Here is a 55,862-nt window from a genome sequence, read left to right as displayed (position 1 = left end):
CGGCCCGCCGGCTCCGCCCGCGTTCCCGCAGGAGACGGGCCGGCCGCAGCACGGCGGTGACGACGACTGGGTGATCTCCCCGCCGTCGTCCGCCGGTCCGTCCGGTCCGGGCGCCCCGGGCCACCCCGGTCCCGGTCAGGCACCCGGCTACGGCTACCCGCAGCCGGGTGCCACCCAGGCTCCGCCGGGACCGGCCTTCCCGCAGCAGCCGCAGCAGCCCGCGACCTGGACGGCGACGATCGGTCCGGACCGCGACTACTTCCTGGCGATGATGCAGCGCTCCGGCCCCGAGGCCACGGGCCTGAACCTGCCCGCGTACTCGCCCGAGCAGCAGCGCACGCTCAGCGGCAACCAGGTCACCATCGGCCGCCGCCGGCACTCCACCGGCGACACCCCCGACATCGACCTGGCGGTCCCGCCGGAGGACCCGGGCGTCTCCCACCAGCACGCGGTGCTGGTCCAGCAGCCCGACGGCAGCTGGGCGGTGGTCGACCAGAACTCGACCAACGGCACCACGGTCAACGGCTCGGAGGACCCCATCCAGCCCTTCGTGCCGATCCCCCTCCAGGACGGCGACCGCGTGCACGTGGGCGCGTGGACGACGATCACGGTCAGGCGCGGCTAGTGCTGTGACCGGAAAGGTGAGCCGGTGAACCTTTCCGGTCCCAGCACTAGGGTCCGCTCGGGCGGCAGGACCTAGGCCTCCGGTCCTCGTCCTGCCGTCTGAGAGCATGGACGGGTGAATGAGATTCGGCGCGGCACGCTTCAGGAGCAGACCTTCTACGAGCAGGTCGGCGGGGAGGAGACCTTCCGCCGGCTGGTCCACCGTTTCTACGAGGGGGTGGCCGGGGACCCCGAGTTGCGGGAGATGTATCCCGAGGAGGATCTGGGACCGGCCGAGGAGCGGCTGAGGCTGTTCCTGATCCAGTACTGGGGCGGTCCGACGACGTACGGCGAGCGGCGCGGCCACCCGCGGCTGCGGATGCGGCACGCGCCCTTCCGGGTCGACCGGGCGGCGCACGACGCCTGGCTCCGGCACATGCGGGTGGCCGTCGACGAGCTCGGTCTGTCCCAGGAGCACGAGCAGACGCTGTGGAACTACCTGACGTACGCGGCGGCGTCGATGGTGAACACGCCCGACTGAGCCGCCGCTGAGCACCTGAGTACCGGATTCCGGTCGTTCGGCGCCGGATTACGATCACGATCCGGTCAAAGTCGACCCACCAACGCTTACCCGGGCCGTGTCCCCTCTGACAACATCACCGAAAAGGTCTGGACAACGGCAGGGGGAGCCGGGTGGCGGGGTTCATGGGATTCGTCCTGCTGCGGGCACGGGCGCACCGGCTGCTGCTGGCCGCGGCGTTGCTCACGGTCCTGCTGACCACGGCGGTACTGGCGACGCTCACCGCCTACTCCGGCGCGATCGGCGACGCGGCACTGCGCCACTCCCTGCGGGACCCGCGCAACACCGCCGACGCCACCCTGGTGGTCCGCGCCTACACACCGTCCGAGGCGCGCGCGTCGGCCGACGCCGCCGTACGCGAGCAGACCCGCGCGTCCTTCGACGGGCTGCCGGTCACCGTGCGCACCCTGGTGCGCTCCGGCCCCTACGGTCTGCCCCTGTCCCTGCGGCCCCCGGCGGAACGCTCCGGCGACCCGGACCTGACCTACTTCGCGGCGATGGACCCCACGCAGGTGCGGCTCGTCTCCGGACGCCTGCCCCGCGAGACGGCGACGGGTGACCTCGAGGTCGCGCTGCCGCAGACCGCCGCGCAGCGCCTCGGGCTGAAGCCCGGCGCCCGGCTCACCCTCACCGACCGCCTCGACGGCAAAAAGGCCCAGGTGCGGATCACCGGGCTCTACCGCCCCGCCCACGCCGACGCGCCGTACTGGCAGTTGGACGAGCTGGGCGGCCGCGGCGTCCGCAAGGTCGGCTTCACGATGTACGGGCCGCTGCTGACCGACCCCGCCGTCGTCTCCGGCGGCCGGGTGAGCGCGGGACAGACCGCGTGGCAGGCGTCGGCGGACTTCTCCACGCTGACGACCGGGCGGATCGGGGCGCTGCGGGACGCGGTGCGCGAGAGTGCCGCGTCCCTGCGGAAGTCCAAGGCGGTGAGCGACTCACCGGAGGTGACGTCCTCGCTGCCCGAGGTCCTCGACCGGATCGACCGCTCCCTGCTCGTGGCCCGCTCCACCCTGCTGATCGCCGTGCTCCAGCTGGCGTTGCTCGCCGGGTACGCGCTGCTGCTGGTGGCCCGGCTGCTGAGCACCGAGCGCGCCGGGGAGACCCGCCTGCTGCGGGCCCGCGGCGGCTCCCGTGCCCGGATCGCGCGCCTCGCTGCCACGGAGGCGCTGCTGCTCGCTGTGCCCGCCGTGGCCTGCGCACCCCTGCTGGCGGGGCCCCTGACCGGGCTGCTGGCCGGGCAGGGCGCCCTGGCCCGGATCGGACTGCACCCGGACGTGTCCGCGATCGGGCGGCCCGGGGTCTGGCTGGTGGCGGCGGCCGTGGCGCTGGGCTGCGCGATGGCGGTGACGCTGCCCGCGCTGACCTCGTCGTTCACGACCGGCTCGCGGGCCCGTACGCTGCCCGCGCCGCTGCGCGCCGGCGCGGACCTGGGGCTGCTGGCGGTGGCAGGTGTGGCGTACTGGCAGCTGAACCGGCAGCCCTCCGGCGCGGTCGGCGGCAACCTCACCGGCGCGCTCGGCATCGACCCGCTGCTGGTCACCGCGCCCGCGCTGGCCCTGCTGGCCGGAACGGTGCTCACTCTGCGGCTGCTGCCGCCGGTGGCCCGGCTGGCCGAGCGCCGCGCGACCGGAGGCCGCGGACTGGTGGCCGCGCTGGCGGGCTGGCAGTTCAGCCGCCGCCCGATGCGCGGGGCCGGGCCGGTGCTGCTGCTCGTCCTCGCCATCGCGCTGGGCATGCTGGCGATCGGTCAGGGCGCTTCCTGGGACCGTTCGCAGGACGACCAGGCCGACTTCGAGGCGGGTGCGCCGGTGCGCGTGCTGGCCGCCGGGGAAGGCGAGCTCGGTCGCACCGACCAGTACGCGGCCCTCCCGCACGTGCGCTCCGCCACCTCCGCCGTCCGCACCACGCTGCCGTTGTCCGGCGACCGCACCGCGACCGTGCTCGCGCTGGACACCGCGAGCGCGGCGGACACGATGCTGATGCGCCCCGACCTGGCGTCCGAGCCCGTACGGCCGTTGCTGGCGGAGCTGGCGCCCAAGAGCCCGACGGCGGGTATGAAAATGCCCGCCGGGACGGCCCGGCTGCGACTGACGGCCGGCATTCGCGGCGCCGGTGCCGGGACTTCGACGGACGTGCGCGCCACCGTCGAGGACCGCTACGGGGTCCCGTACCGGCTGCCGCTCGGCGCGCTGCCCGCCGACGGCCGCCCCCACCCGCTGGACCTGGACCTCCCCGCCACCGCGGGCCCACTGGTCCTCACCGGCCTGGACGTGATCCTGTCCCAGCCCGTCGAACACGCCGAGCAGCACCGCCTCAGCGTCTCCGAGGCGACCGCGACCGGTGCCGACGGGACGGAACGGCGCCTGAGCCTGCCGACGGCCTGGAAGGCGACCTCGGCCACCACCGGCTCCGACCCCACCCTCACCGGGGACAACACGCCGACCGCACCCGCCGTGACGTCCTCCCGCCCGCTGACCGTCGCCTACGGCACCGGCTACGTGTCGCGCGACGACCGCTGGACGACGGCCACGCTGACCCTGCGGCTCCAGGTCGCGCAGCCCGCGCAACCGGAGATCGCCGCCCTGGCGACCGACCGCTTCCTGGCCTCCACGGGCGCACACGAGGGGCAGCGGGTGGACGTGATGTTCGGCGGCCGGAACGTTCCGGTCCGGATCGTCCACGCGGTACGGGAACTGCCGACCACGGCCGGTGCCGACCAGAGCGGTGCCACCGCGCACGACGGCGGAGGCGTGCTGATGGACCTGCGGTCGGTGAACCGGCTGCTCCAGGCGCGTTACGGCGACAGCGCGGCGCCCACCGAGTGGTGGCTGCGCGCCGACGCCGACGAAACGGCGAGTGTGGCCGCGGCCCTGCGGGCGCAGCCCGACATCGCCGCGACGCAGGTGATCGTGCGGGAGGAGATCGCCGCCCAGCTGCGTGACGACCCGTTCGGCGCCGGACCCGCGGCCGCGTTCACCGCGGCGGCCGTGGTCGCCGCGGCGCTGGCGGCGGTCGGTTTCGCGGTGAGCGCGGCCGGAGCGCTCAGGGAACGGGACGCCGAGTTCGCCGTGCTGCGCGCCCTGGGCGCCCCGCGCCGCCGGCTGGCCCGGACGCTGGCCGCCGAGCAGGGCGTACTGCTGGCCCTGGCGCTGGCGGTCGGTGTCGCCCTGGGCACCGTGCTGACCCGGGCCGTGATCCCGCTGATCGTCCTGACCGGGCAGGCCACGAAACCGATGCCGACCGTCCTGGTCGAACTGCCGGTCGCCCGGGTGGCCCTGCTGCTTGCGGCCGTCGCCGCCGCGCCGCTCGTCGTCACGGCGGTGCTGACCCTGCGCCGGCCCGACCCGGCGCTGTCCCTTCGAGACCGCGGAGGTGAGTGAGCTGAACGCTGTCACTCCCGCCTGGGTCCGGGTACGCCTGCGCACCGCGCCGGGTGCCGCGGCCGCCCTCGCCCTGCTGGTCGCGCTGACCGCGTGCCTGGCGGCCGCGTTCCCGCGCGCGCTCAACCGGTACGAGGACGCCGGCCTGGTCCGGGCCCTCGACCGGGCGACCATGAATCGCACCACCCTGTTGATGTACGCCCCGCAGCTCGGCTTCCAGTTCACACAGCGGGAACGCGAACAGGCGCTGCGCCCACCGGTCATGGGCCGTCAGCACGCCGCCGTCCTCGGCTCGGTCCGGCGGCCGCTCGTCGCCGACCGCGGCCAGTCGGCGTACGGGGTGGTGACCAGCGTCGACCTCAGCGTCCCCGACGCCTGGCTCGCGCGGCCCAGCGGGATCTCCCCGAAGGTACGCATGGTCGCGCAGAGCGGACTGGGCGCGCACTCCTCGGTGCGCGCGGGCCGGCTGCCGCGGGCGAAGGACGAGGTGACGGCGGCGACCGAGGAGGTGGAGGCGGCCGTGACCACCGAGACGGCCAGGAGCCTGCACATCGAGGTCGGCTCGGTCATCCACGTACCCGCCGTGTCCCGCCCCCCGCTGGCGGTGCGGATCACCGGCATCCTGACGCCGCGCGAGCCCGACGGCGCGTACTGGGCGACGGAGCCCCTGATGCGCACCCCGGATCTGGTCCCCGTGCACCCGGCCGACCCCCTCTCGCCGAAGTTCTGGCTCGGCGCCCTGCTGTTCCCGCCGGAGGCGGCGCCCGCCATGCTGGGCACCGAGGGGCAGCCGGTCCGCTACTGGCAGGTGGCCCCCGACACCCGTGCCCTGCACGCCCGCGACCTCGACGGCCTGAACTCCGCCGTCGCCGCCCTGAAGTCCGGGCCGGGCCTGAGCCGGGTACGCTCGGTCACCGACCCGACCACGGAGATGAGTACCGACCTCGACGACGTGCTCGTCTCCTACGGCCACCTCAGGTCCGGCATCGGCTCGCTGGTCGCGGTCGCCGCCTTCGGCAGCGCGGCGGTCGCCGCAGTCGTCCTGCTGATGGCCGGCGGCCTGGCCGCCGACCGCCGCCGCTCCGAACTGACCCTGCTGCGCGCCCGCGGCGCCTCCCTGACCGGCCTGACCCTCCGGCTGCTCGCCGAGACGGCGGTGGTCGCCGTGCCCGCCGGGGCGGTCGGTCTCGGTGCGGCCCTGCTCGCCGTCCCCGAGGGCCGCCTGGGCCACGCGGTCCTCGCGGCCGCGGCGGTCACCGCCGTCGCCTGCGCCGCGCTGCCCGTACGCGCGCTGGTCGCGCACCGCGCGGTCCGCGTCCACGGACCGCGAGAGGACACGGTGTCCGTACGTCCCTCGCGGCGCCGTACGGTCGCCGAGCTGACGCTGCTGCTGATCGCGGCGGGAGCGGTGGAGGCGCTGCGCAGGCGCGGGGTCTCGGGGCCGTCGGACGGTGCCGGCGGGGCAGGGGACCAACTGGTGTCCCTGGCTCCGGTGCTGGTGGGTGTGATCGCGGCCCTGGTGCTGGTCCGTCTGTACCCGTTGCCGCTGCGCTGGCTGATGCGTCCGGCCGGCCGGCTGCGCGGGGCGGTGGGCCATCTGTCCCTGACGCGCGCGGGTCGTTCCTCCGTCCCGGCGGTGCTGCCCCTGCTGGCGCTGCTGACCGCGCTCACCACCGCCGCCTTCGGCGGTTCGGTGCTGGCGGGCGTGGCCGAGGCCCGCGACCAGGCGGCCCTCCTCGCGGTCGGCGCCGACGCCCGCGTCGAGGACATCGACGCCCTGCCGGCCGACCTGGCCGACCGGGTCCGCCGGACACCGGGCGTACAGGGGGTCACCGAAGCGAGCGTCGATTCCCTGGCCAAGGCGGGAACGGGCCTGACCCCGGTCTCCCTGGCGGGCGTCGACCCGGCGTCCTACGCCTCCCTGGCCGGGAGCACCGGCCTCGGCGTCTTCCCCGAGCAGCAACTACTGCGGCGACCGGCCGACGGCGCCCGGGCCCCGCTGCCGGCGCTGGCCTCCCCCTCGATCGCCGAGCTGTACGGCACCCAGCCCTTCACCGTGATACTGGGCGACGTGACCGAGGTCACCGTCCGGATCGTCGCCGTACGGGACCGGACCCCGGCCGTGGTCGGCACCGGCTTCCTGGTCGTGGACCGGGCCGGGCTGCACCGCGAGGCGGCCCGTACGAACGTGCTGCTCCTGACCGGCGGCCACCTGGACGGCGGCACCCTGCGCCGGACGGTGGGCAAGTCGGTGTCCACGCACCTGCGTTCCGAGGAGCGGGCGCAGTACGTCGACTCGCCCCTCCAGTCCGGTGCCGAGCGCGTCTACGCCGTGGCGGTGGCCGCCGGGGCCGGCTACGCCGTCCTGGCCCTGCTGCTCGCCCTGCTGCGCGCCGCGCCGGAGCGTGCCGCACTGCTCGCCCGCCTGCGCACGATGGGCCTCACCCGCGCGCAGGGCCGCCGCCTGCTCGTCCTGGAGTCCCTGCCCCAGGCGCTGCTCGCCGCGGCGGGCGGAGCCCTGACGGGCTGGGCGACCGTGCTGCTCCTCTCCCCCGGTGTCGACCTGACGACCATCGCACTGCCGTCGACGGGGGCGTCCGTCGGCGAGAACGCGCTGCGGACGGACCCGCTCTCGCTGGCCCTGCCGGCGGCGGCGGTGCTGCTGCTGACCGTCGGGATCGCCATGGGCCAGGCGTGGTGGACGGGACGCAGGGGATCCGTACGGGAGTTGAGGGTGGGGGACGCGAGATGAACCGACCGGACCGCCACAACCGCCACAGCTGCCGTAGCCACCGTAGCCGCCGTAGCCGCCGCGCAGGAGAGCCCCGATGACGACGAACCCCACCCTGGCCGACCTGGCCGAGCGCGCCACCGCGAACCGCACCCGCCCGGCCTACGGCCACGACGCGTTGATCAGCTGCGACCGCCTGGTCCGCATCTTCACCGCCGACGGCGTGGAGGTCCAGGCCCTCCAGGGCCTGGACCTGCTGGTCCGCGAGGGCGAACTGATGGCCCTGGTCGGCGCTTCCGGCAGCGGCAAGTCCACCCTGATGAACATCCTCGCCGGCCTGGACACCCCCACGGCGGGCGCGGCCCGGGTCGCGGGACGCGACCTGCTCGCCATGACGGCGAAGGACCGCCTCCAGTACCGCCGCGAGGTCGTCGGCTTCGTCTGGCAGCAGACCTCCCGCAACCTGCTGCCGTACCTGACGGCGGCGCAGAACGTCGCCCTGCCCATGCAGTTGTCCGGATCCCGTGAGCGAAGCCGCCGCGCCAGGGCCGAACGAGCCGTGGAGCTCCTTCAGCTGCTGGAGGTGGGCGAGTGCCGGGACCGCCGCCCGCACCAGATGTCGGGCGGCCAGCAGCAGCGCGTGGCGATCGCGGTGGCCCTCGCCAACAACCCCGCGGTGCTGCTCGCCGACGAGCCCACCGGCGAACTGGACTCCCACACCGGCGAGCAGATCTTCACCGCCTTCCGCACCGCCAACGAGCGTCTGGGCACGACCATCGTCATCGTCACCCACGACCAGGCGGTCGCCGGCGAGGTGCGCCGCACGGTCGCCATCCGCGACGGCCGCACCTCCACCGAGGTGCTGCGCCGCAGCGAGGTGGACGCGGCGACCGGTGACGAGATGCTGGTGAGCCGCGAGTACGCCATGCTCGACCGGGCCGGCCGTCTGCAACTGCCCGCGGAGTACACCCGGGCGCTGGGCATGCGCGACCGCGTGGCGCTGGAGCTGGAGCCCGACCACATCGCGGTGCGGCCGGACGAGAGCGAGGGGCAGGGGAGCTGAGCCGCCGCGTTCAGCGGACGCTGACGCCCAGAGCGCCGAGCCCGGCGTCCACCCGCCGTACCGCGATCGACCCGTAGGGCGTCCGCAGCCTCAGCCACGTACCCGACGACAGCAGCGCGAGGTCTTCCCCGCCAGAGTCCGCGGAGGGCTTCGCGGGACCCTCCCCGCCAACGACTGCCGGGGGCCTCACGGAGTCCTCCCCACCAACGACCGCCGAGGGCCTCGCGGGGTTCTTCCCACCGACGGCCGCGGGGGGCCTGAGGAACCGCAGCGACTGCGCCGCGTGTAGGGCGCGCACGGGCAGTTGGGTCTCGCCGACCAGCCGGGACCAGATCTCCCGCCCGATCCGGTCGAGTTCGGCGCGCGTGCGATGCTCCTGCGCCAACTCCCGTGTACGGGAGCGGAACTCGGCGACGGCGGCGGCCACCGTAGCGCCCAGCGCCCCGGCCGGGGGCAGCCCCGGCTCCGTCCGCCAGCCGCCGCGCGGCGGCAGCACGCCCGCCCACGGCGGACCGGTCACCGGCGCGGGAACGGCGGCCGTGGCCGCCGACTCGTCGACGGACTCCAGCAGTTCACCGGCGGAGACGGTCACGTCGAGGACGGCGTCAGGCTCGTTCCGGTACGGCTCGGCGAGCCGCACCGCGCGCACCGCCAGCACCTCGAAGGACGCCGGCCGTCCGAAGACGGCGAGCGCCGTGCCTGCCGCCTGGAGGCGCACCGCGGCGGAACGGTCGTAGTGCAGGAGCCGGGAGAGGAAGGCGGCGAGGTCGGCCGCCTCCGTCGCGTCGGCGAGGCGGAGGTCCGTCATACGGCGACGGCCTCCTCCTTGTCGCCCTTGTCCGCGGCGTCGTCACCGGCGCCGGCGCCGTCGGTGTACTCCTCGAGGAACTCGCGCTCCTCCGCGGTGATCCGCCGCGGACGCTGCGCCTCGAAGTCGAACGGCACGATCACCGTCGAGGCGCGGACGTAGACCTGGTCGCCGTCCTTGACCTCGTAGGTGAGGGTGAAGGACGCCGCCCTGATCTCGGTGACCCACAGCTCGATGTCCACCGGCGCGTGCCGGTGGACGAGCTGGCGCTTGTAGTCGATCTCGTGACGCGCCACCACTGACCCCTGCTGGAAATCCTTGTCCGGACGGAACAGGAAGTCGATGCGTGCCTCCTCCAGATAGCGGAGGAACACCACGTTGTTGACGTGGCCGTACGCGTCCATGTCCGCCCAGCGCAACGGGCAGCGGTAGATGTGGCGCATCTGCTTCGATCAGCCCCGGGTCAGCTTCTTGTAGGTGGCACGGTGCGGCCGGGCGGCGTCCGGGCCGAGCCGCTCGATCTTGTTCTTCTCGTACGACTCGAAGTTGCCCTCGAACCAGAACCACTTGGAGTCGCCCTCGTAGGCGAGGATGTGCGTCGCCACGCGGTCCAGGAACCACCGGTCGTGGGAGACCACGACGGCGCAGCCGGGGAACTCGAGGAGCGCGTTCTCCAGGCTGGACAGGGTCTCGACGTCGAGGTCGTTGGTCGGCTCGTCGAGGAGCAGCAGGTTGCCGCCCTGCTTCAGGGTGAGCGCCAGGTTGAGGCGGTTGCGCTCACCGCCGGAGAGCACGCCGGCGGGCTTCTGCTGGTCCGGGCCCTTGAAGCCGAACGCGGACACGTACGCCCGGGACGGCATCTCGACCTGGCCGACGTTGATGTAGTCCAGCTCGTCGGAGACGACGGCCCACAGCGTCCTCTTCGGGTCGATGTTCTCGCGGCTCTGGTCGACGTAGGAGATCTTGACGGTGTCGCCGACCTTGATGCTGCCGGAGTCCGGCTCCTCCAGGCCCTGGATCATCTTGAACAGCGTGGTCTTGCCCGCGCCGTTCGGGCCGATGACGCCGACGATGCCGTTGCGCGGCAGCGTGAACGAGAGGTCGTCGATGAGGACCTTCTCGCCGAAGGCCTTGTTGAGGTTGTTGACCTCGACGACGATGCTGCCCAGGCGGGGGCCCGGCGGGATCTGGATCTCCTCGAAGTCCAGCTTCCGCATCTTGTCGGCCTCGGCGGCCATCTCCTCGTAGCGGGCCAGACGCGCCTTGGACTTGGCCTGCCGCCCCTTGGCGTTCGACCGCACCCACTCAAGCTCTTCCTTGAGCCGCTTCTGCCGCTTGGCGTCCTTCTGGCCCTCGACCTTGAGGCGGGTGGCCTTGGTCTCCAGGTACTTGGAGTAGTTGCCCTCGTAGCCGTGGAGGCGGCCGCGGTCCACCTCGCAGATCCAGCCGGCGACGTTGTCCAGGAAGTACCGGTCGTGGGTGACCGCCACGACGGTGCCCTCGTACTTGGCCAGGTGCTGCTCCAGCCAGTTCACCGACTCGGCGTCGAGGTGGTTGGTGGGCTCGTCGAGGAGCAGCAGGTCGGGCTGTTCGAGCAGCAGCTTGCACAGCGCGACGCGGCGGCGCTCACCACCGGAGAGCTTGGTGACGGCCCAGTCGCCGGGCGGGCAGCCCAGGGCGTCCATGGCCTGCTCGAGCTGGGCGTCGAGGTCCCAGGCGTTGGCGTGGTCGAGCTCCTCCTGGAGCTTGCCCATCTCCTCCAGCAGCGCGTCCGAGTAGTCGGTGGCCATCTGCTCGGCGATCTCGTTGAACCGGTCGAGCTTGCCCTTGATCTCGGCGACGCCCTCCTGGACGTTCTCCAGGACCGTCTTGTCCTCGGTCAGCGGAGGCTCCTGCAGCAGGATGCCGACGGTGTAGCCGGGTGACAGGAACGCGTCACCGTTGGACGGCTGCTCCAGCCCCGCCATGATCTTCAGCACGGTCGACTTGCCGGCGCCGTTCGGACCGACGACACCGATCTTCGCCCCTGGGTAGAAGCTCAGGGTGACGTCATCGAGAATCACCTTGTCGCCGTGCGCCTTGCGCGCCTTGCGCATGGTGTAAATGAACTCAGCCAAGAGAAACCGTCCGGCAGCTTGAAATCAGGCAAGGGCAGATACACCCCATCTTGCCGTACCGCCACCCCTACGCGGAAACCCGTTAGCCCTGAGGGCGCTGACCTGGGCTTTCGCTGGTGACGGCGGTGGCTCGTCTGTCACGGTCGGTCGCTGCCGAGTGCCCTGGGCGCTGTCGCGGCGGCACCACTGCTACGACTCGCACTGTCCGGCGCGCGGAGCCCGAGGGGCGGCGGGGTGGTTTCGGGTGGGTGCTACTCCGGTGTGCGGGCCGCGGTCTCGTAACGTGCGACGTTCTCGGAGACCTTGTGGCTATCCGGAAACGCCTCGGCCGGCGGGATCATCGGCCGTGCCACGGCAGGAGAGCCGCAGCGGCCGCCGACGGCGCGTGGGCGGAGGCGGTCGACTCGGGCGCCGCGGCTTCGTCGGCCGACGAGCCCGTGTACCTCAGGACGAGGAAGGTCGCCACGGCCGCCGCCACGGCCAGCGCGGTGTTCCGGGGCCACACCCGCTTCGGGGCGGGCGCGGAGCCCTCTTCCGCGGAGCCCTCATTCGCCGTGGCGCTGGTGACGAAGTCGTCGTCGAGCGTCACGTTGCGCTTGTCGTCGTCCCGACGGTCGTGATCCGTGGGCACATCGTCGTTCACTGGCACGGTCGAACCGTAGTGATCACGGCTTCCATGCAGAGTACGCACAGGTCACAGCGTGATCACTATCCGGCCGTCCCCCGAACGTCGAGCGTGCGCTCAGGCCTGTTCCAGGGCGTCGCCGAACTCGCGCAGGGTTTTGCCGCGGCTGCTGCGGGCCAGTTCGTGCCCGACGGCGATGGCGAGCGCGACCGGCCATTCGATGACGTCGAACGCCGTGAGCAGGCCGAGGCCCACGAGGTAGGCGAGCTGGTCCCGCGGCGGCAGTTCGATGCGGAGACCGCCCAGGGAGACGGTCACCGCATCACCGGAAAGGACCCGTTCGGCCGCGGCGCGGGCGCCGTGGGGCTTCGTGATCGGACCCGGTGCGCCGGCAGGCGCTGTGTCGGAGTCTGTCCTGCTCGCGCGCACGGTCATGTCACATCCCGTTCAACGGCCGGTGCCGGGCATCCGCTCGGTGTCCTCCACGCTAGGTCAGTTCCCGGCGCTCTTCCTCTTGTGGACGATGCTCAGGGCCGTGGCGCCCAGAACCAGCAGGCTGAGGCCGGTGGCGGCGATCAGCGGGGTGGTGCTGGTGCCGCCGGTCTCGGCGAGGTTGGGGTCGGGCGAGGTGCCGCCACCCGCCGTGACGGGGCTGGGCTCGCCGACGGTCTGGGTCACAGCGCCGCTCGGGCCGCCCTGGATCCGGCAGTCCAGGACGCCGGTGAAGCGCTGCGCGTGGCCGCCGGGATCCGTGATCGTGAAGTCGTAGGCCTGGTCCTCCTGGAGCGGGACGGTGATCGTCTCGGACGCGCCCGCGGCGATGGTGTAGCGGGTGTCCATCAGCTCGAAGGTGAACGGCTCGTCGCCCTTGTTGGCCACGGTGATGTCCAGGCCGCCCTTGGCGCAGTTCTTCACCGCGGACAGGGCGGGTATCGCACCCCCGACGGCCCAGGTCGCGCCGCTGGTGGCGGCGACCGTGGACTCGCTGGAGCCGGCCAGGATCTGGGTCTGGCTGCGGCTGTCGGAGGTGAAGGCGCGGCCGACCGGCACCGTGGTGGAGGCCTGTGCGGTCAGCGTCGCCGAGCCGTCCCCGGCGTCCTCCGGCACGTCGAAGAAAACCTGGCTGCCGTCCCTGGCGGACGTGATCTCCTTGCCGTCCTTGCCGACGATCCGCACGCCGCTGGTGGCGGCGCCCGCGGGAGGGGTCAGGGTCACGCTGCTCGCGTTGGTGTGCACCGTCACCGGGCCGAGCCGCTCGCCCGGGTGACCGGAGACGGCGGGCGGGTCGAGGGTGAGCGAGGCCCGCGGTTCGGGCAGGGCGCGTGCGCTCTTCTCCAGGTAGTCGGCGAGCTTCTCGGCCCGCGGCTCGACCGCGTCGACGTCCGCTCCGTCGGAGTAGCGCCAGATGGCCACCTGGGTGCCGGTCGCCGCGTCCTGCTCGGTGAGGCTTCCGACGCCGGCCTTGGCGGCGAGCGCCGCGAGATCGTTGACCTGCGGGTAGGAGTTCTGCAGGATCCAGCGGATCTTCCCGGCGTTCTTGTTGGTGACCAGCGAGGTGCCGCTCCAGGACGTCTCGCGGTACTTGGCGTCCCGCTGCGTGGGGTTGTGCACGTCGACGCAGTACGTCTGCAGGGTCCCGCCGCCGTCGACGGACATCTCGAACAGGCCCGCGGAGACCTGGTGGTCACCGCCGTCGTCATGGATGACGGCGGTGCCGTAGGTCTTCAGGCCGCCGATGGTGGCGGTCGCGCCACCCGGACTCTGCGGCAGACCGTCGGCGGCGGCCGGTCCGGCGGCGGCCAGCACACCCGCCGCGACGAATCCGGAGACCAGGGTGGCGGCGGCGAGCCGGGCCGCCCCCCGCCTGCGCGCGGACGGCGCAGAGTACCAAGCACACACAGAATTCCCCTTCGAGCAGGACCCGTTGACGTGGGGGTGTGGTCCCACCAGCAGAATCTTCAAGCCCAGAGACAAGCCCAGAGAGCTGTGTCCGGCATCCTATGGAGCCCTCGGACCGGGACTTCGCTGTCATATCGTCAGATCGCAGATCCGAATCGCAATCGTTATCGCCAAGATCACCTCAGCACACCGCCGCGGCCGGCTCCGGCGGCCGCGGGGACTCCGTGTCCGCCGGGGCCGTCTCCCACGTGGGCTCCGGCTGTGGCGGCGGACTCGCGGGCCGGTGGTCCGTCCTGACGGTGCGTCGGAAGGCCGACGTGCCCCGCGCCAGGTCGTGACCGATCGCCAGGGCGTCGATGTCCGCCGAGGTCCGGCTGGTGCCTTCGCGGGTCTCGGTGCGCACCTTCAGCCGGCCCTGCACGATGACGGGGTCGCCCACGGTCAGCGACGCCACCGCGTTGGCGGCGAGCTGGCGGTTGGCCCACACCGTGAAGAAGTTGGTGTGGCCGTCCGTCCAGGCGCTCTTCTCCCGGTCCCAGTAGCGCGAGGTCACCGCCAGCCGGAACCGCGCCGAGGCGCCCGAGGGCAGCTCCCGGTGCACCGGCTGCGTCGCCACGTTGCCCACGGTGCAGACGATCGTCTCGTTCATCGTCGAAACCCCTCCCTCGCCCGGCCGCTCGGTCCGGGCGGACACGCGTACGGGCCCGTCCCGTACGGCTGCGTCTGCCGCGGCGACCGCCTACGTCGCGATCGCCGCGGAACCAGACTGCCTCCGTCCGGGCCGAGCCCGCCGAGCCCTGTGGACCACCGCCTGCCGGTGGAAAACTCCCTCACCCTTGCGGGCGAAGCCCCCCAACTGTCCGACCTTTGCCTGCCCGGCCTCTATCCGACGCCCGCTCCCCTCACCAGCGCGTACTGCTCCCGCACCTCCCGGTACCGCAGGAGCTCCGCGGCCACCGGATCGAGCACCCGAGCCCGGCCGCACCCCGAGGCCGCCTCCCGCAGGCGGCGCTCGGCCTCCTGGCCGTACCGCCGTGCGGGCCCGCGCGCCGCGATCCGGCAGCTCCACTCCACGAGCGGTCCGCCCACGATGCCGGCGAGCATGATCAGCACGGGCAAACCCAGGTTCGGCGCCGTCACCCCGGCGATCTGGCCGACCAGCCACAGGCCGCCGGCCACCTGAAGGATCGTCATCGCCGCCTGGACGAGGACCGCGAGCGGCCACCAGCCGGGGCGCGGGGGCCGCCCCGGGGGCAGTCCGGCCCGCGCCGCCAGCTGGTCCAGCGCCTCGGGCAGCCCCTGCGCACCGCGTACGGCGGCCTCGCGCACGGCCTGCGCCCAGGGCGCCGGCATGCCGGCGGAGGCCTGGTCGGCCACCGTGCGCACCGCGTGTTCGACACGCTGCCGCGCGGTGGCCTCCTCGTCCTGCTGGTTGCGCAGCACGAGGCGTCCGGTGGGTGCCAGGCGCCGGCTCCCGCACCACCGCCACAGCCGCAGCCAGGGCGTGCCGCAGGCCCTGTTGGCGTTGCGCAGCCAGGCCCGCTCGGCCGCCTCACCGGCGGCGGTGGCGCCCACCGCGTCCGCCAGTCGGGCGGCGAACTCCTCGCGCGCCTCCTCGCTGAGCCCGGCGCTCGACCGGGTGGCGTAGACGGGCCGCAGGCGCTGGGCGGCGGCGTCCACGTCGGCCGAGATCCGCCGCACCGCGGCTCCGCGCTCGGCCACGAACTGGCCGAGTGCCTCGCGCAGTTCGCCGACGCCGTGCCCGGTGAGCGCGGACAGCGACAGCACGGTCGTGCCCGGCTCGCCGTACTCGCCGAGGGCGATCCCGTCCTCGTCGAGCAGCCTTCGCAGGTCGTCGAGGACCTGGTCGGCGGCCTCGCCGGGCAGCCGGTCGACCTGGTTGAGGACGACGAACATGACCTCCGCGTGGCCGGACATGGGCCGCAGGTAGCGCTCGTGGAGGACGGCGTCGGCGTACTTCTCCGGGTCGACGACCCAGATGACGGCGTCGACCAGCCGCAGGATGCGATCCACGTGCTCGCGGTGCTGCACGGCCGCCGAGTCGTGGTCGGGCAGGTCGACCAGGACCAGGCCGCGCAGCTGCGGGTCGGCGTCCTGGGCCTGCACCGGACGCCTGCGCAGCCGCCCCGGGATGCCGAGCCGGTCGATGAGGCTGGCCGCGCCGTCGCTCCAGCTGCACGCGATGGGCGCCGCGGTGGTCGGCCGCCGTACGCCGGTCTCCGAGATGGCGACGCCGGCGAGGGCGTTGAACAGCTGGGACTTGCCGCTGCCGGTGGCGCCCGCGATGGCGACGACCGTGTGCTGCCCGGAGAGCCGGCGTCGCGCCGCGGCCTCGTCGAGGACACGGCCCGCCTCCGCGAGGGTGCCGCTGTCGAGCCGGGTGCGGGACAGGCCCACCAGTTCGCGCAGCGCGTCGAGCCGGGACCGCAGCGGTCCGTCGTACGCCAGCGGGGGCACGGCCGAATGCCGGGCGATCCGGGGCTCCACGGGGACGAGTTCGGCGGGGGCCGTCTCGTTGACCCGGCGCGCGATCAGCCCGTCGTCCCAGGCGCCGTCGGCCTCCGCACGGTTCGATGCGTCGTCGTCCGTCCCGCGCGCGTCGCAGTCGTCGTGCCGCACGCGCGCGTGGCCGACGCCGGCCTGCTCGGTCACCGAGGGCTCGGAGGCCGCCCCGGGGATCCGGTGGCCCTCGGCGTTGCCCGGCCTCTGCGCCTCTCCGGCCTCGGGCACCCCTTCGGCGCCGTGACCGTCCTCGGTTCCGGGGTCTGGCGCCCGGTCCCGGGCCCAGCTCTCTGAGCGCGTCTGCTCGCTGCCCGTACTCTCCTTGCTCGCCCTCGCGTCCGTCTCTCCGTCCGTGAGGACGGTGCCCTCCGTCTGATCGGTGGGTTCCGTCAGGTTCTGGTCAGTGACGGCGGTCACGGTCACCTCTCCTTCAGCAGTACGGACAGCGCGGCGATGAGTTCGGCCTGGGGCTCGGGGTGCAGGTCGAGGGCGTCGAGCGGGGCCAGACGGCGTTCGCGTTCGACGTGGATCACCCGGTCCAGGTGTTCGGTCAGCAGCCGCCCGGCGCGGTCGCGCAGCCGCAGTGCTCCGTGCGCGCCGATCCGTTCCGCGAGCCCCTCTCCCGCGGACCGCGCCCGGCGGCCTCCCAGCAGCCCGGTGGCGGCCAGGGCGGCGACGACCTCGGGGTCCGGCGCCACGCTCCGGTCCAGCCGGCCCACCTCGTCCTCGGCGTACTCCTCCAGCTCCCGCCGCCAGCGCCGTACGGCCAGCCCGATGCGGTGTTCGGCGCTCTCCGACGTGTGGTCGCGGCCATCGAGCCCCGGCACCGTGGCGGCCGGCTCGTGCCGCCAGGCCTCGTCGACGCGCTCGTCGGCGGCGGTGACGGCACACAGCAGCAGGGTGCCCAGGCTCTCCACGAGCGCGTCGAGCAGTTCCCCGGCGGAGCAGTCCAGGGGGAAGGCGCGCCATCTCTTCAGGGCGCCCCCGGCGAGCACCGCCCCGGCCTGGAGCCGTCCCCGCACGCGCGTGTGCTCGCTGTCGTAGGCCGTGTCGACGGCCGAGGTGAGTCGCAGCCCGGCCGCGTACTGGGCGGCGGCGGCACTGGCCAGCTCGGGCATCCGGGACTTCAGCGAGTCGAGCAGGCCCTGGGCGGTGCGGGTCATGACGTACTCCCGGGCCCCGGGATCCTGGGTCTGGTGGACCAGCCAGGTGCGCAGCTGCGCGACGGCGGAGGCGGGCAGCAGGCCCCCGCCCCAGGCCGACTCGGGCAGCTCGGGCACGGTGAACCGCGGCACCTCGCCCAGTCCGGCCTTGGTGAGCAGCGCCCCGTACTGGCGGGAGACCTCCGAGGCGACCTGGTGCGGCACCCGGTCCAGCACGGTCACCAGCATGGCGTCGTACTCCTTGGCCGTGCGCAGCAGGCGCCACGGGATCGCGTCGGCGTACCGGGCGGCCGTGGTGACCATGACCCAGATGTCGGCGGCACAGAGCAGCTCGGCGGCGAGGACACGGTTGTCGGCGATCAGTGAGTCGATGTCGGGCGCGTCGAGAAGAGCGAGGCCGGGGGGCAGGGTGTCGACGGTCTCCACGCGCAGCACCCGGGAGGGGGCGCTCTCCTGCGTCAGCAGGTCGTCCGCGGCCCCGGGGGAGCCCCTGGGCACCCACACGCGCGTGAGGTCCGGCAGGACGCGCATGCCACTGAACCAGTGGTGGTCCTCCGGATGGCAGACCAGCACCGGTGTCCGTGTGGTCGGCCGCAGCACGCCCGCCTCGCTGACCCGCCGTCCGACGAGCGAGTTGACGAGGGTGGACTTCCCGGCGCCCGTGGATCCCCCGACGACCGCCAGCAACGGAGCTTGGGGCCTTCTCAAGCGGGGCACCAAGTAGTCGTCGAGCTGTGCGAGCAGTTCGTCGCGGTTGACACGCGCGCGTGGAGCCCCTGCCAGGGGCAGCGGGAAGCGTGCGGCGGCGACGCGGTCGCGCAGGGCGGAGAGTGCGTCGAGCAGCTGAGGCCTTACGTCCAAGGTCACCACATGCGAAGAATGCCCAATTTTAGGGGAATTCTGAAGCATATGAGCATGTCTGCGCGCCGGTAGAACACAACGGACGGAAGGGACGACTGGGGCGCGGGCACAGCCCAGGCATAACGAGTGCACAACACCAGGTGCGCCGGACGTCAAAAGCGATGCACGATTCGTACCCGCCTGCGATTATCAGGACCGCTTCACCGAACCTCCACATTGAGCCACGGAGGCGAAGCAACCGGGACATGGATCCGGGAGCCCTATCCTTGTCCCCGGCGATGTCTCGGCTCAGCCCCACCAGGGCACCGCGACAGAGGCCACCACACCAGGCCCCCGTAGCTCAGTGGATAGAGCAGGCGCCTTCTAAGCGCTTGGCCGCAGGTTCGAGTCCTGCCGGGGGCGCCAGTCTCCGCCCTCCCTCGCGGGAGGGCTTTTCGCTGGTCAGGCCGGGTTTCACGCCGCACGACGAAGCCCCGGGCACTCCCCCGACGATCATGGGAAGGCTCCGGGGCTGTCCGGCTGTCACCGGGTTTTCGCGGGTGGCCGTGTCGAATACGTGTCGAAGTTCTCAGCCGGGACGGTCAGCCGACGTCCGGCAGCTCCGGGAGATCCCCCGCGGCTTCGAGCCGCCTCTTGAGATCAGGAAGCTGCCCCTCGACACAGCGGGCGTACGTGGCCAGAAGCACCGGGACACTGTTGCCGGCCCAGTCCGCCACCTGAGCGGGCGGTATCCCGTCGTTGAGCCACTTCGTCAGGCGTGTGTGCCGGTGGTCGTACACGCGCTTGCCCGTCGGCGACTCGAAGACGTGGGGAGCCAGCACCGCCTTGCGCGCGCCGTGCCAGGCCCGGCGGATGACTGAGCCCGCGAGGATGCCGCCGTTCTCCCCCTGAAAGAGCAGGTCACCCGGCTGGAGCAGCTCGTCCTCGATGTGCTGCCGCAGGATCCGCGTCAGAGCGGGATGCCCCGGCACGGTGCGGGTCTCCCCCTCGGCACGGCCCTTCAGATCGCGCTCTTCGTGGATCTCCCCCGTGTCGGTCCACTGCTTGCCGACCTCCGGCGTCGCAGTGTGGATCAGAAGTTCACTCCACTGGTCCTCGGTACCAGGAGCGGGCAACGTCACATCTTTCACCCGAATGGCCACTGCTTCCTCGGGACGCGGACCGCAGTAGTACAACGTGGCGAAAAAAGCGTGCAGGCGCTTGCCTCCGCGCGGCCGGCGCCGAATCCAGTCGAGGAGGGCCGCGGCCTGGTCCGGACCCATCAGGGACCGCTTGTCCACGGCGTTGGTGGTCTTGGTGGCAGCGGTCGTGTCCTTCCCCTTGGGGAGGGGGTTGTCCCGCAGGATGCGCCGCCGCATCGCATGCTTCATGGCGACGTTCAGGATCCGGCGATGCCGCTTGCGTGACCATGCGGCGGCCTGCCTGCCGTCGAGGCGCGTGTCGAGGGCTCGTAAGACCTCGTCGACCTTGTCCGGGTCCTCCCAGGCCGAGACGGGAAGCGAGTTCCGCTCCACCCACCTGAGGATGCTCTCCACGTCCCGGGGAGCCGCGCCGCGCCGGTTCGTGTTGAACGCCCATTCGCGCAGGGCGGTACGCACCGCAGCGGGTTCGAACTGGGCCGGCTTGACACGCAGGAGCGCCACGGTGGTCGCGGTCAGGGTCTTGGCGAGGTTCTTCCGGATGTTGCCGCCGAGTTGGGCCCAGCGCGCGTCCACGTACTCGACGGCGAACTTGTACCAGCTCATGGCGGCCGACTTGGAACGATGCGATACAGGCAGGCCGGTCGCGATGACGAACGCCTCGCCCTTGCCGGTCGCCGTGATGAGCTCGGAGCGGAAGCCCTCGGCAAGCGCGACAGTGCCGAACGGCTCACGCCAGCGCTTGCCCGCCACCACCCAGCGCACCGTGTAGGTGGTCTTCCGGGCGCCCTTGTACGTGAGGATCTTGTAGATCTTGACCTCGTACGTCGTCTCCATCAGGCGGCGTCCTCACGGTCGTCGAGCCAGTGTTCGAGGTCGCTCCGCCGGATCCTGAGGTCACCGTTCGGGAGCTTGATGCAACGCGGGGCACGGCGCTTCGCCCGCCAGTCGTAGAAAGTCGAGCGCGAGACGGCCAGTTCCTCGCAGACCTCCGCGAGGGTGAGCATGCTGCGTGACCGGATGGCCGTGGTCATGTCGTGCTCCCTTCGCTCAGGAGGGCGTCGCGAGCGGTCTCGCGGTTGGTCTGGAGGTCACGCGCGACGGTCGCGGCGAGGGCGGCTTCGCCCGGTGTGTGGCCGTGACCGGCGTACTGCCAGTCCGTCAGGACGAGGACCGTGTCCGGCTCCCGGTCGTCGAGGCCCAGGGCGGATGCTTCCTGGGCAGCGCGGTAGTCGGCGCGTTCCTGGCGGAGGGCGCCGAGGGTGGTGGAGTAGGTGCGCGACTTGGACGAGAAGTGCCCGCGGAAGCCGAGCATGTGCGCCCAGGCCCAGAGGCGCCGGTCCGGATACAGGGCGTCCAGGTCGCGGCACGCGGTGATGAGCCGACGGGTGTGGTCGGGGACCTGGTGGCGGTCGAGTTCGGCGAGTTCGCCGATGCGGCGGTCCAGGGTGCCGGTGTTCTCTGCGGCCTTGGTGGCGTACTTGGCCACGTACGAGGCGACGGCCTGTTCGGTGATGTCGGAGCCGTCGCCGAAGGCCTTGACCGGGCGGACGTCGAGCTGTCGACCCCATCGGAACGTCCTGGTCGGCTGGTCATCGGCTGCCGGGACCGAGACGGACGTGTACGAGTGCGCGGCGGCGGCGCGCATCGCGTCCGTGAGGAGGTCGACCGTGGCCCAGGCGGGCGGCGGAGTGCCGGGACCCTCCGGGCCGTCGAGGCGCACGACGGCATGGAAGTGCAGGGCCCCGCGCTTTTGGAACTCGGCGACTTTGCCGTACGAGACGCGAAGGTGTTCGGCGAGTTCTCGGCGGGGAAGGCCGGCACGGGCGGCGAGTTCACGGCGCAGCCGGGTGGTGAAGCGCTGCCAGAGCTGTCCGGCGTGGTTGTTGAACAGCACGGCGCCCGCGTAGTCGTAGGTGTACGGGTCGAGGGCGGTGCCCAGCTCCGGGGCGTCGGAGGCGTGCCGGGTGCCGCAGCGGCAGGTGCCGTGGTCGGGGCGGTTGTGGACCGGGCCGAACGAGGGGGCGGTGAGGGTGGCGAAGACGCGCGGGTGCTCACGGACGGCGGCGGTGATGTCGCGGCGGTCGTCCCCGGCCAGGCCGGCGCGGATCAGGTGGTAGGTGTCGCCCGCGTAGGTCCAGGCGCAAGCCGGACAGCGGGAGGCGCGACGGTTGCCGCAGGCGAGGCGGAGGCGTCGGCCCGGCTCGTTCGCGGTGGAGTAGTGATGCAGGGTCTCGCCGGTGGTCTTGTCCTTGTGGAGGATCCAGCCGGTGAGGTGGATCGGGTCGGCGCAGCCGCCGGTGCGGCGGATCTGGTCTTCCCAGCGGGCGTAGTCGGAGGCCGAGGCCACCCGGAGCACGTCCCGGAGGGTGGTGGGGTCGAGCAATGTGTCTGGCATGGGCGCGCTCGGTGTCGCGGGTGAGGCGCGGTGGGCCATGCTGGGGGTTCCTTCCGGTTGCGAGATCGGACAGGGACGGCGCCCGGGCGGCGGATGCTTGGCGGTATCGAGGCCGCCCGGGAGCCGGTCAGCGTCGCTTGGCGTCGGACGCGAGCAGGGAGCGCAGGACGACCGCGCAGACGGCGACCGAGGCGCCGGTGATGGCGACCACCAGGAGCAGGGAGACCAGGACGGCGCCGAGGACCAGGACGACGGCCGTGCCACCGCCGACGAGGGCCAGCGCGATGCCGGTCGTGAACTGGACGACCGGGCGGGACGACGCGGCGGCGACGGGCACCGGCGGCGGGACCGGGGTGCCCGGGGTGATGCTGGTCGGCTCGACGACCGTGGGCAGGGTGGCCGGGCCGGTGGGCTGCGGCATGACCGGGAGCTTGGGCCGGAACATGGGCGGATCTCCTTTCGCGGGCGGGTTACCTGACAGCGGTGTCGATGACGGGGGCCAGGAGGCTGTCGGCGAGGAGGTAGCCGCCGAGGAGCAGCACGGCGATGAGCCACCAGGGCGGGCGGATGAGCTTGACGCCGAGGTAACCGACGGCCAGCAGGGCGAACCAGAGGGGGACGTCCATGGGCTGTGTCTCCTAGCGGACGGCGCAGCGGTGGGTGCGGGCGGCGAGCTGGGCGGCGGTGTGGCTCGAGTAGTCGGCGGACCAGCCGCAGCGGTCGGCGGTGCAGACGGCGGCGTGCGTCGTCCTGCCGTTGCGGTCGCGGTGGGTGCCGATCTGCACGGGGCCGATCCGCATCACGGACTGGAAGTTGTCGCGGGTGGGCATCGCGGGTGTCTCCTTCCTGGTCAGGCGAGGTGGGCGGCGATGGCGTCGGCGAGGTGCGGCGGGACGCCGAGGCGGGAGCACAGGGCGTCGGGGTCGATCGGGGATCCGGTACGCGTGCGGTGCTCGTCGGCGACCTTGCGGGCGTGGTCGACCAGCACGGCCGGGACCGGAGGAGCAGGCACCGGTGCGGAGGAGGGGTGGGCTTCCTGGGCTGCTGCGGTGTCGGGCACGGGCAGGGCTTCCGTGACCGTCGCGCGTTCGGCGTCCGGTACCGGCTGCTCGGCGGGGGGCCCGGCGGCCCGCGTGTCCGCGACGGGTGCCGGCGGAACCGGCTCCGACTCCGCAGCCGACGAGTGAGCGAGGAGCGTTCCACCGAGGAAGGCGACTGCGGGCCATCCGGCGATGCCGAGGCGGAGCAGGGCGGGCGGGTCGGTGAGGTCGAGGAACCCGGCGGTGGCGACGTTGGCACCGAGCGAGGCGAACAGCGCGACGACGAACCAGCACCAGGCCAGCCGGGACGGGCCCTCACTGCGCAGGCGCCGCCAGGCCGCGACCAGGAGCAGGTCGACACTGACCGGGTAGGCCCACGCCTTCCAGCCGTTCTGTCCGGCAGCCGCGGCGAGGTCGTGCAGGTGGGCGAAGGACAGGGCACCGGCGATCACGGCCTGAACCAGGACCGCGTCGACCCGGAGGCCGTGGCGGGCGCCCATCAGGAGCCACCCGGGTAGTCGGGGCCGCCGTCAGGGTCGTAGTCGGACAGGAACGTGCCGAGCGGCGGGTCGGGCAGCGAGACGGCCAGGGACGAGCTGACGGCTTCCACGAAGTCGAGGTCGGCGCCGGCCATGTCGGCGTACAAGGCGAGTTGGCCGAGCAGGAGCACGGTCCGGGCGAAGTCCTCGCAGGTCGGGCACATGGCGGGTTCTCCCTTCTTTGGGCATGGCGGGGGTAGGGACCTGGCGCGAAGGCGGTCACGCCGACCGGTGAGGATCGGAGAGATCAGGCAGCGGCCGAGAAGGGCTTGACCAGCGGCACGGGCACGGCATCGGAGCCGAAGGCGGGCCGGAAGGGGGCCAGTTCGGGCAAGTCCGGGGTCTGGTCGGCGTGCCGGTTGCAGATGTTCACGGCTTGGCGGAGCGAGGTGTGCGGGGCGCGGATGCGGTGCCATCCTCCGGAGGAGTCGCCCGCGATGGCGAGCCCTCGCGTCTCGGCCGGGATCTGGATGGCGGCGAGAACGGCGTCCGGGGAGATGTCGCCGAAAGCCATGTTGGCGGATGTCTCGTCGTTGACGCGGTGGGCGGTACGGCTGGTGAGTTGGGCGCGGAGCATCGTGATGCCCTTACCGAGTTCGGAGCCGAAGCGCTGCCCGCAGATCTCGAGGTAAATGCCGGCCGCGCGGCCGAGTTGGGCGAGGCGGACCAGGGCGGTGATGACGCGGTCCCGGCGCCTCTCCTCCTCCTTGGTGGCGTACAGGGCGAGTTCGGCGACCTCGTCGACCAGGACCACGACCGGGACCGGACGCACGTCTGCTGGCAAATCCCAGATGTCGGCGGCGATCTCCGCATCCGGCACGTCAGCGGTAATCCGTTGCTGAGCCCGGATGAGCTGATAGACGCGTTCCATCCGGGCCACGAGCGCATCGAGTACTTCGGCGGCGGTGTCGGGGTCGTCGGCCAGTGCGGAGAACCGGCGGGCCAGCGGGAACAGTTCGACCCCCTGCTTGCAGTCGATGCCGACGAGGGCGACGTCCATCGGTGCGAGTCCGGCGACCAGGTTGCGTTGGTAGACGGACTTGCCGGACTCCGTGGCCCCGAGGGTGAGGGCATGGGGAATCGCCCGGTAGTCGCGGTAGTGCACCGAACCGTCCTGCCGCAGGGCGACCGGCACCCGCATCGGCCGGGTATCGGTCTCGGTCGGCATCTGCACCCGCTTGAGCACGTCGTAGCCGGTCATCCGCACCTCTACGACACCGGAGCGCAGCTCACGCGAGGTCACGCCGTACATCGAGAACGAGTGCCGGAGCCGGTCCGAGGCGGCGGCGATGTCGAAGGCGTCCTGCCCGGGGCGGAGCTTGAGCCGCAGCACCAGGCCGGTACGAGTCGGCCGTAGCCGCAGGATGCGCGGCGGGCGGGACTCCGGTATCGGCCGATTGGTGGCACGGGCGAGGGCGAGCCGCCACCGCGCTGGCGGGACGGTCAGTCCGCAGGCGTCCATGACGGAGCCGTACCGGACCAGGACCCGCACCACGGCCAGCGTGACCCCGAAGGTCAACCAGTACCAGGCGGGTCGCCGCCACCGCAGGAGTCCTACGGCGGCGGTGACCAGCACCAGGGCGACCGTGAAGCCGGTCATGATCAGGCCGCCTCGGGGCTTGCGGCGACGTCGGCGAGCGAGGTGACCGCGACCGCACGGAACGCGATGCCGTGCCGCTTCTGGCCGTTGAAGTCGTTCTCCCAGGGCCGGGCGATCAGGCCGGTGAGCGCGACCGGCGTACCCATGGACAGCTCGCCGCTGATCCCGGGCTCCGGGACCGTGATGGAAAGAATCTCCACCTCCTGGTTAGCCGCGAACATCACGTCGACCGTCATCAACTTCGCTCCGGTCTCGGTGTCGGTGGCGATCTCGCCGGTACGGCGGTCACGCACCTTGACCTGCGGGGACTTGGCGACCATCACGATCGCGCCGGAGGTGTCGACGGGAATCTGACGCACGGAAACCACTCCTCTACAGATGCAGGACTTCGTCACTCATGTATAGGAGCAACATGAAGAAGAGTGCCCGACTCCTATACATGAGTCAACCCGCCACGAAGAAGAACCCGTGACGGGCTGCGGGAAGTTGAGGGTGTGTCAGTCGGCGGCAGGGATCCGGTACTCGAAAACGAACTGGTCAGCGGCCATGAGGGTGTCGCACACCTCGACCACGAGACCCGCGGTCGTACGAGCCTCCCGGATCAGGTGGACCACGGGCGCCCCCGGGCTCAACGCCAGCTCCGATGCCTCCGCCTTGGAGGCCGGCCGCGCTTGGAACGTCTCCACGAACTCCGCGAACTCATGCCCATGGTCTTCGAGTCGGGCGTAGATGCCGCCGCCGCCGGGATTCTCGGCGAACAACTCCGGGATCTCCTTCACGACGTTCCAGGGGAGGTAGGACGTGGCGGTCTCGACCGGGGTGCCGTTGCGGAAGTAGAGGCGGCGGCGGGCAAGCACCTGTGTGCCGGCGGGGACGCCCAGACGCTCGGCGGCGTCCTCGGGCGCCTCCACGGGACCGATGTAGAGGACGCTGACCTTGGCGGTGGCGCCGGACTGCGTGGACTCCGCAAGGTAGGCCGCTTTCCCTCCCTGCCGGAGCGAACGCCGGAAGCGATCGGAGGAGCGGTGCCGCACGGGAGGCCGGTTCTTCACGATCGAGCCCTTGCCGTGCCGGGTCTCAACCAGCCCGCTCGCCCGCACCTCGACCATGGCCTTACGGATCGTCCCGCCGGACACGCCGTAGCGCTCCACCAGCTCGGACTCGCTCGGCACCATGTCGCCGGGCTTCAGGACACCCGCCCGGATCTGCTGCATGATCTCGTCCGCGATCTGCACGTACCGAGGCCCGGAACCGACCCCTCCAGCCGCAGTTCCCATAGTCCTTCTCTGCCTCCTATGCTCCTCTACATGAGTCAACCACAGGAAGCGGCACCGTCTCCCCTGCACTCCGTATCCGTGGCCGGAGTGGTAGTGCGCGAGGACGGCCGCCTCCTGGCGATCCGCCGAGCCGACAACGGCACCTGGGAACTCCCCGGCGGCATCCTCGAACTCGACGAGACCCCCGAGGCCGGCGTGGCCCGCGAGGTCCTGGAGGAGACCGGCATCCACGTCGAGGTGGACGAACTCACCGGCGTCTACAAGAACATGACCCGCGGCGTCGTCGCCCTGGTCTTCCGCTGCAAGCCCTCCGGCGGCACCGAACGCACCTCAGGCGAGTCCACGGCCGTCTCCTGGCTCACGCCCGACGAGGTCAGCGAGCGCATGACAGAGGCCTTCGCGGTCAGGCTCTTGGACGCACTGGACGGCAACGGCCCCCACGTACGCAGCCACGACGGCAGGCAGTTGCTCACCCGATGACAGAAGCGGACAGCGCACGTCGGCAACCGAGGCACCTCACAGAACTGTCCAGCGTCCATGAGTTCCTCGATGAGATTCGCCTCCGCCCCGGTATGTGGCTACGCGGCGGCTCACTCCAGCACTTGGACTCCATGCTCATCGGCTACCGAGCCGCGATGGCTGTGCACGGTGCCGAGGAAGACTTCGCCTTCTGGCGCCCCGACACTCAGGGACCCTTCGCCGAGTGGCTGTGGCAGCGCCTCGGCCGTCACAGCTCCCTTGGCTGGGCGGTCGAGATCGAACGTGAGGCAGAAAAGGCGGGCGTACCTGCGGTCGAGCTGTTCTTCAGCCTGTTCGACGAGTACCGACGACGGGCCCATCTGGCCGAGGGATAAGACTTTCCCTACTTCATCAAGGCGGCTCGCTCCGCTCCCCGCGCGCGGCCCGGCCCCCGGCCGGGCCTGCGCTCCTGTCTCCGCCCCGCTCCAGCCCGGCCGGCGACCGTACCGCGCGCATAGCAATCAACCACCTGATGCCAGAGAAGGGGTACGTCGTGGCTGGGGCGGTCGGCTCCACGGCTTTAGCCACCTCCCCGGTCCGGGTCCCGCGTCGAGCAAGACCAGGGGGCCACTCGTGCACATTGCGGGCAGGTCCAAAGCCTGCCCGAGTTGCCAACCAGCGTACGGCCCCCTGGTCATGCTCGACCCCAGACCGGGCAGGCCACCGGCCAAACCCGTTCCACCGACCTGTTCACCGCTGCTACGCCTCGAAGAAACTTCGGAAAATGAAGTCAAATTCGCACTCGTCGGGATTTTCTCGCGAAAGGGCATATCTGACATCAACTGCTGTTCGATATCCGTCACAGAAGGCCTGCGCCGCTGTCAACTTATCGCCCACGATAGACTCAGGATAGTAGTCCTCAATCGCGCCACGCTCAAGCACGTAAATTTTCTCTTCGCGCAATGAAGAAATCAGAACCTCTTTCGCCTCCACAATTTCGCTACTGGGCGGATCCTTAAGAAGGCTCGTTCGCAGGTCACGGGTAACGGCACGCGTGAAGAAGTCTTCCACTTTTTGCTGCACGTTAGACCATTCACACTCCCCCTCCATGTGCAGCTCCCAAGTCAGTTTCGCGTCTCGCCAAAGTTCCTTCATTGCTGGAGCATCGCGCAGCTTACGAGCCTGGTTATTAGACAATTCTCCAGCCTCTGGCGTCGCCTCGGCGATGGCAGTACCAATCAGTTGCATTAGATGACGCTGCTTCTCTACACAGCCCTCACTAGCGCCCAGCTTATTGAAGCCCTCCGAGATCGCGTCAAGGTCAGCAAGAACAGCCACCGAGACACCGAAGCGCTTAAAGAACTCTCGATACCTGGCAATACTCGACTTGCCATTAACGCGGGCAATAGCCACAGACCTCTTGTCGAAATCCCAGTCTACATTTAGCGTGCGAGCGACATGAGGCATCAAGATGTGGTCACTGTCACCTTCGACAAGAAGTACTCTGTCAGAGAAAAACGCGGCATCGTTGTTCTCTTGACGAATCATCTGGAATTGATCTTTCGCCCTGAGATGTGACAAGTCCACCGGGTAAGCCACAGCTGCCGGCGGAGTCACAGTTCGATCCTTCGCAACCTTGATAAAGGTGCCAGTCGCCTGCGGGCTTTAAAAAGCAGTGGAATGAGTGCTCACGAGGACATGATTGTCTTGCGCGAAGATGCGCAGGGCCTCGAACAGTTGGCGTTGAGCCCGCGGATGCAGGAAAAGCTCAGGCTCCTCAAACAAGAGCAGGTACGGGCGCGGCTTGGCTTCTGAAGAGTCGCTACGCAGGGAGGTTCGCAATTCCGCGTAGGACCTCAAGATAGCGAAGGTCACAGACCTGCGAAGACCATCTCCCTTGCTCTTGAAGGCTCCGCGCACTCCGTCGTCAACTGTGATCGTTGCATTCGCCAGCACGCTTCGAAGGTCAGGGGGAGGGATTTCGATGCTGACTGCAGTGTCGGGAAAGGCGGCTTGAAGGTTCCCTTGTACCAATCCTTCGATCTGTCGAACCTCATCAAGCCGTTCATCGACGACTCCACCATCTGGCAGCATTTCTGCGTTCAGGTAACTACGGAGCTGACCAAATAGCGCATCAACGTCTGAAAGCTGTGGCTTGATCTGCTCGAATAGAATACTTAGCAATTTCCCAAAGGAAGCACTTTCGGAGGTTTTCAGGTCATCGGAAAGCTCTTTAACTGCCGGAATATAGATCACTTCAGGCAGAAGCGCTTGAATGGACCTTTCCATGCCGGTAGGAAGATCTACATCCCCCTTTGTCCGCTCGGCAGGTGGGAGATTGGCGGCCAGCCCAGCGATCGCATCTTTTACCTCCTTCTGGGTCGGCCTATGAGAAATAATCTCACGCAACTCGGGAAAAGCGTATAGCGCACTTTCCCGCAGCTCATCTCCTCGCTTTCCAGCCACAAGCTCCAGCACGGAAGAGGGCCAGTAGCGCCTATCGGCCGGAATGTCGTCAACCTGGCGCAGGACCCCTTTACCGGGCCCCTGGTAGACGCGTGAAAGTACTAGCTTGCCGCCCTCCGCTACTTTTTCGATTCGCCCGCGATGCTCCTCCGCGAGGCGCGCAAGGTCTTCGTCTTTAATTTCCTCGAAGGTAACCTCGACACGCAGGCTGCTGCGCGCATCATAGAAATCAGAGTCTTTGAGGGTAGGGCCGCCGAAGAAGATATCGAGCGATTGTAGAATCGATGACTTTCCAGCATTGTTCTCGCCGATGATGCAACCGAACTGAGAGACTGGGATCTGCACATCTCGGAGTCCGCGATAGTTCTGGACATGTACATGCGAGATCCGCATTGCTGTGCCTCTCATGGATCAGGGTTGCCGGCACCGCCGAGATGGGCAGGCTAGTGAGCTGACTAGCGTAGGCGCATGAGGCTCATGTGGGTGGTGTTTTCGGTGAGTTGACCTCAGCCATCGAGCGCACTCCCGTCAGTAGCTCTGCGAGGGCGAGACTGGAGCGTGCCCACGCACGCGCTATTCCCCCACGCTACAAAGCCATCTATCGTCGCGATCACGCAGCCGGGGGGCATGGCCGCAGAGGCGACGAACTGGCAGAAGGAACAGCCCCTTACATCGGCTCCCTGCACCAGGGCCACCACCTGGCCACCAGCCGCCGCACCACCGGCTGGCCCGACAGCGCCGCCACCCTCCCCCTGGGTAACCTCAGCACCGACGACGCCACCACCCTGCTGTGCCGATTGGTGTTCAAGGACACCGAACCCACACCACAGCAGAGAGTGAACGCCCGCGCGCTCGTTGCTGATCTAGGGTGCCTGCCGCTGGCGGTCAAACAGGTCGGCGCCTACCTCGCCCAGAACCGAGGGGTCAGCCTGGACGCTTGACGGCCAGGGCGTGGGTCCGCGAGGCCGAGTGGGAGCAGGGGCCCGGCAGGCGGCGGCGAAGGCCCGCGCCGAAGCCGAGGCCGCGCAGGCCGCCGCCATCCCGGCCGCGCCCGTGGCGCCGGTCATGGTGCCCGCGCCCCGCCCGGTCCAGGAGCAGGAGCTCGTCTTCGAGGACCTGACCCGCGAGCAGGTCCGCGACTGGCGGGTGCGCACGATGAAAAACCCGCAGCTGGTGTTCGACCACATCGACCGGTATGGCGAGTCGTCGGCCCGGCACCTGTTCACCGGGCGTCTGGTGGACCAGGTGCCGTGCCTGGCTGGCCTCGGGCACCTGAACCTCGGCTACATCCCGTGGGGGTAGGCATGAGCGGTGGCGAGTTGTCAGGCTCCGGCCGCATCTGCGCAAAACAGCAGGCCCGGCAGAACTCTTATCGGGAAACGATCGCCGCCATCACCGTGGCCAACACGCCAACACCCGTCAGGCCAACAGTCAGCGGCTTGCCCCAGGCCGGGTGGCGGTGCACCAGGTAGGTGAGGCCGCCGAAGACGATGGTGGTGACCAGGACGAGCAGCAGCGCGACAAGCTGAACCAGGGTGGACATCGGTAGATGCAGTCCTTCTCTCCGGGTGATCGGTGACACCTCATGACCTCATGCCGGGGGCGTCTTGATCAGGGCAACTTCGCGGGGTTGTATGCCCCTATGCCGCGCACGCCGCCTTCAGGAGCCGACGCCGAGCTCATCCAGGCCTTGGCCGAGCGGGGCATCCACGTGTCGGCCTACCAGTTGGAGCGCTGGCGAGCGGCTGGTCATCTGCCGCGCCACCCCCGGCGCAGTCTGGGGCGAGGCCGTGGCACCCGTTCCTACTTGTTGCCTGCCACGGTGAACCAGGGCGAGGCACTGGCACGCGCCTCACAGCAGGGCCGGGCTCCACGAACTGCGGTTGCCGGGGCTCTGTTCCAGGGATTGCGTGCTGGTTCCCCCTCCGCGCTACGAGCCGTGATCATCGAACACCTGCAGCGCACCGCGGCAGTGTTGGGTGCAGATATCGAGCGGTCACCGGTGGAGTGTGACCTGAGCGACGAGGCATGGGATTTGAAGGTTGAATCGGCTCTAAAGATGGCAGAGCGACGTGCACGGCATGCGAAGGAGCCGCTCCAAATGCACAACCTTCTGCTGGACCTAGCGGCGGAGATGGGTCTGAATGTGGATAGCGTTCCACGGATGCCGGATTGGCGGCAGGTCCGGCCCCTGATGAGCATGATCTTGCGGGTCGAGGCCATGGGACCCGATGCGGTGGGGTTGGACGAAGTAGCCGAAGCGGTAGGTGCTGGCCTTGAGCTGCCGGAGGCACTCATCGAGGACATCAAGCGCTCGATGGCCGCTGACCAAGTGGAAAAGCTTCTACGTGGGGAAGCTGCCGATCCGCTGAGAACTGTCGATGTCAAGACGAAGATCGCGGCGGTGGAAGCAGCGACCGATCGAAAGTTGATGGAAACAACTGCTGCGGTGGCCCTTACGGCCGACTACCAGATGCTGGCTGTTCTGGGCATCCTGGTCCACCTCGACCCGCTAGAGGGAATGCCGCTCACCATGCAGCCTGAGAGCCTTCTGCGGATGCTGCAGCACCCGACCTGGGTATTGTGGGGGCAGTTTATAACCCCGGGCGTGCGCAACCGGGAACGCGAAATGGCTGTTATGGTTGCAAATGCGCTTCAACCTCGTGCATACGTAAATGTCCAGATGTTACGGAACTATTCACGGTTTCTGCGCGTGGAACTGGGTCTTTCCGACGAGGACGTCCTTGACACTTTCCCAGACCCCATGACATAGCCGGAGCCAGGCCGTGCCCCGCCCCGTCCCAACCGTGGGGGAGGCTGGCGGCAGCTGCGCGGTGGAAGAGGTCACGGCGCCGGCGGCTGGCTGGAGGGCGCGGCCTGGTCGGCGGGCTGATCCAACTGCTGTTGGCGGCGCCGCTGCTCGTTGCGGTGGTCCTCGACGCGCTGGGTGAACAGCTTCAACGCCTCGACTTCCCTGTCCTCGCCGAACTCGCTGTAGGGGCCGATGCCGAGGGTGACGGCGTTGGCCTCCTGTTCGATAGCGTCGGCGGTCTGCTGGAGGAAGTAGCTGCGTTCGCGGAACTTGTAGTAGCCGGTGAACATCGCGGCCACCGTAATGGCGAAACTGATCCCGGTCAGGGTGACGCTTTGCCAGGTCAGCTCCTTGCCGGTGTCTAGAGCCGCGATCGTGGTCGTGGAGGCGGAGCCGATCATGATGAGGGACTGCAGGCTGTTGTGGATCCGCCGGTACTTGCGGCTGTCCGCCTGGTACTTCTCGATCGCGGTGGCGACTTCCTCGCGGTAGAGGTCGCGTCGGTCGTCCAGGGCAGGGCGCCGGTCCACCTTCTGCTGCCACAAGGACTCCTGCGCGGAGATGAGCTGTGCCTCCAGGCGCTGGAGGGTGGGCAGGCCCCGCCCAGCGAGGTGCACGCCGACCAGCGCCACCAGGGACATCAGGAGCAGGCTGCCGCAGATGAGATCGCCCAGGACGAACCGCGCCGGGGTGCCCGCGGTCAGCCAGGTGATGCCCGTGCCGATGACGGCGGTGAGCAAGGACAGCCAACTGACCGCCCATCCGGCGCGCCAGATACGGTCCAGCCGCCGGCGCCGGGCGAGCTTCTCCTGTGCGTCGATGACGAGGTTGGTGGTCACCACGTAGATCCGTTCGTCGGCGTCCCGCTGGCGGGCGAGGACCAGTTCGTTCGCGTCCTGGATTCGGCGGGGCGCGTCGTCGTCGAAGTCCCGGGCCATGGGCTCAGCGGGTGAACGCTTCGGTCAGGCTGATGCGGTAGCCGTCCTCTTCCATCAACAGGACGGTGATGCCGAACGGGTCGGGGCGGTCCAGCTCAATGGAGGTGAAGGAGAAGTTCACCGTGGCCTGGATCGGTGGCACCAGCTCGCCGTCGGGCTGCGACGCGCGGGCCGTCCTCCAGTCAGGGGCGACCGATGCCCAGCCCTTGGGGCTGCGGGACAGGAGCTGCTCGCTGTAAGGGAACTGGTGCAGGACGTGGCCGTCGCGGATGGCGAGCACCATGTTCAGGCACGGCGCTGGGCTGGCGATCGGCAGCTCGCACGCGGTGGCGACGTCGTGAGTCCCCCAGGCGAGTACCGCCTCGTCTACGCTGGCCGCCGCGTCGATGTTCGCGAGTTCCGCGATCCCAGCGAGCGCGTCCTGGCCAGCCTTGATAGCCCGGACCCAGAACAGCCCGACCAGCTCGCCACGCACCAGCGGCATCATGAGTGGGCGCGGCACGGCTCCCTCGGCCAGCGAGGCGGTGTACGCCTCCTTCGCGACACCGACTAGTCCGTCCCAAATCCGTGCTTCCACGGGAGCCCCCCTGCCGTCTCCGATCCGATCATCGCACCCTGCCATGGGGTTCGAGGCCGTGTCAGCGGGATGATCAGCCAGCGTGCGGTGGGGGAGGAGCCGGATTCAGGCAGTGGCCGGCTGGGTGCCAGTGCCATGTGCTGCCGATCCCACTCCGGGATGGAGCAGGATTGCAGGATCGGCGAAGCCGCTGAATGATCACCCCGGCTCCGGACACCGGCAGCAGTCCAGCGCGCGGACAACGACGCGTTGTCATCTCTATCGCCTCCTCCAGTCAGTCTGTCCTCCTTGGCTGAGGCCGTTGCTGGACAACCAGCGAGATCGATGGCACGTCCGGCGGGAGCGCCCATTCGGTGACGTGCAGGCCCGCCAGCTCAATCAGTTCCTCCGGGACTCCCAGCATGTGGAGCGGGGTTCGGCTGTGACGAGTCAGCCAGGCCCGGCGCCGTTGCTGTTCCACCGGGTGAAGCTGCGCCCACACATCGACCATCACACCCGGCGGCACACTCGGCACAGGGCGGGTGCGGCGCCGCACGTAGGGCAGGTTGTCCACGTCGTCGGCGAGCGCGACCAGGCACCAGGCAGCTTCGTAGGCCAGAGTGGGTCCGTGGGCGGCCTGTAGCCGACGGGTGCGCCACTGCCAGCGTGGGGCCAGCAACCAGCGGACCGTCGTCAGCGATACGGCCCGCTCCCGGAAACGTTCGGAGCCTTCTTGACCGCCGCTCATTGCGCTGAGCGCTCGTCGTGTGAGGTGCTCTGCTCCAGCTGGATCTCGCGTTTACGCTGTTCTTCTTTGATCTTTTCGACCGTCCCGGCGTAGAGAATGAGCCGAGGAGTCTCCTCCAACCCTTCATAGTCACCGAGCTGGAACCCGCTGGCGTTGTAATTCTTCTCGATGTCGTCTGCTGTCGACTGCGAGGTGGTGCCACGCTCTCGAAACTTGAAGTATCCGGTGACTCCGGCGGAGATGCCGACCAGTGCGCTTAAGGATGAGGTGGCGATTGATAGGGCTGCATTGGATCCCTCATTCATCGCCGTGAGGGTGGATACCACGATCGACCCGGTGATAATGAGCAGCTGGAATGAGTTGTGCACGCGCCTGTTGCGACTCGCCTGTGCCCGGTAGGAGGCGATGACATCGAGCGAGGCCTCCCGATAGACACGCAGGCCCGAGGTCGTGTCGAGAGGAAGCTGAGCGGCCGCCGTCTGACGTTCCTGTAACGCATCACGGAAAGCAGTCGTCTTTGCGGCCAGGGTTTTATGGTTTTTATACAGCCAGCATGCGCACGCAATCCATAAGATGTTGAAGATGATCAGGGTAAGCCATCGGGTGACCCCACCGTTTGCCTTCCACAAGCCGACGATGACGGTGTACCCGAGTATTCCCGTCAGGGTTAACGAACCTAACAGGATCAGCCAACCGATCCTCTGGAGCGCCTTAGCCGCCCTCAGGTCCGCTTCTTTCAGGCTGAATGTAGCGAACTTTTCTCTGTACACCTCATGTGGATCAGACGTCAAGAGACCCCCCGGGTGATCGAAACTCAGAAGGTAGTGGGCGTGGTGAAGGGGCCGCAATAGCGCCTTGTGATTGGCGTGGTCTATGCGGCCTCAGTTATGTAGAGAAACGCATGAGGTTCATGAGTTTAAAGAGGGTGAAGATCGAACGGAGATCGCCTGTGGCAGTAGCAGCCAGCTCCTGGGACAGGCCATCCCCCTGCTGGAGGCCACTCTCGCCCAGTGCGAGCAGGTCCTGGGCGACACGCACCGCCAAGCCCTGGTCAGCCGCAACAACCTTGCCGCCGCGTACGCGTCGGCCGGGGACCTCGGACGGGCCATCCCCCTCTTCGAGCAGACTCTGACCGACCGCGTCCGGGTGCTGGGGGAGGGCCACCCCGACACCCTGATCTCCCGCAACAACATCGCCAACGCCCGTCAAAAACGTCAGCGACCGAGCCTGCATCTCAAGAGCCGCACACGGCTGATTGAACAGCCCGAGAACCATCAATGATCTACGCGCCGAGAGTTCGGGACGAAGAGGTCGTGCCAGAACCGTGCCAGATCGTGCGGGGAACCACAGGGAACGGCGGGGACCAGGTCGCCGGCCAGTCAGGCCCCGTAGCTGCTCCACCACAGGTCAGCCCAGCGACCGCCCGTAGATAACCCAAGCTTCCCAAGCTGAGGGCTCAGGCATCGTCGTCACGGGACAGCCGTCGCGGCTTGCTCTGGTCGACGGACTGGCAGCGTGGCCGAGGCCGGCGGGGGTGCAGCGAGGCATACGCGTGCGTGGTGGGTCGGCGCACCCACTGTCGTGGCTCACTGTCGTCGGCTGAGGTTCAGACGGGGCCCATCGAGGGGTCGGCCGCCAGTCCAGTGCGGCAGAGGCTGGGCCGTCCCTGGGCCGTAACGAGGTCACCCGACGTCAACCGACAACGACAGAAGCCCACGGCATCTGAGCAGCTCAGAGCCGTGGGCTTCGTCCGTCCCGCTGGTCAGCGAGACCCGTGATCAGTAGACCGGCTACTGGACGGATGAAGCGCTGAGATACTGCTGGACAGACCCTAGGAACTCGTTGAGCTGCAAGTTTTCCATCTCGTGAAGCTTCCGCCCCAAAACCTCCGGTACCCAGGTTTTCTTGTTTCCGATTCCAGGATGCCACCGTTCAAGAACTCCGACCGGAACCACAAAAATTCCTGCCTCGGAAAGAGTCGCGATAACTCGCTGCATAGAGGCTGATGGTTCGCCTTGTGGTACCGCCGAGATACCGCCGGTTTTTACCTGCTCCCATCCTGAGACATGCTTGATGGACTGGGCTACTATCCTTCTCGCCTCATCACTCAGTGCATCCTTATCGCCAAGGTGCGAGAGACTGGAGACAGCATCCATAAGATCTCTCATCACGGGTGGTTTCCGTAGCTGCGTGATCGCCGATTGAAGGGTGCGTAGATTCTTTTCCATCTCGGTGAACAGGTCGCCCCCTGACGAAAGGCATTCCCGTACAATCCTTGCATCATCCAGAAAATCAATGTCAACAATCGCAGCGCTCGGAACACCGAATCGGCGAGCTTCGGTTAGCGCGCGCCCAATTCTAGCCTTCCCGTTAACGTGCATGAATAGAAGGTCTCGCACGGGGACGTTGTGTAGACGCTTGTCGATGTAGGCTTGATAATAAGTGCAATCAGAATCTCCTTCACAAATAATAATGCCCTCATGGAACAACCCGTTCAAGATGCCCGAATAGCGCAAGAAAGGGTCGGCCCAAACTCCACGCACTTCCTCGGGGCTGACCTCAGTAAACTTGTTCCCCTTGCCCTTCCGGGTAATCCTCACAATTTTCACCGGGGTGTCTCTATTTTCTAGGATTCCGATGAGTACGTCGATGCTGTGGGTTGCAATAACGATCTGAATATTGTCAGGGCTGTGCTCGGCCAAGTAGCGGCCTAGGAGTCGAGCTTGAGGGGGATGCAAGAAAGCTTCCGGTTCATCGATGAAGATCATCGTGCCGGCTGGGGTGATGGCGTTTACGAGTAGCCCCATGAACGCGCGAACGCCGTCGCCTTGATTGGCCACTGGCTCGAATGAGCGGAACTGCTCTAGAAGCTCTTCGCTGACCGGGTAGCCGACGTCCTCAATCGTGGGCTTACCTGCAAGCAATTCCAGCTGCTGTTCATGTCGATTTATGCACACGGGGAACCCGAATGCTTGCTCCGCCAGGCGTGAAATGCGATCTTCTACCTGCAAATCCTGAACCATCTTTTGGAGGGTTCCGCGCGGTACGCCGTATGTAATGCTCGGCTTTGAACTGGAAAGCGGCATGCTTAGGCGGCTTCCGGTGTCGTGCAGATTGGCAAAGAAAGAAACCATAGATCCTAGTTCAGGCTGATGTTCCCAATGAGCAAAAGAACTGACGGGTATGCGTGTTTCTGATTCGTGGACGTTGTCACTGAAAAAGAAGTCACCCTCGTTATTTGAAAGGCGCAAACGGCGACTGTCGAGCCATGAAACAACATCCTCTCCCGTGCCCGTCTTGTGAATCTCGGCGTCGACGACAATGGCCCGACTCTCGGACATGCGGCCCCTCGCCGCTTCATACAACTCCCTAAGGAATCTAGATTTTCCTGAGTTGTTTGGTCCGACGATCACTGTCACGCCTTTTTGTGGCAGCTCAAGCGTTTGCCCGCTCATGAGATGAGCCTTGGAGATTGAACATTCGATCGACACAGGCACCTCCGCGAAGACTGTGAAGCTCATGTTGAGTCATGGACCCGGCTCTGTGCACTGGGTTTGACGGAACTCAGCGTCTCCGCTGCGCGCGGTGTCTGCGCGCTCAGCAAGATGTGCCCTGACAGCCCTCGTGGAGGCCACAGCGGGTACGGCCCGTCTAGCAAATGGCAGCTCGCCAGGCATGTCACCCGACCTCATGCCTGACGAGAATGGCGTCCGGCAGGTTCGGTGCCTGCCGCGCGGCTGCCTCCCGTGAAAGTCCGGGACGACAGAAGCCCACGGCATCTGAACTGGTCAGAGCCGTGGGCTTCTTCAGGCTCGCTGGTCAGCGGGACCGTTGATCAGTAGACCGGCAAGTCAAGCCGCACGAACAGGAGCGGCGGTCATCGCAGGCGGCCGCCTCGGCTGGTCGCTACTCGGAGCGTGTCCCCCAAGACTTCAGCCAAGCCGACTGCCAGTACTCGTAGTTCCTCCGGCTCCGCGTCCGAGTCGTCGAGTACCTTTTGCGCCTGCTTCAGCAGTTCGGCAGCCATGCCGAGTTGGACCGATTCGATGTTGTCCGCCAGGCGGGACATGTAGCCGTCTCTGTCGTCGGTGCTCAGGTAGCAGGGTTTGCCCTCCGGTCCCGACCACGGGAGGAGGCGCAGTTCGTTCGGTGCCGTCATCCTTGCGCCTGCCTCTCATCGGTCACGTGGTGGATGGTGAAGACCGCGTCGGCGCGATCCCCGGGGAACACCAGGAGCGCGGCTTCGATGACCCGTCCGGTGGAGTCCGTCGCGACGCGTGTGATCGCGAGGACAGCCGCTGCGGTGCTGGTCCGGAGGGTCGATGCTTCGTCCGATGTCGGTGGGCGGGCACTCACCGTCTCCCGGACAGCGGCCGGCGGCGGGCCGAGGACGGCGAATCTCGTGACCGCCTCCTGGTACGAGGATTCGTCGTCGAACACTCCGGCCGGTGCCAGGTCGCGCGGGATGTAGATGCGGGCCAGTCCGTGCGGCGACTCTCCCTCGTGGCTGACGCAGAAGAACTCGGCGAGGGAGCTGCCTGTGGGCACCTTCAGCAAGGTCGTCAGATGCCCGTCTGCCTGAACCGTAGTGCTGCGAACGGTGACCATCAGAGCCGCTTCAGCGGCGGTCCACGGGTCCAGCGTTCCCCATCCACCGACATACATGATCTTGCGGAGTGGGCGCCGAACGAAGTTCCCCTTGCCGTGGATCTTCTCGACGAGGCCCTCACCCTGGAGGACCGCGAGGGCACTCCGCAGTGTCACCGTGCTGACCTTGTACCGGTCGGCCAGGCCAGCCTCGGACCGCAGGCGTTCGCCGGGCTTGATGCGGCCGGTCGTGATCTGGTGGCGGAGATCGTCGGCGATGTCGTGATGGCGAGAAGGCACGGACCGATCACCGCCTTCTCAGCGGCCGCGCTGCGACGAGCCGTGTTCGCGTGTGTATGGTCAGCAGCTCGCCCGACTCGAAGAGGAGTTGCTTGGCGCCTTGAGGGAGTTGGAAGAGGTCCATCACCCGGCAGGCTTGGCCGCCGAGTTGGATGATGTCGCCGCGCTGCACCGTGGTCACGGTGACCTCGATGTTGGAGACCAGCGCGCCGCCGAGCACTCGTTCGCTCACCGCTTCACCTCCGCAGGCGTGGACCGCCCGGACGCCGAGTGGCACGGGCAGTCGCATGCCTCGTAGACCAGCGGGAGGTCGACCGGCGCCGACGCCGGGGAGGGCTCCGCGCAGGCGAGGTGCGTTCCGATCCGGCATGCGGTCGACCGGTAAGAAACGGCCGAGGCGTCCACGATGTAGGGCTGTTGGCGAGGAGGCATCAGTGGGCCCCCGCGAGGGCTGACCAGGCGTCGGCCGGCAGATGAGGAGCGACGACCACTGAGCGCGTCCGCACGCGCTTCTCCCAGGCCAGCACGTACGGGCGGACGAGTGCGATGTCCTCGCCCGTGAGCGAGTGCCGGTGGTTCGCGCTGTCGGGAGCCCGCCCCAGGGTGACCGTCGCTCCATAAGCGGACGCGGAGGTGGAGGGATCGGCCGGTGGCCGGGCGGGCGTTAAGGGGCGGCGGTGCTTGCCCTTGGGGATGTACCGCGCTCTGGTGAGCCAGACGGCACGGCGGATACGGTTGAGCACGCTGCTCAGCTCCTATCGCTGATGGCTCGGTCCCCCGACATCGCCCGTCGTGGGGACCGCTTTGCGTACGACCGCCCAGAGGGTGCGGCCGTTCAGGCTGGTGGCGAGGAGCCCGAACCGATCGGCCTCGGCCACCACTTCCAGGACCTCCCGCCATGACTCGGCGGAGAGCGATTCCGGCACCTCCGCTTCGACCGACGTGTGTCGGGGGTGTTCCTCCACTCGCGTGAGAAGCCCGAAAGCGGACAGCCGGGCGGCGATGGCCGCCGCGCTAACTCCCGAAGCGGGCACAGGGCAGCCTCCGTCACCGGTGATCACTTCAAGTGAAGCTAGTTAACTAGATTAGAGCTAGTGGACTAGATTTTCCATATGCCTGAGCAGCCGCCCTATCTCCGCATCGCCGACGAACTCCGGCGGCGGATCGCGGAGCACGAGTGGGAACCGGGAGACCGCCTGCCCTCCCGCGCCCAGATCGGCCAGGAGTGCGGCGTGGGCGAGAACGTGGTCCGCCGGGCACAGGAGTTGCTGATCTCCCAGGGTGTGTTGGAGGGCCGTGCCGGTTCGGGCACGTATGTCGCCGAGCCCCGGCAGCGGGTGCGGGTGGTCCGTTCGTCGGCGCGGGAGCGGCCCGACGAGTCGCCGTTCCGGGCGGACATGAAGGCCGTGGGCAGGCAGGGGGATTGGGAGAGCCGGACCGACGCCAAGGTGCCGGCACCGGCAGAGATCACGGCGCGACTGGGCATCGCCGAGGGCGAGCTATGCGTCCGGACGACGTACGAGTTCCTGGCTGATGGCAGGCCGGTGCAGTTGTCGACGAGCTGGGAGCCGTACGACCTCACCGCCGGCAGTCTCGTCGTCCTCCCCGAGGGAGGGCCGCACGCCGGGTCGGGTGTCGTGAACCGAATGGCCGCGATTGGAATCACCGTCAGCCATGCCGTGGAGCAGCCGGAGCCGAGGCAGGCGACCGCCGAGGAGGCGTCGCTCCTGGGTATCCAGAAGGCGGCGCTCGTCACTCACATCCGGCGGACGTACTACAGCGACCAGGGACGGCCTGTGGAGACGGCGGACATCGTGGTGCCCGCCGCTCACTGCGAGATCGTCTACGAGATCCCTATCAACCGTTAACGTTCCACCCCTCGGCTCATATCGTGACCGCATGCGCAACGAGAGGCACGATGAGCGGCTGTCGGACGCGGAGTTGGAGTTGTTCCTCCAGTATCTGCACCGGTTCGCCAACCACGATGTGGATCAGTTCGCCAACATGCAGGTGGGCGATCCTGAGTACCCCGTCTATGTGAGCTTCTCCAGGTCGCCCGGGGAGGGAGTCGACCCAGAGGTCTTCCGGCGACCGTAGCGAACCCCGGGCCCTGTCGAATGCGTGTCGAGGGTCAGCCGATGGGGAGTCGGGGTGGGGGAGCGGTGCAGGTCGGAGGGGGTGCTCCGCGCGACGCGGCAGGCGCCTTCTAAGCGCTTGGCCGCAGGTTCGAGTCCTGCCGGGGGCGCCAGTCTCCGCCCTCCCTCACGGGAGGGCTTTTCGCTGGTCAGGCCGGGTTTCAGCGGGGACGACGAGCCCCGGGCACTTCGCCGACGATCATGGGAAGGCGCCGGAGCCGTCGGGCAGGCGGACCCGGCTGGAGCCGCTCGCCCTCGATGCGGCCGCCGCAGGATCCGCGACAGAACGGGACACCCCGGCACGGTCCGGGTCTCCCCGCTCGGCACGCTCCTTCAGGTCGCGCTCTTCGTGGATCTCCCCCGTGTCGGTCCACCACTGCCTGCCGATCTTCGGCGCCGCAGTGTGGATCAGAAGTTCACTCCACTGGTCCTCGGCACCGGGAGCGGGCAACGTCACATCTTTCACCCGAATGGCCGCTGCTTCCGCCTCCCGGAGAGGGTGAGGGGTGGGAAGCCGGCCGACTCGTTGAAAGGGAACGGGGGAGCGTGGATCGACGAGGTCACGGTTCCCGGGCTGCGCCCACCACATCGAGGGACCCGTCGGCTGCCTCGTCCCCGTGGATCTGCGGCGGTCGGCGTCATCCCGGTCGTCGGACGGCTGGAGGCCGGAACCGCACGACACTCGTCCGCCTAGTGCTTCGTCAGTCGAAGATGGGCCTGTCGGCCGCCCGGGGCGATGCGTAATCCTTTGTCAGCCCTCGAACCTCGACTTTTACGCTGAGTCTCCACGTAATCACTTTTCGCACATCACGCGTGATGCGAAAAGAGGAAGGATGGGAGATCACGCCAGACGTCCGACGGGAAAGGCGCGTCCTACGGCTGGTCGGACTCGTCACCGGGTATGACGTGCGCCACATGCCGAATTGATTGTGCGCCTCACCACACGGCGAACGCGAGGTGCGCCTCGGCGACTCCTCGGGCGCTGGGCGACACCCAGCAGGCCCAACCCCCAACCCGGTCCACGGTCCGTGGAGGAGTGACGGTGAATGTGAACTCTTCGCTTTTGGTGAGATCACCGCATATTCGTTCACCTCCCGCCGCCAGAACACACAGAGCGGCCAGGACATCTACCGAGCCCTCTCACAGCCACCTCTCAGCGGGTTCAAAGAAAGAAACGGTCATACCCGGCCACACCTGACCAGCGGGCACTTCGCACAGTCGTTCCCATGCATTTTCGCGGGGAACGCCGTCCCGTTGCCTGAACCTCACATCGGGCACAAGCCTGTACTGTTCCTTCAAACGAAATTCCCCCCTTCTCCTTGGAGTCAAGGATGTGGCGTAGGTAAAGTCCACTTAAATTCGAAGGAGAACGTTCGTACGCATCGACTTCCGACCCGCGGCCACCTGGGCGCGCCAGTCAGTATGTCCATGCCAGGATGGTGAGTTGCCCTGAAGTTCGCGAAGTTGTCTGCATCGCTCCCACCCGCTCGGTTGCGCACCGTCGCGGCACGCCTTCTGTTGCCCACAGTGCTCGCCGCCGCGTTCGCCGTGCAGGCAGTAGGGGCCCTTCTCCCCAGCGTTCCCCTGCTCGTGGCTGCCACCGTTGTCGGGCTGGCGGTGGACATGGCCCTGCACCGGTGGCAGCAGAACGTGAACGCCACCCTCGAGAAGCTGCACGCGACCGTGAGTGTGCGCCAGGTCGTCCGGGACCTTCTGCTGGTGACCGGCCTGATCCGCATCGGCAACGAGGACTACGAGACGAAATACCTGGCTCTGGTCTGCGGTCTCCTGCTCTTCCACACCCTGCATTTCACGTCCCAGGCGCTTGCGATCCTGGTACACCGCACCCGCACCCTGCCCGTGGTGACCCGGAACATCGACGCCTCGCCGCTGCACCTGAGCCCCGCTCCCCCGGCGCTGCTGATGGAGCGCTCCGGACAGCGGCTGCTCGTGTTCGGCCTGCCTTCGGCGGCCGGTCTGCTGACCACTGCCTCGGGCGGCTCGGCCTGGTGCGCCGTCGCGGGAATCGCCCTGTCCGCCGCCCTCGCCGTGGGGGCCATCGGCACGCTGCTGCTGCGGCTGCTGCCGAAACACCGGCCGGCGACGAGCGAGCAGGCGCTGAAGTGGCTCGATGCCTGGCTCGCGGAGTACCGGCCGACGGTGGGCATGTACTTCTCCGGCGGCGCGAGCTCGGCCTATCAGGCGAACATGTGGCTGGAGCCGCTGGCCCGGCTGGACGGCCGCCCGCTGATCGTGCTGCGTGAGCGCTTCATGGTGAACCTCATCGCGTCCACCGACATCCCGATCGTGTGTCTGCCGAAGGTCGCCGACCTGATGAGGCTGGAGCACTCGACCCTGGCGATGATGATCCACCCGTCGAACTCGGGGAAGACCTCGCAGGTGTTGCGCATCCCCACCATCAAGCACGCGTTCGTCAACCACGGCGAGAGCGACAAACTGTCCAGCTGCAATCCGTATGCGAAGGCGTACGACGAGGTGTGGGTGGCCGGTCCCGCGGCACGCGAGCGGTACGCCCTGGCGAACGTGGGTGTCGACGACGCGGACATCGTGGAGATCGGACGCCCGCAGCTGGACGCGATCGAGCCGTACGCCGGTGCGCCCGCAGGCCCGTACACCACGGTTCTCTACGCCCCCACGTGGGAGGGGTGGGACGGCAACCCGGGCAACACCTCCGTCATCGAGGCCGGCGAGAACATCGTCCGCGCCCTCCTGGCCGACCCGCGGGTCCGGCTCCTGTACAAGCCGCACCCACTGACCGGCTCGGTCGATTCCCGGGCGGCAGCCGCGAACGCCCGGATCCAGGAGATGATCCGCGCCGCGAACACTCTCCGTGCCACGGAACACCCCGACGAGCGGCCCGCGCCCTCCGCAGCGGCGGAGCTGACCCGGCGGACCGCCGAACTCGACCGGCTGACCACGTCCTCGTTCCGGGCGAGCGCGGACAACGCGGAGCGGATGCTGCTCCAGACGGTCCCGGAACCCGGCCGAGCCGCGGATGTGGCCGCCGCGACCACCGACTGGGAGACCGCGTACTGGGCCTCGTTCCCGGCGTGGGAGCACCTGGTCATCACGGAAGCGCGGCCGACCGTCTACGCCTGCTTCAACGTGGCCGACCTGCTGGTCAGCGATGTCTCCAGCGTCATATCCGACTATCTGGCGAGCGAGAAGCCCTACGCCGTCGCCAACACCAGCGGCCTTCCGGAGCAGGACTTCCGCGACACCTTCCCCACCGTCCGGGCAAGCGCCGTCCTCACTCCGGACGCCTCCGGTGTGCCGGCCCTGCTGGAGTCCGTGCGCGACCCCGAGAAGGACACCTACGTCAAGGCCCGCGCCGAGCTCAAGCTGCACCTGCTGGGCCCGTCCGATCCGCCGTCCGTCGAGCGCTTCAACGAGGCGGCCCGTGCGCTGTGCGCGGCAACCGACGAGCACCGGGCGGGTATGGCGGCGCGAACGCTCGACACCATCCCGACCCAGCGGGCCCCCAGGTCACCGCTGGACAACAAGCAGGTCAGGGGCTGATTCCACAGAGTTGGCACGCGCTCGGGGCAATGCGCTCCGGGCAATGTCCGGGCGATCGGGGAGTCCGCGGGGAGACCGCGGGCTCCCCGATCGCCGTCTCGAGGCAGGCAGGACGACCGTGTCACAGGGCCACGTCGTCCCACTGGTCGAGCAGGTCCTCGCCCGCGACGCCGTCGGCCGGCGCCGCCCCGCCATGCAGGGGCTGCTCGGTCCAGATGACCTTGCCGGTGGGGGTGTACCGGGTGCCCCAGCGCTGGGCGTACCGGGCGACCAGGAACAGGCCGCGTCCGCCCTCGTCCGTGGTCGCCGCGTAGCGCAGGTGCGGCGAGGTGCTGCTGCCGTCGGAGACCTCGCAGATCAGCTTGCGGTCGCGCAGCAGGCGGACGTGGATGGGGGCGCTGCCGTAGCGGACGGCGTTGGTGACCAGTTCGCTGAGGACGAGTTCGGTGGTGTAGCTCGCGTCCTCCAGGCCCCAGTCCTTCAGCTGCCGGGCGACGTCGGCGCGGACGCGGGAGACGGCCGCGGGCTCGCGCGGCACGTCCCAGTCGGCGACCAGGTCGGGGTCGAGTACGCGGGTACGGGCCACCAGCAGGGCGATGTCGTCGCTCGCGTGGTCCGGGGGAAGGGCGTCGAGCACCGCCCGGCAGGTCTGCTCCGGGGTCCGGTCGGGATGGGCGAGCGCGGCGCGCAGGAGTTCGAGGCCGACGCCGATGTCCCGTTCGCGGTTCGCGACGAGCCCGTCCGTGTAGAGGACCAGCCGGCTCCCCTCGGGCAGCCGCAGTTCGGTGGCCTCGAAGGGCAGGCCCCCGAGGCCCAGGGGCGGTCCCGCGGGCACGTCGGGGAAGGTCACGATGCCGTCCGGGTCGACGAGGGCGGGTGGCGGGTGACCGGCCCGGGCCAGGGAGCAGGTGCCCGAGCACGGGTCGTAGACGGCGTACAGGCAGGTGGCGCCCGCGAGCCCCTCACCGCCTCCGGGCGCGCCGTCCCGGTCGAGCCGCGCCACCAGGTCGTCCAGGCGGGCCAGCAGCTCGTCCGGGGCCAGGTCCAGGGTCGAGAAGTTGTGCACCGCGGTGCGCAACCGTCCCATGGTGGCCGCCGCGTGCAGCCCGTGTCCCACCACGTCGCCGACCACCAGGGCCACCCGGGCGCCGGACAGCTCGATCACGTCGAACCAGTCCCCGCCCACCCCCGCCCGGGCCGGAAGGTAGCGGTAGGCCACCTCCAGGGCGCTCTGTTCGGGCAGGCCGCGGGGCAGCAGGCTGCGTTGCAGGGTGACCGCCATGGTGTGCTCTCGGGTGTAGCGGCGGGCGTTGTCGAGGGCGACGGCGGCCCGCGCGGCCAGTTCCTCGGCGAACGGCACGTCCTCCTCGTCGAAGGGTTCCTCCCGCCCGCAGCGCCAGAGGTCCACCACCCCCAGCACCGTGCCGCGGGCGCGCAGCGGCACCGCGATCAGGGAGTGGATACCACGCTCCAGGAGGCGCCGGGCCCGATCGGGGTCCGCCTCCTGCCACTGCCGGGCGTCCCTCAGGTTCGCCTCGAGCACGCCCCGGCCGCTCTCCACGCACCGGGCCTGCGGCGTGCTGGGGGCGAAGGCGATGCGCCGGCCGACCGGGAACAGCGACTCGTACCCCGGACCACCCCGCACCGCGGCCCGGCGTACCCCGCTGATCACCCCGGTCGGCTCCTGGCCGCGCAGGACCTCCTCGACCAGTTCGACGGTGACGATCTCGGCGAAGCGGGGAACGGCCACGTCGGCCAGTTCCTGCGCGGTACGCGACACGTCCAGGGTGGTGCCGATCTTCACGCCCGCGTCGTAGAGGAGCTTCAGACGCTCGCGCGCGACCTCGGCGCGTCCCGACAGCGCCCGCAGCTCCGTGGTGTCCCTGAGCGTCACCACGCTCCCGGCGTACCCCCCGCCGTACGGGGCGGTGGGCCGCTTGTTGACCGCGAGCAGGCGGTCGGCCGTGAGGTGGACCTCGTCGCTGGCCGTGTGCTCCGACGTCAGCAGCTCGGCGATGCCGGCGTCCAGGGGCAGGTCGGTGACCTTGTGCCCCTCCGCGTCCGGCGGAAGGTCCAGCAGCCGCAGCGCCTCGTCGTTGGCGAGCAGCAGCCGTTCGTCGCCCCCGACGATCAGCACGCCCTCGCGCACCGCGTGCAGGACGGCGTCGTGGTGGTCGTACATCCGTGTCATCTCGGCCGGTCCCAGTCCGTGGGTCTGGCGCAGCAGCCGCCGGCTCACCAGTGCCGTGCCGGCCGCGGACAGGAGCAGCGCCCCGGCCGCCGTCCCCAGCAGCATCGGAAGCTGCCGGCCCGCCGTGCTCTCCACCTTCTGGACCGTGATCGCGACCGCGACGGTGCCGACGGCCTCGCCCCCCGGCTTGGTGACGGGGACGTACGAGACCACCGAGCGTCCCTGGGTGGTCTGGAGGGTCTGGGTGACGGGGGCCCTCGGCGGCTTGCGGGTACCGAGGACCGGTTTGCCGATGAGGGCCGGGTTGGCGTGGGTGTAGCGGATCCCGTCCTTGGAGTAGACGACGACGAGGTCGACGTCGGCGCTCTTCATGATCTTTTGCGCGACGGGCTGGAGCGCCTTGGTGGGGTTGGGGCCGGTCATGGCCTTCAGCGTGTCCGGCGCGTACGCCAGCGTCTCGGCGATGCCCAGGGAGCGTCCCCGGGCGTCCTTGGTACTGTCGTCCTCGGCCTGGAGCACGAGGGCGATCAGCGCGGCGGCGACGATCAGTATCGCGATGACCACTTGGAGCAGGAACACCTGGCCTGCGACGCTGCGCGGCCTGAACAGTGACCGCGGCCGTCCCGCGGGCGGCGTCGGCGAGTTGTCGCGCCCGCCGCCCCGGAGGGATCGACGGGGGTGTGCGATCACTCCTCCATTTTGCTCCCTGCGTCCTGGTCGGCATTCCGGCAAGGGCATGATGGTGCGCACCGTGGCAGGCAATACGACGGACGAGATCCCCGACAACGGTGCGGCCGGCTCCGGGCGCGGTATGACCGTGCTGCGCAACGGCATCGGGGTGCTGCGCACCTTCAGCGTCGACGACGCCTGAGCTGGGCGTCACCGAGATCGCCACCCGGGTCGGACTGCACAAGTCCACCGTCTCCCGCATCCTCGCCACCCTGGAGCAGGACGGCCTGGTCGAGCGCGACCCGGGCTCGAGGCGGTTCCAGCTGGGGCTCGGCGTGATCGCGATGGCGGGTCCGCTGCTGGCCGACCTCGATGTGCGCCGGGCGGCGTATCCGGTGCTCCAGGCCGAGCGCGGCTACGCCGTCAACTACGGCGAGACCTCGCTGGAGGAGGTGGGTGTCGCCGCCCCGGTCTTCGACCATCGCGGGGAGGCCGTCGCCTCGGTTCTCGTCTCGGCGTCCCGGTTCCGGGTCTCGCCCGAAGGGCTCCCGGTTCTGGGTGAGACGGTGCGCGAGTCCGCCGCCCAGGTCACCGCGCGCCTCGGCGGACACGGCCCGGCGTCAAACGGCTGACGACGTCGGCCGGCCGGTAGCGGGCGCGGCCTGCGTTCTTCGCTGCCGCCCCTGCGCGTCCGGTGGCGTGCGTTCATGACCGGGCGCTCCGGTGCGGTGGCGGGTGGGCGGCCGTCGTGAGGCGGTGGTCCTCTACCGCAGGCCCGGCCCGGCCGTCAGGTCGGCGCCCGGGGTGGTGCGCAGTACGGGGGCGAGGACGGCGAGTTCCGGTTGCTTCAGGGCGGGCAGTTCGCCGGGGCGCGGAGCGGTCAGCGGGGCGTCCAGGGCGAGGCCCGGGGTCAGGGACCGCACGTCCGAGGCGGGCACGCCGACGCCGACGTGGTCGAAGCCGTCGTCGAGGGCGTGCGCCAGCGGGGCGCGCAGTTCCAGGCCGGGCAGCCCGCCGTCGACCGGCAGCCGCGGCACGGTGCGCTCGGGCAGGAGCCGTCCCTTGACGAAGCGCGGGGGCTCCGGCACGCCCGCGGTGGGCAACGGAAGCTGTCCGTCGACCTCGGGCAGTTCCGTGCCGAGGGCCGCCTCCGCTCCGCCCAGCGGGACGGGGACGGGGACCGCGTCGACCGCGGCGGCGGGGGTCGCGGCCGCGCCCATGGCTGCCGCGACGCCCGTGATGACGGCGGCGAGGGTTCCTCGAGTGATCGACTTCATGTCAGGTACGGTCCCTTTCCGGGTTCGGGGCTCGACGTCCGTACCGCCCAACGAGCCTGGCACCGCCAGCAGCACGGGATTCCCCCGACTGCCGCAGTAGTACGACGGTCGTACTCGGCGGCCGGCCGCGTCACCGCGGTCCGTCCGGTACGGAGGCGCCGGGCTCACGCCTTACGCGGCTCAGCGCTGCAGCGCCAGGCCCCCGAGCAGCGGCTTGGGAGCGTTCAGGGTCCGGGCGGTGCCGTTGACCGTGTGGAGCAGCGAGTCCTTGTTCTCGGTGTTGAGGGCGTCGGACTGGTGCTGGAGCGGCATGACGTCGACGGGGCCCTTGGTGAGCGTGTTCACGGCGCCGTTGAGGCTGTTGGGCGTGAGGTCGGCGACGTTGTGGGCGAACGCGGGCGCGGCGGCACCGGTGAGGGCCAGGGACCCGGCAAGGACGGCGGCGGCCTTCAGGGACTTCATCATGTTCCTTACGTTGTAGGCGGGTTGGTTCCGTCAGTCGTGGGGTCGAAAGGCCCAGGCATGCGGGCTGTGACGCGGCCGGCCGCCGTCCCCGGGGAAACCGGGGTACGGCGGCCGGCCGGACGAATGCGCGCAAACGTCAGCTGTTGACGCAGGCGTTGCCGAACGTCGGGTTCAGCACGCCGATGACGTCGATGGAGTTGCCGCAGACGTTGACCGGAACATGCACGGGAACCTGGATGACGTTGCCCGACAGCACGCCCGGGGAGTTGGCGGCGCCGCCGGTCGCGCCGCTGCTGGCGGCGGCGATGCCGGCACCACCGGCGACGGCCGCGGCGGCGACGGAGGTAAGGACCAGGCCCTTGGCGATACGCGACATGGAGAAGTGCTCCTTGGGTTGATGCAAAAACACCCGGGCGGGATGCCCGGCGTTGTGTCAACGCGTGGCGCTCCCGCGGGTTGTGCCGCCAAAGGGGTGATCCCGCAAGTTCCCGGGCGCGGCCGGTTCGCCTCCCCGTCCCCGGGGTAGGCCAGGGCCCCGGGTTACGGGCAGGCCAAGGCCCCCGGTCAGGAACAGGCCAACGCCGTGCCAGAAGCCGGGGCAAGCCAAGGCCGCAGGCCTGAGGCAGGAGTGGATCGCGGGCCGGAGGCAGGCCCGGACCGCGGGCGGCCGCTCCGGACGTCGGCCGGACACGCAGACCGGACGCCGGCAGGACGAGCCCATCGGACGCCAGGAGGACGACGGCGACGGCCGTCAGCACGACGCGCCCGTCAACCAGCAGCCGACAGCGGGCAGTCGGCGTTCGGCAGTCGCTAGTGCTGTGACCGGAAAGGTTCACCGGCCGCCGGGCGCCCGCCGAAACGAGAACGGGTGCCGGACATCGTGTCCGGCACCCGTGGTGGGGCCGCTTCACCGGCCCGGAGGATCCAGCTCTAGCGCTGAGTCGCCGCCCGGCCGCGACGGTAGAGGATCACACCGCCGGCGATCAGGGCCGCGCTGGCGGCCGAGGACGCCAGCAGGGCGCCGGTGCCGGTCTCGGCCAACTGCGGGGCCGCGTCCTCGAAGACCGCCGGAGCCGGCAGGGTCTGGGCACGCTGGGGCTCGGACACCGCCTCGTCCGCCTCGCTCGACGCGGTGTCCGTGGTCGGCGTACTGGCAGCCGGCATGGCCTCGGAAGTCGGGGAGTCACTGTCGTCCGGCGCCGTGACACCGGGCGCCGCCGGAACCTCCGGCATCTCGGCGGGCGCGGCCGCCGGTGAGCCGTTGCCGCAGCGGTTGCCGAACGCCGGGTTCAGCACGCCGATGACGTCCACGGTGTTGCCGCAGACGTTGACCGGAATGTGCACGGGAGCCTGGAGAACGTTGCCCGAGAGCACGCCCGGGGAGCCGGTGGCGGCACCTTCGGCCTGTGAGTCGGCCAGGGCGGGGCTGCCGTACAGGGTCAGCATGCTCGTCGCGGCAGCGGCCGCGAACACTCCCCTGCTCAGAGTCTGTCGCAATCTCGTTGTCTTCCTGCTTGCAGCCGCTCGGTCGAAGCGGCTTGAAGAAGTGGGAAGGCCGGCCTTGGGCGTAAGAGCGATCTCCAAGGCCGGCCGTGACGCAGCCGGTGCGGCTGGGTACGCCGGACGGTCAGCCGTTGGCGCAGGTGTTGCCGAACGCCGGGTTCAGCAGCGCGATGACGTCGACGGTGTTGCCGCAGACGTTGACCGGAACGTGCACGGGAAGCTGGATGACGTTGCCCGAGAGCACGCCCGGGGAGTTCGCGGCGGTACCCGTGGCCCCGGAGTCGGCGAAGGCGGGGCCGGCCATTCCCAGGGCCACGAGGGCACCGGTGACGACAGCAACGCTCTTCTTCATGAAATGTTCCCTTCTTGGGGACGAGGCCCCGATGACGGTCAGAAACCGAGTGAACACAACCGATTCGGTCGTGATGCTGAACGAGGAACAGCCGTAATGGAAAAACGCGGAACGTGAGTCGCCGAGCACTTCACTCGTTTGCTCCGCGTGACCATACGACTCACCCTCGACCGCATTGCCTGAAAGGGTTCTTCGGAAAGGTCCGGGCAGTTCTCGGCCGGAGCGGCAAAGAACCTTGGCCGACCTGACTCGGTTCAGCTCCCGGTGCTGGCGGAGAGAACCGACGGGTTGTCCAGGAGGTGCGAGAGCGCGGCGTCCCGCTTGGCCTGGGTGGAGGTGTCCGAGAACCGCGGGCTCATGCTGCCCGTCGTGGCTGAATTGCCGAACGACGACGAGGCTCCGGTGCCGTTCGGGACGGTCGGGCCGGTGTCGTTGCCGATGGCGAGCGCCGCGGGAGCGGCCGTCACCGACATACCGACGACAGAAGCAGCGGACGCCGTGGCGACCTTTGCCTTCCTGAGCACTGCGCGTTCCTTTCCTCGTAGCGACGCACGTCCTACGACTTCATCAACCCGGCGCAGCATGTTTGGTTGCGGGGGTTCACCCGCTTGGACCCCAACATCTTCAAAACTCAGGAAAATCACGGAGTCCAAAAAGCACACAAACAGTCCGCGCCCTCGGCCGACGGAGTGCACGCGAGAAACCCGGGTGTGGCCGCGCAGTCGGGCCAGAGCACTCCGGTGTGAACGGGGATTCCTCAGAAGGGGCCGGTAAAGGGGGCGTTGAAGGGGCCGATCGTCGGCCCTGCGTCGCCGTGGGCGAACCGCCCCGCCGCGAGCGCGGTTCCTACGACACCACGTCCTTGCGGGCGAACCCGCGGAAGGCCAGGGCGAACAGCGCCAGCGCGTAGCTGACGGAGACCGCCGTGCCCTGGATCATCCCGGACCACTCGAGGTGTGGCTGCACGGCGTCGGCCCAGGCGTACTGCCAGTGCGCGGGCAGGAAGTCGCGCCAGTGGCCGAGGGCCGTGACGGCGTCCAGGACGTTGCCCACGATGGTCAGGCCGACGGCTCCGCCCACGGCGCCCAGGGGCGCGTCCGTCCTGGTGGACAGCCAGAACGCCAGTGCCGCGGTGACCAGTTGCGACACGAAGATGTACGCGACGACGACCAGCAGCCGCTGTGCGGCGGTTCCCGCGTCCAGCGTGCCGCCGGTGGGGATCTCCAGCGGCCCCCAGCCGTAGACGGCCGTGCCGACCGCGAGCGCCACCAGCGGCAGCAGCACCATCGCCGCCAGGCTGAGCCCGAGTCCGACGACGAGCTTGGACCACAGCAGCCGGGCCCGCGGCACGGGTGCGGCGAGCAGGTAGCGCAGGGAGGACCAGCTCGCCTCCGAGGCGACCGTGTCCCCGCAGAACAGTGCCACCGGGATCACCAGCAGGAAGCCCGCCGAGACGAACAGGTTGACCGCGGCGAAGTTGGCCGCGGACGCGGTGGCCGTGTCCATCAGGGTCACTCGGCCGCTGCGGCCGCCCGGACCGCCGCCGATCGCGAAGGCGACGGCCAGCACGAAGGGCAGCGCGGCCAGGACGCCGCCCATGACCAGCGTGCGGCGCCGCTTGAGCTGCCGCACCAGCTCCACTCTCAGGGGCAGGGTGCGGCCCGCCCGGTAACCGGAGGCGACCTCCGTGCTCCCGGCGCTCTCGGCGAGCGTGCTCATGCGGAACCTCCGATCAGGGTGAGGAAGGCGTCTTCCAGTCGGCGGTGGGGGCCGACCGCGACGACGGGCACCTCGAGCCGCACCAGCTCCGCGACCAGGTACTGCGCGGTGCCACCGGTCTCCAGCCGGACCAGGAGGCCGTCCTCGGTGCGCAGCGCAGAGGCGACGCCCGGCAGGGCGGACACCTTCTCCACGACCGGCTCCTCCACCGGGGCGGCGGTGCCCACCAGCAGGGTGTCCCCGGCGCCGACGATCTCGCCGACCGGACCCGCCTGCACCAGCCGTCCCCGGTCCATGACCACCAGGTGCGTGCAGGACTGCTCGACCTCCGAGAGGAGATGACTGGAGACGATCACCGTGCGGCCGCCCGCCGCGTAACGGATCATCACCTCGCGCATCTCGCGGATCTGGGGCGGGTCGAGGCCGTTGGTGGGCTCGTCCAGGATCAGCAGGTCCGGCAGGCCCAGCATGGCCTGCGCGATCGCCAGGCGCTGGCGCATGCCCTGCGAGTAGGTGCGTACCGCGCGGGCCAGCGCGTCGCCGAGGCCGGCGATCCGGAGGGCCTCGTCCAGGTGGGCGTCCTCGGGCGGGCGGCCGGTGGCCCGCCAGTACAGCTCCAGGTTCTCCCGGCCGGACAGATGGGGCAGGAAGCCGGCGCCCTCGACGAAGGCGCCGACCCGGGAGAGCACGGGTGCGCCGGGCCGGACGGCGTGACCGAAGACGCGGATCTCGCCGGCGTCCGGCTGGATCAGGCCCATCAGCATGCGCAGGGTGGTCGTCTTGCCGGCGCCGTTCGGCCCGAGCAGGCCGAGGACCTGGCCCTTGTCCACCTGGAACGACAGGTCCCGTACGGCATACCGTTCCGACGACTTGGCGTAGCGCTTGCTCAGGCCGGTGATCCGCAACGGCACGTCGGACGACGCCGGGTCGGGAGCGGGTGCGGCCGTGCGGCGGCGGGCGGTCAGCAGCAGGGCGAGCGCGATCACGGCGCCCGCGAGCGGCAGCCACCACACCCACGCGGGCAGCGGCGCCGCCGCGGTGGTCACCCCGGGGGCGGTCGGCACCCACAGGTCGCTCTTGACGGTGGCGGTGTACGTCGCCGGGGCGGCCGGTGAGGCGTAGCCGAGGTCGGTGGAGGCGAGGACCAGGCGGAGCCGGTGGCCCTTCTGCACCTCGTGGTCGATCGCCGGGAGGGTGAGGGTGACGTCCTTGCCGGCCTTGGCGCCCTCGACGCGCACGGGGGCCACCAGCTGGGCGGGCAGCACGGGCTGCTGTGTGCCCGGTCCGACGTCGTACAGCTTGGCGAAGAGCACCGCGTCGTCGGCGGTCGAGGTGACGTGGACGGTCACCGTCGGCGATCCGGTGACGCGCAGGCCGCTGCCGAGCGGTGCGGAGTCGAACCGCGCGTACTGGCCGGGGAAGTCCAGGGACACCCCGACGCCGAGCGAGGACAGCTGGGCCAGGCCGCCTGATCCCCCGAGGCCGGGCAGGGAGGACACGGCGGGCGGGTTGGCCCCGGCGGGATTCTCGAAGCGCCGCTCGCCTCCGCGCAGGGCGATGGACCGCTGCCCGCCCTCCAGGCCCGGATACGCGCTGCCACTCGCGCCGCGCAGCAGGGCTTGGCCGTCGGTGGAGTCGACGCCTCCGGTGCGGGTGACGCGGAAGGCGGGGCCGGTGTCGGCGTCCCTGTCGCCCTTGAGGTACCGGTCGAACCAGGTCTTCACGCGTGCCTGGACCCGGCCGGTCTCCATGTCGCCGCCGTCGTGGCCGCCCGCGATCCAGTCGACGTCGACCGGGGCGCCGTTCGCCCGGATGGCCCTGGCGGCGGCGTCGGCCTGGCCGAGCGGGAAGAGGGAGTCGGACTGGCCCTGCACCAGCAGGGTCGGCACCTTGATGCGGTCGGCGACGGCGGACGGTGAGCGCTCCTCGAGCAGTCGGCGCGCCTCGGCGTCCGGCCGACCCGACTGGGCGACCCGCTCGTACATCCGGCACAGCGCGGGCTCGAACTTGGCGCATCCGCCGCCGGAGTTGATGAAGGCGCCAGCCCACAGCTTCTTGAAGACGCCGCCCGGGAAGAGCGCGTCCGCGAGGTTCCAGTAGGTGATCGCCGGGGCGATGGCGTCGACCCGGTGGTCGTATCCGGCGGCGAGCAGGGAGATCGCTCCGCCGTAGGAGGCCCCGGCCACGCCCACGCGCGGGTCGCCGGGCTTGTCGAGCCGGACCTCGGGGCGCCCGGCCAGCCAGTCGATCAGCTTCGAGACGTCGGCGACCTCGGTCTCGGGGTCGTTCAGACCGATCTTTCCGGTGGACTGTCCGAAGCCGCGGGCCGACCAGGTCAGCACCGCGTACCCGTCCCTGGCGAGGTCCTGTGCCTGCTGCCGTACGTCGTTCTTGCTGCCGCCGAAGCCGTGCCCGAGCAGGACGGCGGGGTGGCGGCCGGCCTCGGCCGGGGTGAAGTACGAGGTGTCGATCCGCGCCCCGTCGCCCATGGTCATCACCTGGTCGGCGCGGTGCACCGGGGGCGGGTCGTCGGAGGCGATCGCCGTCCACGTGCCGGCGCCGGCCAGCACGACGACGGCGGCCCCGGCGGCCAGCAGCCGCCGGGGCCTCCGCAGCAGCCCGCGCAGGCCGGGCAGTCGAAGATCCATGCCTTCCACGGTACGGGCCGCCACCGACAACCGAAGCCGCCGCCGGACCGAACCTCCGCACCTCCTCGGGGAGTACGGGACCGTCGTGGGGTGACGCAGGGGGGGGAAGGCGGGAAAGGTTGGGTTTCTCTTTCTCCGGGCGGGTGTT

The 55,862-nt window shown here is 69.7% G+C and carries 57 protein-coding genes, 1 tRNA gene and 1 pseudogene (1 of these 59 running past the window's edge); 17 read left to right on the top strand and 42 right to left on the bottom strand.

The features are described from left to right. The 5 genes from ACTYVM_RS03810 to ACTYVM_RS03790 all read left to right on the top strand — a co-directional run. Positions 1–625 carry the end of an FHA domain-containing protein gene (locus ACTYVM_RS03810; RefSeq protein ID WP_445524535.1) on the top strand. The gene continues 632 nt to the left of window position 1, outside the view, so only the last 625 of its 1,257 coding nucleotides appear in the window; its start codon lies off the left edge, out of view; it ends in the stop codon at positions 623–625. Between the two features lie 114 nt (positions 626–739). Continuing rightward, positions 740–1,144 (top strand): globin, encoded by a 405-nt coding sequence (locus ACTYVM_RS03805; protein WP_445524534.1) that lies wholly within the window; start codon positions 740–742, stop codon positions 1,142–1,144. Positions 1,145–1,308: 164 nt separating this feature from the next. After that, on the top strand, positions 1,309–4,566 hold the full coding sequence (locus tag ACTYVM_RS03800; RefSeq protein WP_445524533.1) for an FtsX-like permease family protein: 3,258 nt from the start codon (positions 1,309–1,311) through the stop codon (positions 4,564–4,566). A gap of 1 nt (position 4,567) precedes the next feature. Continuing rightward, entirely contained in the window at positions 4,568–7,318 is a 2,751-nt protein-coding gene (locus ACTYVM_RS03795) for an ABC transporter permease (RefSeq protein ID WP_445524570.1), read from the top strand. A 76-nt stretch (positions 7,319–7,394) separates the two neighbouring features. Further along, positions 7,395–8,360: an ABC transporter ATP-binding protein gene (locus tag ACTYVM_RS03790; RefSeq protein WP_445524532.1), complete on the top strand. Its 966-nt coding sequence runs from the start codon at positions 7,395–7,397 to the stop codon at positions 8,358–8,360. Between the two features lie 10 nt (positions 8,361–8,370). On the opposite strand, the gene ACTYVM_RS03785 is transcribed toward ACTYVM_RS03790, so the two are convergent. From ACTYVM_RS03785 to ACTYVM_RS03745, 9 genes are all read right to left on the bottom strand, one after another. Continuing rightward, positions 8,371–9,168, bottom strand: a complete 798-nt coding sequence (locus ACTYVM_RS03785) for a DUF8010 domain-containing protein (RefSeq protein WP_445524531.1) — start codon at positions 9,166–9,168, stop codon at positions 8,371–8,373. Continuing rightward, positions 9,165–9,611: an acyl-CoA thioesterase gene (locus ACTYVM_RS03780; protein ID WP_445524530.1), complete on the bottom strand. Its 447-nt coding sequence runs from the start codon at positions 9,609–9,611 to the stop codon at positions 9,165–9,167. The genes ACTYVM_RS03785 and ACTYVM_RS03780 overlap by 4 nt, the downstream gene beginning before the upstream one ends. 9 nt (positions 9,612–9,620) lie before the next feature. Beyond that, a complete protein-coding gene (gene ettA, locus ACTYVM_RS03775) occupies positions 9,621–11,285 on the bottom strand; it encodes an energy-dependent translational throttle protein EttA (protein WP_445524529.1) in 1,665 nt (554 codons plus the stop codon). Positions 11,286–11,622: 337 nt separating this feature from the next. Continuing rightward, positions 11,623–11,934, bottom strand: a complete 312-nt coding sequence (locus ACTYVM_RS03770; RefSeq protein ID WP_445524528.1) for a hypothetical protein — start codon at positions 11,932–11,934, stop codon at positions 11,623–11,625. A 93-nt stretch (positions 11,935–12,027) separates the two neighbouring features. Beyond that, complete coding sequence (locus ACTYVM_RS03765; RefSeq protein WP_400025091.1) at positions 12,028–12,228, bottom strand: hypothetical protein; 201 nt, start codon at positions 12,226–12,228, stop codon at positions 12,028–12,030. A 174-nt stretch (positions 12,229–12,402) separates the two neighbouring features. After that, entirely contained in the window at positions 12,403–13,809 is a 1,407-nt protein-coding gene (locus ACTYVM_RS03760; protein WP_445524527.1) for a Cys-Gln thioester bond-forming surface protein, read from the bottom strand. Positions 13,810–13,990: 181 nt separating this feature from the next. After that, positions 13,991–14,458, bottom strand: coding sequence for a single-stranded DNA-binding protein (locus tag ACTYVM_RS03755; RefSeq protein ID WP_445524526.1), 468 nt, complete (start codon positions 14,456–14,458; stop codon positions 13,991–13,993). Between the two features lie 233 nt (positions 14,459–14,691). Continuing rightward, complete coding sequence (locus ACTYVM_RS03750) at positions 14,692–16,749, bottom strand: YfjP family GTPase (RefSeq protein ID WP_445524525.1); 2,058 nt, start codon at positions 16,747–16,749, stop codon at positions 14,692–14,694. A 2-nt stretch (positions 16,750–16,751) separates the two neighbouring features. Beyond that, complete coding sequence (locus ACTYVM_RS03745) at positions 16,752–18,365, bottom strand: dynamin family protein (protein WP_445524524.1); 1,614 nt, start codon at positions 18,363–18,365, stop codon at positions 16,752–16,754. A 320-nt stretch (positions 18,366–18,685) separates the two neighbouring features. Here ACTYVM_RS03745 and ACTYVM_RS03740 point away from each other — a divergent pair. Next, positions 18,686–18,761 (top strand) — tRNA-Arg (locus ACTYVM_RS03740). 176 nt (positions 18,762–18,937) lie between these two features. Here ACTYVM_RS03740 and ACTYVM_RS03735 read toward each other — a convergent pair. The 11 genes from ACTYVM_RS03735 to ACTYVM_RS03685 all read right to left on the bottom strand — a co-directional run bounded on the left by ACTYVM_RS03735 (position 18,938) and on the right by ACTYVM_RS03685 (position 26,349). Then, positions 18,938–20,332: a tyrosine-type recombinase/integrase gene (locus ACTYVM_RS03735; protein WP_445524523.1), complete on the bottom strand. Its 1,395-nt coding sequence runs from the start codon at positions 20,330–20,332 to the stop codon at positions 18,938–18,940. After that, complete coding sequence (locus tag ACTYVM_RS03730; protein ID WP_362347845.1) at positions 20,332–20,529, bottom strand: helix-turn-helix transcriptional regulator; 198 nt, start codon at positions 20,527–20,529, stop codon at positions 20,332–20,334. Before ACTYVM_RS03730 ends, ACTYVM_RS03735 begins: the two co-directional genes overlap by 1 nt. Next, positions 20,526–21,893 carry a replication initiator protein RepSA gene (gene repSA / locus ACTYVM_RS03725; protein ID WP_445524522.1) on the bottom strand — a complete coding sequence of 456 codons (1,368 nt, stop codon included), beginning with the start codon at positions 21,891–21,893 and terminating at the stop codon, positions 20,526–20,528. Before repSA ends, ACTYVM_RS03730 begins: the two co-directional genes overlap by 4 nt. 127 nt (positions 21,894–22,020) lie before the next feature. Next, positions 22,021–22,338 carry a SpdD-like protein gene (locus ACTYVM_RS03720; RefSeq protein WP_445524521.1) on the bottom strand — a complete coding sequence of 106 codons (318 nt, stop codon included), beginning with the start codon at positions 22,336–22,338 and terminating at the stop codon, positions 22,021–22,023. 25 nt (positions 22,339–22,363) lie between these two features. Then, positions 22,364–22,519 (bottom strand): hypothetical protein, encoded by a 156-nt coding sequence (locus tag ACTYVM_RS03715; protein ID WP_390839833.1) that lies wholly within the window; start codon positions 22,517–22,519, stop codon positions 22,364–22,366. 12 nt (positions 22,520–22,531) lie between these two features. Beyond that, positions 22,532–22,723 (bottom strand): mobile element transfer protein, encoded by a 192-nt coding sequence (locus ACTYVM_RS03710; protein WP_445524520.1) that lies wholly within the window; start codon positions 22,721–22,723, stop codon positions 22,532–22,534. A gap of 20 nt (positions 22,724–22,743) precedes the next feature. Further along, a complete protein-coding gene (locus ACTYVM_RS03705; protein ID WP_445524519.1) occupies positions 22,744–23,433 on the bottom strand; it encodes a DUF2637 domain-containing protein in 690 nt (229 codons plus the stop codon). Continuing rightward, positions 23,433–23,636, bottom strand: coding sequence for a hypothetical protein (locus tag ACTYVM_RS03700; protein WP_445524518.1), 204 nt, complete (start codon positions 23,634–23,636; stop codon positions 23,433–23,435). The genes ACTYVM_RS03705 and ACTYVM_RS03700 overlap by 1 nt, the downstream gene beginning before the upstream one ends. 83 nt (positions 23,637–23,719) lie before the next feature. Beyond that, positions 23,720–25,072 (bottom strand): FtsK/SpoIIIE domain-containing protein, encoded by a 1,353-nt coding sequence (locus tag ACTYVM_RS03695; protein WP_445524517.1) that lies wholly within the window; start codon positions 25,070–25,072, stop codon positions 23,720–23,722. 2 nt (positions 25,073–25,074) lie between these two features. Further along, entirely contained in the window at positions 25,075–25,431 is a 357-nt protein-coding gene (locus tag ACTYVM_RS03690; RefSeq protein WP_445524516.1) for an SCO3933 family regulatory protein, read from the bottom strand. A gap of 138 nt (positions 25,432–25,569) precedes the next feature. After that, positions 25,570–26,349: a GntR family transcriptional regulator gene (locus tag ACTYVM_RS03685; RefSeq protein ID WP_445524515.1), complete on the bottom strand. Its 780-nt coding sequence runs from the start codon at positions 26,347–26,349 to the stop codon at positions 25,570–25,572. Positions 26,350–26,367: 18 nt separating this feature from the next. On the opposite strand from ACTYVM_RS03685, the gene ACTYVM_RS03680 reads away from it, so the two are divergent. Together ACTYVM_RS03680 and ACTYVM_RS03675 are read left to right on the top strand one after the other, a co-directional pair. Then, positions 26,368–26,829: an NUDIX hydrolase gene (locus ACTYVM_RS03680; protein ID WP_445524514.1), complete on the top strand. Its 462-nt coding sequence runs from the start codon at positions 26,368–26,370 to the stop codon at positions 26,827–26,829. Between the two features lie 155 nt (positions 26,830–26,984). Continuing rightward, the gene (locus tag ACTYVM_RS03675; protein ID WP_445524513.1) at positions 26,985–27,203 is read left to right on the top strand and encodes a hypothetical protein; all 219 of its coding nucleotides are present in this window, start codon (positions 26,985–26,987) and stop codon (positions 27,201–27,203) included. A 364-nt stretch (positions 27,204–27,567) separates the two neighbouring features. Here ACTYVM_RS03675 and ACTYVM_RS03670 read toward each other — a convergent pair whose 3' ends face one another. Continuing rightward, a complete protein-coding gene (locus ACTYVM_RS03670; protein ID WP_445524512.1) occupies positions 27,568–28,425 on the bottom strand; it encodes a TOPRIM nucleotidyl transferase/hydrolase domain-containing protein in 858 nt (285 codons plus the stop codon). A gap of 48 nt (positions 28,426–28,473) precedes the next feature. Next, the gene (locus ACTYVM_RS03665) at positions 28,474–29,667 is read right to left on the bottom strand and encodes an AAA family ATPase (RefSeq protein WP_445524511.1); all 1,194 of its coding nucleotides are present in this window, start codon (positions 29,665–29,667) and stop codon (positions 28,474–28,476) included. An 86-nt stretch (positions 29,668–29,753) separates the two neighbouring features. On the opposite strand from ACTYVM_RS03665, the gene ACTYVM_RS03660 reads away from it, so the two are divergent. Continuing rightward, a complete protein-coding gene (locus ACTYVM_RS03660) occupies positions 29,754–30,215 on the top strand; it encodes a hypothetical protein (RefSeq protein WP_445524510.1) in 462 nt (153 codons plus the stop codon). 28 nt (positions 30,216–30,243) lie between these two features. Beyond that, positions 30,244–30,576, top strand: coding sequence for a hypothetical protein (locus ACTYVM_RS03655; RefSeq protein ID WP_445524509.1), 333 nt, complete (start codon positions 30,244–30,246; stop codon positions 30,574–30,576). Positions 30,577–30,643: 67 nt separating this feature from the next. Here ACTYVM_RS03655 and ACTYVM_RS03650 read toward each other — a convergent pair whose 3' ends face one another. Beyond that, a complete protein-coding gene (locus ACTYVM_RS03650; RefSeq protein ID WP_445524508.1) occupies positions 30,644–30,817 on the bottom strand; it encodes a hypothetical protein in 174 nt (57 codons plus the stop codon). 396 nt (positions 30,818–31,213) lie between these two features. On the opposite strand from ACTYVM_RS03650, the gene ACTYVM_RS03645 reads away from it, so the two are divergent. Further along, on the top strand, positions 31,214–32,047 hold the full coding sequence (locus tag ACTYVM_RS03645; RefSeq protein ID WP_445524507.1) for a hypothetical protein: 834 nt from the start codon (positions 31,214–31,216) through the stop codon (positions 32,045–32,047). Positions 32,048–32,118: 71 nt separating this feature from the next. Here the strand turns inward: ACTYVM_RS03645 and ACTYVM_RS03640 are convergent, their stop codons facing one another. The 4 genes from ACTYVM_RS03640 to ACTYVM_RS03625 all read right to left on the bottom strand — a co-directional run bounded on the left by ACTYVM_RS03640 (position 32,119) and on the right by ACTYVM_RS03625 (position 35,098). Then, positions 32,119–33,024, bottom strand: a complete 906-nt coding sequence (locus tag ACTYVM_RS03640; protein ID WP_445524506.1) for a DUF4231 domain-containing protein — start codon at positions 33,022–33,024, stop codon at positions 32,119–32,121. Between the two features lie 4 nt (positions 33,025–33,028). Further along, a complete protein-coding gene (locus tag ACTYVM_RS03635; protein WP_445524505.1) occupies positions 33,029–33,601 on the bottom strand; it encodes a hypothetical protein in 573 nt (190 codons plus the stop codon). Between the two features lie 274 nt (positions 33,602–33,875). Continuing rightward, the gene (locus ACTYVM_RS03630) at positions 33,876–34,328 is read right to left on the bottom strand and encodes a hypothetical protein (protein WP_445524504.1); all 453 of its coding nucleotides are present in this window, start codon (positions 34,326–34,328) and stop codon (positions 33,876–33,878) included. Then, on the bottom strand, positions 34,325–35,098 hold the full coding sequence (locus ACTYVM_RS03625) for a DUF4231 domain-containing protein (RefSeq protein ID WP_445524503.1): 774 nt from the start codon (positions 35,096–35,098) through the stop codon (positions 34,325–34,327). Before ACTYVM_RS03625 ends, ACTYVM_RS03630 begins: the two co-directional genes overlap by 4 nt. Positions 35,099–35,201: 103 nt before the next feature. Between ACTYVM_RS03625 and ACTYVM_RS03620 the strand changes: the two genes are divergently transcribed. Then, positions 35,202–35,609, top strand: a complete 408-nt coding sequence (locus ACTYVM_RS03620) for a tetratricopeptide repeat protein (RefSeq protein ID WP_445524502.1) — start codon at positions 35,202–35,204, stop codon at positions 35,607–35,609. A gap of 509 nt (positions 35,610–36,118) precedes the next feature. Here ACTYVM_RS03620 and ACTYVM_RS03615 read toward each other — a convergent pair. The 5 genes from ACTYVM_RS03615 to ACTYVM_RS03595 form a co-directional block, all read right to left on the bottom strand. Next, positions 36,119–37,849, bottom strand: coding sequence for an ATP-dependent nuclease (locus ACTYVM_RS03615; RefSeq protein WP_445524501.1), 1,731 nt, complete (start codon positions 37,847–37,849; stop codon positions 36,119–36,121). A gap of 356 nt (positions 37,850–38,205) precedes the next feature. Next, entirely contained in the window at positions 38,206–38,487 is a 282-nt protein-coding gene (locus ACTYVM_RS03610) for a hypothetical protein (protein ID WP_445524500.1), read from the bottom strand. After that, positions 38,484–39,215 (bottom strand): GntR family transcriptional regulator, encoded by a 732-nt coding sequence (locus ACTYVM_RS03605; protein WP_445524499.1) that lies wholly within the window; start codon positions 39,213–39,215, stop codon positions 38,484–38,486. Before ACTYVM_RS03605 ends, ACTYVM_RS03610 begins: the two co-directional genes overlap by 4 nt. A gap of 7 nt (positions 39,216–39,222) precedes the next feature. Next, complete coding sequence (locus ACTYVM_RS03600) at positions 39,223–39,447, bottom strand: hypothetical protein (RefSeq protein ID WP_445524498.1); 225 nt, start codon at positions 39,445–39,447, stop codon at positions 39,223–39,225. Between the two features lie 523 nt (positions 39,448–39,970). After that, positions 39,971–40,249, bottom strand: a complete 279-nt coding sequence (locus ACTYVM_RS03595) for a hypothetical protein (RefSeq protein ID WP_445524569.1) — start codon at positions 40,247–40,249, stop codon at positions 39,971–39,973. Between the two features lie 78 nt (positions 40,250–40,327). On the opposite strand from ACTYVM_RS03595, the gene ACTYVM_RS03590 reads away from it, so the two are divergent. Continuing rightward, complete coding sequence (locus ACTYVM_RS03590) at positions 40,328–41,083, top strand: GntR family transcriptional regulator (protein ID WP_445524497.1); 756 nt, start codon at positions 40,328–40,330, stop codon at positions 41,081–41,083. Positions 41,084–41,114: 31 nt separating this feature from the next. Next, positions 41,115–41,312, top strand: coding sequence for a hypothetical protein (locus ACTYVM_RS03585; RefSeq protein WP_161243597.1), 198 nt, complete (start codon positions 41,115–41,117; stop codon positions 41,310–41,312). A gap of 237 nt (positions 41,313–41,549) precedes the next feature. Here ACTYVM_RS03585 and ACTYVM_RS03580 read toward each other — a convergent pair whose 3' ends face one another. Further along, a complete protein-coding gene (locus tag ACTYVM_RS03580) occupies positions 41,550–41,807 on the bottom strand; it encodes a hypothetical protein (protein WP_445524496.1) in 258 nt (85 codons plus the stop codon). A gap of 1,133 nt (positions 41,808–42,940) precedes the next feature. Here ACTYVM_RS03580 and ACTYVM_RS03575 point away from each other — a divergent pair. After that, complete coding sequence (locus ACTYVM_RS03575; protein ID WP_445524495.1) at positions 42,941–44,890, top strand: CDP-glycerol glycerophosphotransferase family protein; 1,950 nt, start codon at positions 42,941–42,943, stop codon at positions 44,888–44,890. Positions 44,891–45,011: 121 nt separating this feature from the next. Here the strand turns inward: ACTYVM_RS03575 and ACTYVM_RS03570 are convergent, their stop codons facing one another. Then, a complete protein-coding gene (locus ACTYVM_RS03570; protein WP_445524494.1) occupies positions 45,012–47,660 on the bottom strand; it encodes a SpoIIE family protein phosphatase in 2,649 nt (882 codons plus the stop codon). Positions 47,661–47,953: 293 nt separating this feature from the next. Between ACTYVM_RS03570 and ACTYVM_RS03565 the strand changes: the two are divergent. Together ACTYVM_RS03565 and ACTYVM_RS03560 are read left to right on the top strand one after the other, a co-directional pair. After that, positions 47,954–48,055 (top strand): annotated as a pseudogene (locus ACTYVM_RS03565) (helix-turn-helix domain-containing protein); the annotation flags it as partial. A gap of 39 nt (positions 48,056–48,094) precedes the next feature. Next, positions 48,095–48,382: an IclR family transcriptional regulator domain-containing protein gene (locus ACTYVM_RS03560; RefSeq protein WP_445524568.1), complete on the top strand. Its 288-nt coding sequence runs from the start codon at positions 48,095–48,097 to the stop codon at positions 48,380–48,382. Between the two features lie 132 nt (positions 48,383–48,514). Here the strand turns inward: ACTYVM_RS03560 and ACTYVM_RS03555 are convergent, their stop codons facing one another. The 8 genes from ACTYVM_RS03555 to ACTYVM_RS03520 form a co-directional block, all read right to left on the bottom strand. Next, entirely contained in the window at positions 48,515–49,027 is a 513-nt protein-coding gene (locus ACTYVM_RS03555; RefSeq protein WP_445524493.1) for a hypothetical protein, read from the bottom strand. 180 nt (positions 49,028–49,207) lie between these two features. Next, positions 49,208–49,489 carry a hypothetical protein gene (locus tag ACTYVM_RS03550; RefSeq protein WP_445524567.1) on the bottom strand — a complete coding sequence of 94 codons (282 nt, stop codon included), beginning with the start codon at positions 49,487–49,489 and terminating at the stop codon, positions 49,208–49,210. A gap of 139 nt (positions 49,490–49,628) precedes the next feature. Beyond that, on the bottom strand, positions 49,629–49,868 hold the full coding sequence (locus ACTYVM_RS03545) for a chaplin (RefSeq protein WP_445524492.1): 240 nt from the start codon (positions 49,866–49,868) through the stop codon (positions 49,629–49,631). Between the two features lie 554 nt (positions 49,869–50,422). Further along, positions 50,423–50,989: a chaplin gene (locus ACTYVM_RS03540; RefSeq protein WP_445524491.1), complete on the bottom strand. Its 567-nt coding sequence runs from the start codon at positions 50,987–50,989 to the stop codon at positions 50,423–50,425. A 130-nt stretch (positions 50,990–51,119) separates the two neighbouring features. Next, a complete protein-coding gene (locus ACTYVM_RS03535) occupies positions 51,120–51,347 on the bottom strand; it encodes a chaplin (RefSeq protein WP_445524490.1) in 228 nt (75 codons plus the stop codon). Positions 51,348–51,601: 254 nt separating this feature from the next. Beyond that, positions 51,602–51,871, bottom strand: a complete 270-nt coding sequence (locus ACTYVM_RS03530; RefSeq protein ID WP_445524489.1) for a hypothetical protein — start codon at positions 51,869–51,871, stop codon at positions 51,602–51,604. A 322-nt stretch (positions 51,872–52,193) separates the two neighbouring features. After that, on the bottom strand, positions 52,194–53,066 hold the full coding sequence (locus tag ACTYVM_RS03525; RefSeq protein WP_445524488.1) for an ABC transporter permease: 873 nt from the start codon (positions 53,064–53,066) through the stop codon (positions 52,194–52,196). Continuing rightward, positions 53,063–55,714, bottom strand: coding sequence for an alpha/beta fold hydrolase (locus ACTYVM_RS03520; protein ID WP_445524487.1), 2,652 nt, complete (start codon positions 55,712–55,714; stop codon positions 53,063–53,065). The genes ACTYVM_RS03525 and ACTYVM_RS03520 overlap by 4 nt, the downstream gene beginning before the upstream one ends. Positions 55,715–55,862 lie beyond the last annotated feature (148 nt).

It is taken from the genome of Streptomyces cyslabdanicus (assembly GCF_052663305.1).
This window is presented reverse-complemented; position numbering and strand designations above follow the sequence as displayed.

Bases quoted from the DNA above. Each gene is read 5' to 3' on its own strand.
- ACTYVM_RS03780 (WP_445524530.1), bottom strand. From the start codon at position 9,611: ATGCGCCACATCTACCGCTGCCCGTTGCGCTGGGCGGACATGGACGCG.
- ACTYVM_RS03560 (WP_445524568.1), top strand. From the start codon at position 48,095: ATGGCGGGTCCGCTGCTGGCCGACCTCGATGTGCGCCGGGCGGCGTAT.
- ACTYVM_RS03785 (WP_445524531.1), bottom strand. From the start codon at position 9,168: ATGACGGACCTCCGCCTCGCCGACGCGACGGAGGCGGCCGACCTCGCC.
- ACTYVM_RS03685 (WP_445524515.1), bottom strand. From the start codon at position 26,349: ATGGGAACTGCGGCTGGAGGGGTCGGTTCCGGGCCTCGGTACGTGCAG.
- ACTYVM_RS03640 (WP_445524506.1), bottom strand. From the start codon at position 33,024: ATGGCCCGGGACTTCGACGACGACGCGCCCCGCCGAATCCAGGACGCG.
- ACTYVM_RS03585 (WP_161243597.1), top strand. From the start codon at position 41,115: ATGCGCAACGAGAGGCACGATGAGCGGCTGTCGGACGCGGAGTTGGAG.
- ACTYVM_RS03735 (WP_445524523.1), bottom strand. From the start codon at position 20,332: ATGGAGACGACGTACGAGGTCAAGATCTACAAGATCCTCACGTACAAG.
- ACTYVM_RS03720 (WP_445524521.1), bottom strand. From the start codon at position 22,338: ATGTTCCGGCCCAAGCTCCCGGTCATGCCGCAGCCCACCGGCCCGGCC.
- ACTYVM_RS03650 (WP_445524508.1), bottom strand. From the start codon at position 30,817: ATGTCCACCCTGGTTCAGCTTGTCGCGCTGCTGCTCGTCCTGGTCACC.
- ACTYVM_RS03525 (WP_445524488.1), bottom strand. From the start codon at position 53,066: ATGAGCACGCTCGCCGAGAGCGCCGGGAGCACGGAGGTCGCCTCCGGT.
- ACTYVM_RS03755 (WP_445524526.1), bottom strand. From the start codon at position 14,458: ATGAACGAGACGATCGTCTGCACCGTGGGCAACGTGGCGACGCAGCCG.
- ACTYVM_RS03535 (WP_445524490.1), bottom strand. From the start codon at position 51,347: ATGAAGAAGAGCGTTGCTGTCGTCACCGGTGCCCTCGTGGCCCTGGGA.
- ACTYVM_RS03680 (WP_445524514.1), top strand. From the start codon at position 26,368: ATGCTCCTCTACATGAGTCAACCACAGGAAGCGGCACCGTCTCCCCTG.
- ACTYVM_RS03730 (WP_362347845.1), bottom strand. From the start codon at position 20,529: ATGACCACGGCCATCCGGTCACGCAGCATGCTCACCCTCGCGGAGGTC.
- ACTYVM_RS03705 (WP_445524519.1), bottom strand. From the start codon at position 23,433: ATGGGCGCCCGCCACGGCCTCCGGGTCGACGCGGTCCTGGTTCAGGCC.
- ACTYVM_RS03700 (WP_445524518.1), bottom strand. From the start codon at position 23,636: ATGTGCCCGACCTGCGAGGACTTCGCCCGGACCGTGCTCCTGCTCGGC.
- ACTYVM_RS03715 (WP_390839833.1), bottom strand. From the start codon at position 22,519: ATGGACGTCCCCCTCTGGTTCGCCCTGCTGGCCGTCGGTTACCTCGGC.
- ACTYVM_RS03695 (WP_445524517.1), bottom strand. From the start codon at position 25,072: ATGACCGGCTTCACGGTCGCCCTGGTGCTGGTCACCGCCGCCGTAGGA.
- ACTYVM_RS03620 (WP_445524502.1), top strand. From the start codon at position 35,202: ATGCGGCCTCAGTTATGTAGAGAAACGCATGAGGTTCATGAGTTTAAA.
- ACTYVM_RS03610 (WP_445524500.1), bottom strand. From the start codon at position 38,487: ATGACGGCACCGAACGAACTGCGCCTCCTCCCGTGGTCGGGACCGGAG.
- ACTYVM_RS03555 (WP_445524493.1), bottom strand. From the start codon at position 49,027: ATGAAGTCGATCACTCGAGGAACCCTCGCCGCCGTCATCACGGGCGTC.
- ACTYVM_RS03520 (WP_445524487.1), bottom strand. From the start codon at position 55,714: ATGGATCTTCGACTGCCCGGCCTGCGCGGGCTGCTGCGGAGGCCCCGG.
- ACTYVM_RS03615 (WP_445524501.1), bottom strand. From the start codon at position 37,849: ATGAGCTTCACAGTCTTCGCGGAGGTGCCTGTGTCGATCGAATGTTCA.
- ACTYVM_RS03710 (WP_445524520.1), bottom strand. From the start codon at position 22,723: ATGCCCACCCGCGACAACTTCCAGTCCGTGATGCGGATCGGCCCCGTG.
- ACTYVM_RS03790 (WP_445524532.1), top strand. From the start codon at position 7,395: ATGACGACGAACCCCACCCTGGCCGACCTGGCCGAGCGCGCCACCGCG.
- ACTYVM_RS03630 (WP_445524504.1), bottom strand. From the start codon at position 34,328: ATGAGCGGCGGTCAAGAAGGCTCCGAACGTTTCCGGGAGCGGGCCGTA.
- repSA (WP_445524522.1), bottom strand. From the start codon at position 21,893: ATGCCAGACACATTGCTCGACCCCACCACCCTCCGGGACGTGCTCCGG.
- ACTYVM_RS03545 (WP_445524492.1), bottom strand. From the start codon at position 49,868: ATGTCGCGTATCGCCAAGGGCCTGGTCCTTACCTCCGTCGCCGCCGCG.
- ACTYVM_RS03800 (WP_445524533.1), top strand. From the start codon at position 1,309: ATGGGATTCGTCCTGCTGCGGGCACGGGCGCACCGGCTGCTGCTGGCC.
- ACTYVM_RS03665 (WP_445524511.1), bottom strand. From the start codon at position 29,667: ATGCGGATCTCGCATGTACATGTCCAGAACTATCGCGGACTCCGAGAT.
- ACTYVM_RS03550 (WP_445524567.1), bottom strand. From the start codon at position 49,489: ATGAAGTCCCTGAAGGCCGCCGCCGTCCTTGCCGGGTCCCTGGCCCTC.
- ACTYVM_RS03675 (WP_445524513.1), top strand. From the start codon at position 26,985: ATGGCTGTGCACGGTGCCGAGGAAGACTTCGCCTTCTGGCGCCCCGAC.
- ACTYVM_RS03590 (WP_445524497.1), top strand. From the start codon at position 40,328: ATGCCTGAGCAGCCGCCCTATCTCCGCATCGCCGACGAACTCCGGCGG.